This window comes from Thiomicrorhabdus immobilis (genome assembly GCF_021654855.1).
Classification (GTDB): domain Bacteria; phylum Pseudomonadota; class Gammaproteobacteria; order Thiomicrospirales; family Thiomicrospiraceae; genus Thiomicrorhabdus; species Thiomicrorhabdus immobilis.
The window spans coordinates 1672469-1730139 of record NZ_AP024202.1; the positions used below are offsets into that span (position 1 = coordinate 1672469).

59 protein-coding genes and 1 tRNA gene (2 of these 60 running past the window's edge) are annotated in these 57671 nt (G+C 43.3%); 14 read left to right on the plus strand and 46 right to left on the minus strand.

What is annotated here, in order from left to right; all coding sequences use genetic code 11:
• The 13 genes from nuoF to rlmE form a co-directional block, all read right to left on the minus strand.
• Positions 1-825, minus strand: partial view of an NADH-quinone oxidoreductase subunit NuoF gene (gene nuoF / locus L6421_RS07590; protein WP_237261033.1) — the 5' portion only. Its footprint begins 456 nt before the window's first position; 825 of the gene's 1281 nt are visible here — the first part of the coding sequence; it begins with the start codon at positions 823-825; the stop codon falls past the left edge of the window.
• Positions 826-1332, minus strand: a complete 507-nt coding sequence (locus tag L6421_RS07595) for an NADH-quinone oxidoreductase subunit NuoE family protein (protein ID WP_237261035.1) — start codon at positions 1330-1332, stop codon at positions 826-828.
• Positions 1329-2582 (minus strand): NADH-quinone oxidoreductase subunit D, encoded by a 1254-nt coding sequence (locus L6421_RS07600; RefSeq protein WP_237261037.1) that lies wholly within the window; start codon positions 2580-2582, stop codon positions 1329-1331. Before L6421_RS07600 ends, L6421_RS07595 begins: the two co-directional genes overlap by 4 nt.
• Positions 2583-2594: 12 nt before the next feature.
• Complete coding sequence (locus L6421_RS07605) at positions 2595-3266, minus strand: NADH-quinone oxidoreductase subunit C (protein WP_237261039.1); 672 nt, start codon at positions 3264-3266, stop codon at positions 2595-2597.
• Positions 3267-3289: 23 nt separating this feature from the next.
• Positions 3290-3766 carry a NuoB/complex I 20 kDa subunit family protein gene (locus L6421_RS07610; RefSeq protein WP_040728184.1) on the minus strand — a complete coding sequence of 159 codons (477 nt, stop codon included), beginning with the start codon at positions 3764-3766 and terminating at the stop codon, positions 3290-3292.
• On the minus strand, positions 3757-4113 hold the full coding sequence (locus tag L6421_RS07615) for an NADH-quinone oxidoreductase subunit A (protein ID WP_029407875.1): 357 nt from the start codon (positions 4111-4113) through the stop codon (positions 3757-3759). Before L6421_RS07615 ends, L6421_RS07610 begins: the two co-directional genes overlap by 10 nt.
• Before the next feature lie 61 nt (positions 4114-4174).
• Positions 4175-4259, minus strand: a tRNA-Leu gene (locus tag L6421_RS07620).
• Between the two features lie 10 nt (positions 4260-4269).
• A complete protein-coding gene (gene secG / locus L6421_RS07625) occupies positions 4270-4587 on the minus strand; it encodes a preprotein translocase subunit SecG (RefSeq protein WP_237261040.1) in 318 nt (105 codons plus the stop codon).
• Positions 4588-4589: 2 nt separating this feature from the next.
• Entirely contained in the window at positions 4590-5345 is a 756-nt protein-coding gene (gene tpiA, locus L6421_RS07630; protein ID WP_237261042.1) for a triose-phosphate isomerase, read from the minus strand.
• A gap of 68 nt (positions 5346-5413) precedes the next feature.
• A complete protein-coding gene (gene glmM, locus L6421_RS07635) occupies positions 5414-6751 on the minus strand; it encodes a phosphoglucosamine mutase (RefSeq protein WP_237261044.1) in 1338 nt (445 codons plus the stop codon).
• 64 nt (positions 6752-6815) lie between these two features.
• A complete protein-coding gene (folP, locus tag L6421_RS07640; RefSeq protein ID WP_237261046.1) occupies positions 6816-7652 on the minus strand; it encodes a dihydropteroate synthase in 837 nt (278 codons plus the stop codon).
• Positions 7653-7751: 99 nt separating this feature from the next.
• Positions 7752-9734, minus strand: a complete 1983-nt coding sequence (gene ftsH / locus L6421_RS07645) for an ATP-dependent zinc metalloprotease FtsH (protein WP_237261048.1) — start codon at positions 9732-9734, stop codon at positions 7752-7754.
• 142 nt (positions 9735-9876) lie between these two features.
• Positions 9877-10497, minus strand: coding sequence for a 23S rRNA (uridine(2552)-2'-O)-methyltransferase RlmE (rlmE, locus tag L6421_RS07650; RefSeq protein ID WP_237261051.1), 621 nt, complete (start codon positions 10495-10497; stop codon positions 9877-9879).
• Positions 10498-10561: 64 nt separating this feature from the next.
• Between rlmE and yhbY the strand changes: the two genes are divergently transcribed.
• Positions 10562-10867 carry a ribosome assembly RNA-binding protein YhbY gene (gene yhbY, locus L6421_RS07655; protein WP_237261053.1) on the plus strand — a complete coding sequence of 102 codons (306 nt, stop codon included), beginning with the start codon at positions 10562-10564 and terminating at the stop codon, positions 10865-10867.
• Positions 10868-10952: 85 nt separating this feature from the next.
• Here the strand turns inward: yhbY and L6421_RS07660 are convergent, their stop codons facing one another.
• The 15 genes from L6421_RS07660 to leuC form a co-directional block, all read right to left on the minus strand.
• A complete protein-coding gene (locus tag L6421_RS07660; protein WP_237261055.1) occupies positions 10953-12131 on the minus strand; it encodes an O-succinylhomoserine sulfhydrylase in 1179 nt (392 codons plus the stop codon).
• Positions 12132-12157: 26 nt separating this feature from the next.
• Positions 12158-13675: an amidophosphoribosyltransferase gene (gene purF / locus L6421_RS07665; protein WP_237261057.1), complete on the minus strand. Its 1518-nt coding sequence runs from the start codon at positions 13673-13675 to the stop codon at positions 12158-12160.
• A gap of 105 nt (positions 13676-13780) precedes the next feature.
• Positions 13781-14353 carry an SPOR domain-containing protein gene (locus L6421_RS07670; protein ID WP_237261060.1) on the minus strand — a complete coding sequence of 191 codons (573 nt, stop codon included), beginning with the start codon at positions 14351-14353 and terminating at the stop codon, positions 13781-13783.
• 3 nt (positions 14354-14356) lie between these two features.
• Positions 14357-15658, minus strand: a complete 1302-nt coding sequence (gene folC / locus L6421_RS07675; protein ID WP_237261061.1) for a bifunctional tetrahydrofolate synthase/dihydrofolate synthase — start codon at positions 15656-15658, stop codon at positions 14357-14359.
• Between the two features lie 41 nt (positions 15659-15699).
• Complete coding sequence (gene accD, locus L6421_RS07680) at positions 15700-16554, minus strand: acetyl-CoA carboxylase, carboxyltransferase subunit beta (protein WP_237261063.1); 855 nt, start codon at positions 16552-16554, stop codon at positions 15700-15702.
• Positions 16555-16662: 108 nt separating this feature from the next.
• A complete protein-coding gene (gene trpA, locus L6421_RS07685; RefSeq protein ID WP_237261065.1) occupies positions 16663-17484 on the minus strand; it encodes a tryptophan synthase subunit alpha in 822 nt (273 codons plus the stop codon).
• 59 nt (positions 17485-17543) lie between these two features.
• On the minus strand, positions 17544-18749 hold the full coding sequence (gene trpB, locus L6421_RS07690; RefSeq protein ID WP_237261067.1) for a tryptophan synthase subunit beta: 1206 nt from the start codon (positions 18747-18749) through the stop codon (positions 17544-17546).
• Positions 18746-19375, minus strand: coding sequence for a phosphoribosylanthranilate isomerase (locus L6421_RS07695; RefSeq protein ID WP_237261070.1), 630 nt, complete (start codon positions 19373-19375; stop codon positions 18746-18748). The genes trpB and L6421_RS07695 overlap by 4 nt, the downstream gene beginning before the upstream one ends.
• Before the next feature lie 48 nt (positions 19376-19423).
• A complete protein-coding gene (gene truA, locus L6421_RS07700; RefSeq protein WP_237261072.1) occupies positions 19424-20209 on the minus strand; it encodes a tRNA pseudouridine(38-40) synthase TruA in 786 nt (261 codons plus the stop codon).
• Positions 20210-20213: 4 nt separating this feature from the next.
• The gene (locus L6421_RS07705) at positions 20214-21236 is read right to left on the minus strand and encodes an aspartate-semialdehyde dehydrogenase (protein WP_237261074.1); all 1023 of its coding nucleotides are present in this window, start codon (positions 21234-21236) and stop codon (positions 20214-20216) included.
• A 99-nt stretch (positions 21237-21335) separates the two neighbouring features.
• The gene (locus L6421_RS07710) at positions 21336-21704 is read right to left on the minus strand and encodes a polymer-forming cytoskeletal protein (RefSeq protein ID WP_237261076.1); all 369 of its coding nucleotides are present in this window, start codon (positions 21702-21704) and stop codon (positions 21336-21338) included.
• Entirely contained in the window at positions 21701-22669 is a 969-nt protein-coding gene (locus tag L6421_RS07715) for a M23 family metallopeptidase (RefSeq protein WP_237261078.1), read from the minus strand. The genes L6421_RS07710 and L6421_RS07715 overlap by 4 nt, the downstream gene beginning before the upstream one ends.
• Before the next feature lie 17 nt (positions 22670-22686).
• Positions 22687-23760, minus strand: coding sequence for a 3-isopropylmalate dehydrogenase (gene leuB, locus L6421_RS07720; protein ID WP_237261080.1), 1074 nt, complete (start codon positions 23758-23760; stop codon positions 22687-22689).
• Between the two features lie 87 nt (positions 23761-23847).
• Positions 23848-24489 (minus strand): 3-isopropylmalate dehydratase small subunit, encoded by a 642-nt coding sequence (gene leuD, locus L6421_RS07725; RefSeq protein ID WP_237261082.1) that lies wholly within the window; start codon positions 24487-24489, stop codon positions 23848-23850.
• A gap of 36 nt (positions 24490-24525) precedes the next feature.
• A complete protein-coding gene (gene leuC, locus L6421_RS07730) occupies positions 24526-25941 on the minus strand; it encodes a 3-isopropylmalate dehydratase large subunit (protein ID WP_237261084.1) in 1416 nt (471 codons plus the stop codon).
• 123 nt (positions 25942-26064) lie between these two features.
• Between leuC and queE the strand changes: the two genes are divergently transcribed.
• The 6 genes from queE (at position 26065) to L6421_RS07760 (ending at position 32322) form a co-directional block, all read left to right on the plus strand.
• Entirely contained in the window at positions 26065-26709 is a 645-nt protein-coding gene (queE, locus tag L6421_RS07735) for a 7-carboxy-7-deazaguanine synthase (RefSeq protein WP_237261086.1), read from the plus strand.
• A 96-nt stretch (positions 26710-26805) separates the two neighbouring features.
• Positions 26806-28050: a 23S rRNA (uracil(1939)-C(5))-methyltransferase RlmD gene (rlmD, locus tag L6421_RS07740; protein ID WP_237261088.1), complete on the plus strand. Its 1245-nt coding sequence runs from the start codon at positions 26806-26808 to the stop codon at positions 28048-28050.
• 200 nt (positions 28051-28250) lie between these two features.
• On the plus strand, positions 28251-29162 hold the full coding sequence (locus tag L6421_RS07745) for a metal ABC transporter solute-binding protein, Zn/Mn family (RefSeq protein WP_237261090.1): 912 nt from the start codon (positions 28251-28253) through the stop codon (positions 29160-29162).
• A 61-nt stretch (positions 29163-29223) separates the two neighbouring features.
• The gene (locus L6421_RS07750; protein WP_237261092.1) at positions 29224-30021 is read left to right on the plus strand and encodes a metal ABC transporter ATP-binding protein; all 798 of its coding nucleotides are present in this window, start codon (positions 29224-29226) and stop codon (positions 30019-30021) included.
• A 4-nt stretch (positions 30022-30025) separates the two neighbouring features.
• Positions 30026-31393 (plus strand): metal ABC transporter permease, encoded by a 1368-nt coding sequence (locus L6421_RS07755; RefSeq protein ID WP_237261094.1) that lies wholly within the window; start codon positions 30026-30028, stop codon positions 31391-31393.
• Positions 31393-32322 (plus strand): metal ABC transporter permease, encoded by a 930-nt coding sequence (locus L6421_RS07760; protein ID WP_237261096.1) that lies wholly within the window; start codon positions 31393-31395, stop codon positions 32320-32322. Before L6421_RS07755 ends, L6421_RS07760 begins: the two co-directional genes overlap by 1 nt.
• A 59-nt stretch (positions 32323-32381) precedes the next feature.
• Here L6421_RS07760 and L6421_RS07765 read toward each other — a convergent pair whose 3' ends face one another.
• The 6 genes from L6421_RS07765 to L6421_RS07790 form a co-directional block, all read right to left on the minus strand.
• Positions 32382-33212, minus strand: a complete 831-nt coding sequence (locus L6421_RS07765) for a Cof-type HAD-IIB family hydrolase (RefSeq protein ID WP_237261098.1) — start codon at positions 33210-33212, stop codon at positions 32382-32384.
• Between the two features lie 36 nt (positions 33213-33248).
• Positions 33249-33545 carry a (2Fe-2S)-binding protein gene (locus L6421_RS07770; RefSeq protein ID WP_237261099.1) on the minus strand — a complete coding sequence of 99 codons (297 nt, stop codon included), beginning with the start codon at positions 33543-33545 and terminating at the stop codon, positions 33249-33251.
• Between the two features lie 54 nt (positions 33546-33599).
• Positions 33600-34751, minus strand: a complete 1152-nt coding sequence (locus tag L6421_RS07775) for a GGDEF domain-containing protein (protein ID WP_237261101.1) — start codon at positions 34749-34751, stop codon at positions 33600-33602.
• Between the two features lie 174 nt (positions 34752-34925).
• Positions 34926-35834: a PilZ domain-containing protein gene (locus L6421_RS07780; RefSeq protein WP_237261103.1), complete on the minus strand. Its 909-nt coding sequence runs from the start codon at positions 35832-35834 to the stop codon at positions 34926-34928.
• 55 nt (positions 35835-35889) lie between these two features.
• Positions 35890-37647, minus strand: a complete 1758-nt coding sequence (locus L6421_RS07785; RefSeq protein ID WP_237261105.1) for a sensor domain-containing diguanylate cyclase — start codon at positions 37645-37647, stop codon at positions 35890-35892.
• A gap of 151 nt (positions 37648-37798) precedes the next feature.
• A complete protein-coding gene (locus tag L6421_RS07790) occupies positions 37799-39385 on the minus strand; it encodes a SulP family inorganic anion transporter (RefSeq protein WP_237261107.1) in 1587 nt (528 codons plus the stop codon).
• A 113-nt stretch (positions 39386-39498) separates the two neighbouring features.
• On the opposite strand from L6421_RS07790, the gene L6421_RS07795 reads away from it, so the two are divergent.
• Complete coding sequence (locus L6421_RS07795) at positions 39499-39636, plus strand: hypothetical protein (RefSeq protein WP_237261109.1); 138 nt, start codon at positions 39499-39501, stop codon at positions 39634-39636.
• A gap of 197 nt (positions 39637-39833) precedes the next feature.
• Here the strand turns inward: L6421_RS07795 and ppnP are convergent, their stop codons facing one another.
• The 4 genes from ppnP to aroC form a co-directional block, all read right to left on the minus strand.
• Entirely contained in the window at positions 39834-40151 is a 318-nt protein-coding gene (ppnP, locus tag L6421_RS07800; RefSeq protein ID WP_237261111.1) for a pyrimidine/purine nucleoside phosphorylase, read from the minus strand.
• 222 nt (positions 40152-40373) lie between these two features.
• The gene (gene gloA / locus L6421_RS07805; RefSeq protein WP_237261113.1) at positions 40374-40769 is read right to left on the minus strand and encodes a lactoylglutathione lyase; all 396 of its coding nucleotides are present in this window, start codon (positions 40767-40769) and stop codon (positions 40374-40376) included.
• A 216-nt stretch (positions 40770-40985) separates the two neighbouring features.
• Complete coding sequence (locus L6421_RS07810; RefSeq protein WP_237261114.1) at positions 40986-42140, minus strand: MFS transporter; 1155 nt, start codon at positions 42138-42140, stop codon at positions 40986-40988.
• A gap of 169 nt (positions 42141-42309) precedes the next feature.
• Positions 42310-43410 (minus strand): chorismate synthase, encoded by a 1101-nt coding sequence (aroC, locus tag L6421_RS07815; protein WP_237261116.1) that lies wholly within the window; start codon positions 43408-43410, stop codon positions 42310-42312.
• 60 nt (positions 43411-43470) lie between these two features.
• Here aroC and L6421_RS07820 point away from each other — a divergent pair, with 60 nt between their 5' ends.
• Positions 43471-43899 carry an acyl-CoA thioesterase gene (locus tag L6421_RS07820; protein ID WP_237261118.1) on the plus strand — a complete coding sequence of 143 codons (429 nt, stop codon included), beginning with the start codon at positions 43471-43473 and terminating at the stop codon, positions 43897-43899.
• A gap of 32 nt (positions 43900-43931) precedes the next feature.
• Here the strand turns inward: L6421_RS07820 and L6421_RS07825 are convergent, their stop codons facing one another.
• On the minus strand, positions 43932-44246 hold the full coding sequence (locus tag L6421_RS07825; protein ID WP_237261120.1) for a hypothetical protein: 315 nt from the start codon (positions 44244-44246) through the stop codon (positions 43932-43934).
• A 251-nt stretch (positions 44247-44497) separates the two neighbouring features.
• Between L6421_RS07825 and L6421_RS07830 the strand changes: the two genes are divergently transcribed.
• Entirely contained in the window at positions 44498-45022 is a 525-nt protein-coding gene (locus tag L6421_RS07830; RefSeq protein WP_237261122.1) for a hypothetical protein, read from the plus strand.
• Between the two features lie 152 nt (positions 45023-45174).
• Here L6421_RS07830 and L6421_RS07835 read toward each other — a convergent pair whose 3' ends face one another.
• The 5 genes from L6421_RS07835 to mog all read right to left on the minus strand — a co-directional run bounded on the left by L6421_RS07835 (position 45175) and on the right by mog (position 49420).
• The gene (locus L6421_RS07835; protein ID WP_237261124.1) at positions 45175-45753 is read right to left on the minus strand and encodes a YceI family protein; all 579 of its coding nucleotides are present in this window, start codon (positions 45751-45753) and stop codon (positions 45175-45177) included.
• A gap of 92 nt (positions 45754-45845) precedes the next feature.
• The gene (locus L6421_RS07840; protein WP_237261126.1) at positions 45846-46424 is read right to left on the minus strand and encodes a cytochrome b; all 579 of its coding nucleotides are present in this window, start codon (positions 46422-46424) and stop codon (positions 45846-45848) included.
• A gap of 374 nt (positions 46425-46798) precedes the next feature.
• Complete coding sequence (locus L6421_RS07845) at positions 46799-47758, minus strand: carbonic anhydrase (protein WP_237261128.1); 960 nt, start codon at positions 47756-47758, stop codon at positions 46799-46801.
• 147 nt (positions 47759-47905) lie between these two features.
• Entirely contained in the window at positions 47906-48844 is a 939-nt protein-coding gene (gene prmB / locus L6421_RS07850; RefSeq protein WP_237261130.1) for a 50S ribosomal protein L3 N(5)-glutamine methyltransferase, read from the minus strand.
• A 21-nt stretch (positions 48845-48865) separates the two neighbouring features.
• The gene (gene mog, locus L6421_RS07855; RefSeq protein ID WP_237261132.1) at positions 48866-49420 is read right to left on the minus strand and encodes a molybdopterin adenylyltransferase; all 555 of its coding nucleotides are present in this window, start codon (positions 49418-49420) and stop codon (positions 48866-48868) included.
• 80 nt (positions 49421-49500) lie between these two features.
• On the opposite strand from mog, the gene lon reads away from it, so the two are divergent.
• Positions 49501-52230 (plus strand): endopeptidase La, encoded by a 2730-nt coding sequence (gene lon, locus L6421_RS07860; protein WP_237261134.1) that lies wholly within the window; start codon positions 49501-49503, stop codon positions 52228-52230.
• Positions 52231-52334: 104 nt separating this feature from the next.
• Here the strand turns inward: lon and L6421_RS07865 are convergent, their stop codons facing one another.
• Positions 52335-53168, minus strand: coding sequence for an HDOD domain-containing protein (locus L6421_RS07865; RefSeq protein ID WP_237261135.1), 834 nt, complete (start codon positions 53166-53168; stop codon positions 52335-52337).
• Between the two features lie 248 nt (positions 53169-53416).
• On the opposite strand from L6421_RS07865, the gene L6421_RS07870 reads away from it, so the two are divergent.
• Positions 53417-55966 (plus strand): methyl-accepting chemotaxis protein, encoded by a 2550-nt coding sequence (locus tag L6421_RS07870; protein ID WP_237261136.1) that lies wholly within the window; start codon positions 53417-53419, stop codon positions 55964-55966.
• Between the two features lie 10 nt (positions 55967-55976).
• On the opposite strand, the gene L6421_RS07875 is transcribed toward L6421_RS07870, so the two are convergent.
• Positions 55977-56618 carry an arylesterase gene (locus tag L6421_RS07875; RefSeq protein WP_237261137.1) on the minus strand — a complete coding sequence of 214 codons (642 nt, stop codon included), beginning with the start codon at positions 56616-56618 and terminating at the stop codon, positions 55977-55979.
• 15 nt (positions 56619-56633) lie between these two features.
• On the opposite strand from L6421_RS07875, the gene L6421_RS07880 reads away from it, so the two are divergent.
• Positions 56634-57350, plus strand: coding sequence for an ABC transporter ATP-binding protein (locus L6421_RS07880; RefSeq protein ID WP_237261139.1), 717 nt, complete (start codon positions 56634-56636; stop codon positions 57348-57350).
• Positions 57347-57671: the 5' portion of an ABC transporter permease gene (locus tag L6421_RS07885; RefSeq protein ID WP_237261141.1), read on the plus strand. It continues 2183 nt past the right edge of the window; the window shows 325 of its 2508 coding nt (coding positions 1-325); the start codon lies at positions 57347-57349; the stop codon falls past the right edge of the window. Before L6421_RS07880 ends, L6421_RS07885 begins: the two co-directional genes overlap by 4 nt.

The window sequence follows — 57671 nt, forward strand, 5'->3', positions numbered from 1 at the left end:
CCAGATTCCACCTGCAAGTTCAAGAAGATCTTTAAATGGGGTCCCCATACGAACTTCGAAATTACCAGGTGCATTTACATGCCCTGATACTGAATAACATTTTGTACCACCTGCGTTTTCAACACCCAAGTCGTTAAACCACTCTCCGCCCTTCGCTAAGATCATTGGAATAGACGCCAGGGTTTCCGTGTTGTTGATGGTGGTTGGCTTACCATACAAACCGTAACTTGCTGGGAATGGCGGTTTAAAACGTGGTTGACCTTTCTTACCTTCAATCGATTCAATCAAGGCAGTCTCTTCACCACAAATATAAGCACCTGCTCCAAGATGGGTATAAAGATCAAAATCCCAACCTGTACCAAGGATGTTCTTACCTAACAAACCAGCTTCACGTGCTTGATTGATTGCGTTATCGAAACGTTTGTATGGTTCCCAAAACTCACCACGGATGTAGTTATAACCGGCAGAAGCACCAATAACATAGGCTGCAATAGCCATCCCCTCAACCAGCGCATGCGGGTTGTAGCGTAGAATATCACGGTCTTTAAAGGTTCCAGGTTCGCCTTCATCGGAGTTACAAACGATATATTTCTGACCTGGAGCGAAGCGGTTCATAAAACTCCACTTTAATCCTGTCGGGAAACCGGCTCCACCTCGTCCTCGAATATTTGAGGTTTTCACCTCTTCGATGATTTCGTTTGGCTCGATTTCGCCAGCAACCACTTTCTTCCATACTTCGTAACCACCATTGGCGATATAGACATCAATATCCCAAGAGTTTTCCAGGTGGTTTAAACGGAAACAATTTTCATTTTGTACGACCATTTATTTCTCCCACTCTGCTAGAAGTAAATCGATTGCTTGTGGTGTTAAATTTTCATGATAATCTTTACCAACTTGCATCATTGGTGCTCCACCACAAGCGCCTAGGCACTCAACCATCTTGATGGAAAAACGGCCATCAGGAGTGATCTCTCCAGGCTTGATCCCTAATTTGGTTTCAAGATATTTCACGATGTCGTCTTTACCACGCAACATGCAAGAAATACTGTTACAAATACATAGTTTGATTTCGCCAACCGGTGCATGCTCATAGTTACCGTAGAAAGTCGCCACTTCATAGACTTCCATTGGTGTGATTTCTAGGTAAGCGGCAATTTGGTCCATTAAATCATTGGTCAAGTAGCCGTTATGGCACTCTTGAACAATACGTAAAGCAGGCATAACGGCTGATTTTTTTTGATCCGCAGGATAGTTTGCAATCCACTTATCAATACGGACTTTTACATCACCCTGAATAAAATTTGCTGTATCTGTGATTGTCGAACTCATCGATCCACCTCTCCGAATACAATATCTTGAGTACCGATAATTGAAACAACATCGGCAATCATATGACCTTTAACCATTTCGTCTAATGAAGCTAAATGTGGGAAACCAGGTGCACGAACTTTCATACGGTAAGGTTTATTGGCTCCATCAGAAACCATGTAAATACCAAATTCACCTTTAGGGTGCTCTACTGCAGAGTAAACCTCACTCTCAGGAACGGTATAACCTTCTGTATAAAGTTTGAAGTGATGAATCAACGCTTCCATGTTTGATTTAGCATCTTCTCTCGATGGAGGCGCGACCTTATTATCATCAGACATGACAGCACCCGGATTCGCTTTCAACCAATCAACACACTGTTTAATGATTTTGTTAGATTCACGCATCTCTGCAACACGTACAAGATAACGGTCATAACAATCACCCGTTACACCAACAGGGATATCAAACTCCATTTTGTCGTAAACTTCATAAGGCTGCTTTTTACGCAAATCCCACTCAATACCTGAACCGCGTAACATAGGGCCAGTAAAGCCTAATTGCAACGCTCTTTCTGGTGAAACAATACCGATATCAACCGTACGCTGTTTCCAGATACGGTTATCGGTCAATAAAGTTTCATATTCATCGATGTAACCAGGAAAACGCTGTGTGAAGGCTTCGATGAAATCCAGTAAAGAACCTTCACGAGTTTCATTCAACTGGTCTAACTTCTTACCCGAATTCCACTTGGAAGCTTCATATTTAGCCATGGTATCCGGCAGGTCACGGTAAACACCACCTGGACGGTAGTAAGTAGCATGCATACGAGCACCCGAAACCGCCTCATAACAATCCATCAAGTCTTCACGTTCACGGAATGCATATAGGAACACGGTCATTGCACCAATATCCAAAGCATGTGCACCCAACCACATCAAATGGTTAAGAACACGAGTGATTTCATCAAACATAACACGGATGTATTGCGCACGCTCAGGCACTTCAACACCCAGCATTTTTTCGATAGCCATAACATAGGCATGTTCATTAGCCATCATGGAAACATAGTCAAGACGATCCATATAACCAATGGACTGGTTATACGGTTTAAATTCCGCTAACTTTTCCGTACCACGATGTAATAAACCAATATGAGGGTCTGAACGAACAATCGTCTCACCATCCAGCTCCAAAACTAGACGAAGCACACCATGCGCTGATGGATGCTGTGGACCAAAGTTAAGAGTATAGTTACGAATTTCAGGCATTTTTATTCCTAATTACACGTTTTTTGGTGATTGCTTACGAATCACTCGAGGTACATTAACTCTATTTTCAATAGAGACAGGCTCGTAAATAACACGACCTTTATCAGCGTCGTAACGCATTTCCACATTCCCGACTAAAGGGAAATCTTTACGTAACGGGTGACCAACAAAACCATAATCGGTAAGAATACGACGCAGATCAGGATGACCTTTAAATAAAATACCAAACAGGTCGAAAGCTTCACGCTCGAACCAATTAGCCACATTCCAAATATCAATTACGCTATCAACAGTTGGCATTTGTGTTGTTTCAGGAAAAACCTTAACGCGGATTCTTAAATTGTTTTGGATCGATAGAAGGTGATAAACAACTGCAAAACGTCTTTCCATTGAATCAACATCAGCATCATCTTCATCGGCGAAATCGAAAACGCCACGACTGAACCCGCTATTAACGGCTTTCATGGTTTCCCAGTTCGCTTGACCATAATCCAGGTAATCAATACCGCAAAGATCCATTAGCTGTTCAAAACCTAAATCATCTCGTAAGCACTTAAAAGCTTTTAACGAATTCTTCGGCGCAACTTCAATCGTTAATTCATTTAATGCTATGTCTGAAGTAACGATTAAATCGCCCAGCACTTTATTAACATTGTTTTGTAAATCTAAAACTGACTGTTTCATAGTAACGTCTACTTCTTTTATTCTTATCGAGCGATAGTGTTAGTACGTTTGATCTTGTTCTGTAACTGGATAATCCCGTATAACAGCGCTTCAGCCGTTGGCGGGCAACCTGGAACATAGACATCTACAGGTACGATACGGTCACAACCACGAACTACAGAATATGAATAGTGGTAATAGCCACCACCATTGGCACATGAACCCATTGAAATCACCCAACGTGGCTCAGCCATCTGGTCATATACTTTTCTTAAAGCAGGAGCCATTTTATTAACCAAAGTTCCGGCTACCACCATGACATCCGATTGACGCGGACTTGGTCTAAAGATAATACCGAAACGGTCCAAGTCATAACGTGAAGCACCCGCGTGCATCATTTCAACCGCACAACAAGCCAAACCAAATGTCATTGGCCAAAGAGAACCAGTACGAGCCCAGTTAATTAATTTATCAGCAGAAGTGGTGACAACCCCTTCCTTTAAAACGCCTTCTACTCCCATTCAAGCGCTCCTTTTTTCCACTCATAGATAAAACCGACAACTAAAAGCGATAAAAACACACCCATAGCCAATAAACCGAAAGTCCCCACTTCATCTAATACAATCGCCCAAGGGAATAGAAAGGCAATTTCCAAGTCAAAGATGATGAACAAAATAGCAACCAGATAAAAACGTACATCGAATTTCATACGTGCATCTTCAAACGCCTCAAAACCACACTCATAAGGAGAGTTTTTCTCAGCATCAGGCTTTTGCGGACCTAACAGGTAACCGATTAATATTGGGCCAACCCCAAAAAGGGCGCCTAGAACAATAAAGACTAGGACAGGAAGATAATTTTCTAGCATGGGTTTTAGACCTCGTCTAGCGTTTGATTCACCATTGCATCCATGCAACAGCATTAAAATATGGTGCCGATGGCCGGAGTCGAACCGGCACAGCTTGCGCCACTACCCCCTCAAGATAGCGTGTCTACCAATTTCACCACATCGGCAATAAACTTATTATTCAGGAACTACTGGCGCAGCAGTATCTTCCTTAGTTTGTACTTGTTCAACAGGCGCTTTAGTTACACTCTGATAACCCTTCGCTTGCTGACTACCAATATAGGCAAGCACAAGACTGGTAATGAAAAAGACTGTCGCAACAACTGCCGTCATTCTCGATAGGAAAGTAGCAGAACCACTGCTACCAAAAACAGATTGCGAAGAACCACCACCAAAGTTGGCACCCGCGTCAGCACCCTTGCCGTGCTGAACCAAAACTAACGCAATAAGAATCAATGCGATAATCAAATGTATCGTTAATACAATTCCAAACATGTTTAGCCCGCCGCTTTACAAATTGCGATGAAATCGTCAGCATTCAGAGATGCTCCACCGATTAACCCACCGTCGATGTCCGCTTGACCGAATAATTCTTTTGCATTATCAGGTTTAACACTTCCACCATATTGAATAATTACTTTATCTGCTACTGCAGAGTTCAACGCCGCCAACTTGCCGCGAATGAAAGCATGTACCTCTTGTGCCTGTGCTGGTGAAGCCGTTACTCCTGTTCCGATAGCCCAAACAGGCTCATAAGCGATCACAATATCTGTAAAAGCTTCGATACCAACCACATCAAGAACAGCATCTAATTGGCCGGCAATTACCGATTCCATCACACCAGATTCACGTTCTTGCAAAGTTTCACCAACACATAAGATTGGCGTGACTTTTGCCGACAACGCAACTTTGACTTTTTGTGCAATTTCAGCATCTGTCTCACCATAGATGGCGCGACGTTCAGAATGACCTAAAATCACATAATCACACGCACAATCTTTAAGCATCTCAACAGAGTTCTCACCCGTATAAGCACCTTGCACAGGCTCTACTGCCATATTTTGCGCACCTAGAGCAATAACATCATTAGAAAGTGCGCGTTTTGTATAATCTATATAAATTGCGGGTGGACAAACAGCCACATCTACGTCACCAAGTTGGTCAGCTTTAGCATTTAGCCCTGTTACCAAGCTCAAAATAGACGCCTTTGAACCATGCATTTTCCAGTTCCCTGCGACAAACGGCTTTCTCATTTACTAATCTCCAACACAAAAGTTTTACAATATTAGCGTTTTCTTTTACGAAAAACAATATTGCATTTTTATGAAATTTCTGATTCCACAACATTAATTAATTCATTTGCAAGCGTTTCCACTAAAACACCATCAGCCCCTTCAACCATCACACGGATAAGCGGCTCGGTACCAGACGCCCTAACCAAAACTCGCCCCTGACTTCCAAGGCGTTGTTCTGCCTGGATTATTGCTTCCCTCAACACATCGGAACCCATAATCTTTTTAGCATTATCAACACGCTTGTTTTTCAAGACCTGCGGATAAAATTCAACCTCACCGGTTAATTCAGCAAGACTTTTTCCTGTTGAAACAATTGCAGACATAATTTGCAAAGAGGCGACAATACCATCGCCAGTTGAGGTTTTGTTTAGACATAAAACATGGCCTGATGGCTCAGCGCCGAACTTCCAATCCTGTTCCGTCAATTTTTGCATAACGTAACGGTCACCGACCTGCGAACGCTCAAAACCAACACCTTTGTCACGCAAAGCATTTTCAACACCGAGATTACTCATTACCGTGCCGACAACACCCTTAACCTCTAAGCCCGAATGCATGGCTAGAATGTATAAAATCAAATCACCATCGACAACCTTACCGAACTCATCCACCATAATGACCCTATCGCCATCGCCATCAAACGCGATACCCAGATTAGCCCGTTGCTTAACAACTTCGGCTTGCAAGGCTTCGACATGGGTTGCGCCACATTCATGATTTATATTGATACCATTCGGATTGACACCAATTGAAACCACTTCAGCACCTAACTCTTCAAACACATGCGGGGCAATATGATAGGTCGCACCATTTGAACAATCCAAAACCACCTTATAACCATCTAGCTTTGCCTGCGCGCTGTAAGTGCTTTTACAAAACTCAATATAACGCCCGGCGGCATCTTCTATCCGTTTTGCCTTACCGAGTTGTTCAGAAGGAACCACTTCAATATCCTCTTCAAAGGCAGCCTCTACTTCCAACTCGATTGAATCACTGATTTTCTTACCCTGTGATGAAAAGAACTTGATGCCATTATCATGATGCGGATTATGTGATGCGCTGATTACAATCCCCGCATCGGCATGAAATGTCTGTGTTAAATAGGCGACTGCAGGTGTAGGCATCGGTCCAAGCAACATCACATCAATACCCGCTGCGATAAAACCAGCTTCCAAAGCCGATTCAAACATATAGCCTGAAATACGTGTATCCTTGCCAATCATCACTTTCGACTCACCACGAGCCTTCATCACCTTGCCTGTCGCCCACCCTAATTTTAAAATCTGATCAGGGCGAATCATTCCTGAACCGACACGGTTGCGGATACCATCAGTACCAAAATATTTTTTCTGAGTTTCTTTCATAAACAACCTATCAAGCCACCTAAAAGCAACTTATTTAAAACAACGAGAGATTCCAAACCATCAACTAGGTAAGACTTGCGATAACCGTCAATGCCTCAACCGTTGGTGCGACATCATGCACTCTCACTATCTGTGAACCTTTCATGCCCGCCAGTATTGCGGCGGCAACACTACCATGCAAACGACTTTGCAGCGGAACATCACCTAGAATTTCGCCAATCATGCGTTTACGAGAAACACCTACCAAAATCGGATATTCAAGAGAGGTAAATTCTGACAACTCTTTAAACAGCCGTTTATTATGCTCTAAAGTCTTACCAAAACCAAATCCAGGATCTAAAATTATCCGACTTTTATCAATACCGGCTTGCTCACAAACACTCGCCCGGCTCAACAAAAATGCCTTAACTTCCTCCACGACATCTTCATAAGATGGTGCTTGCTGCATATCACCCGGATTGCCCTTTTTATGCATAAGACAGACCGCAACCTGGCCTTTAGCGACACAGTCAATAGCTCCGGTGTCTTGCAAGGCATTGACATCATTGACAATCGACACTCCAGCAATTATCGACTCCTGCATAACCGGAGTCTTATAGGTATCTACCGAAACTGGAACATCAAACCTTTCGGTAATCCATTCGACTACCGGTATTACACGCTCCAGCTCAACGGAAAGCGGCACTGCATCAGCACCAGGCCTGGTCGACTCCCCTCCAACATCGATAATATCCACACCTTGTGAAATCATCTGAACGACACGCTCCTCAATAAGCTTTTGGGATACAAACAGTCCGCCATCAGAAAATGAGTCTGGAGTCACATTCAATATCCCCATCACCAGTGGAGTACCAGGCCTGGTCAAATGAATCCTGTGCAATTCTTTTTCTATATCAAACATACCTATCCTCAAACATTATTGCTACCGGAACCTAGCAAACAATGATTCCTATCCAAAAAAAAACCCCGAAATCGGGGTTTTCTTAAAGAAACCAATCAACTAGTGTAGTTTTGGCTCACTATTTTTTGCCTCTTCACTCGAAGCCTCTCCAGACAAATCATCCTTAACCATATCAACTGGCTTTTCAGATTCATCCTGTGCTTTGACTTCGCTATCTGAACCTGCAGAAGCACTAGAATCATGATCATCAGAACCCTGCCAATCTTTTGGTTCACCAGCTGGACGGCCTTCCATGATGTTCTTGATCTGTTCTGCATCGATTGTCTCGTACTGCATAAGCGCTTCGGTCATCAACTCCAGCTCTTTAGAGTGCTCAGTCAGGATATCCGTTGCTCTTTTGTAGTTACGATCAATCAAGTTACGAATTTCATGGTCGATCTCTTTAGAGATTTCACCAGAAACGTTGGCATTACGGGAACTTCCCATAAAGCCACCTTTATCATCTTCTTCATACATGAGCGGACCAAGATTATCTGAAAGCCCCCACTTGGTGACCATATTTCGTGCGATCATAGTGGCACGCTCAATATCGTTACTTGCCCCAGTCGTTACCGCATCTGGACCATAAATCAATTCCTCGGCGATACGGCCACCATATAAACTCGAAAGCTGGCTTTCTAACTTACGTTTACTGTAGCTATAACTATCTTCTTCTGGAAGATACATGGTGACACCCAAGGCTCTACCACGCGGCATGATACTAACCTTATAGACAGGGTCATGCTCAGGCACCAACCAACCGACAATCGCATGGCCAGCCTCATGGTAAGCCGTCATACGACGCTCTTTTTCACTCATGACCATACTCTTACGCTCAACACCCATAAGAATTTTGTCTTTGGCCTTTTCAAAATGTTTTTGGGTCACCAATTTATCATTATTGCGAGCGGCAAACAGAGCGGCCTCGTTAACCAAGTTAGCCAAGTCTGCACCGGAAAAACCTGGTGTGCCGCGAGCAATATACGATGGTTCTACATCATCAGCTAAAGGCACTTTACGCATATGAACTTTCAGAATCTGTTCACGTCCACGAATATCCGGTAGACCCACAGTAACCTGTCTATCGAAACGACCTGGACGAAGTAATGCAGGGTCAAGTACGTCAGCACGGTTGGTGGCGGCAATGACAATAACCCCTTCATTCCCTTCAAAACCATCCATCTCAACCAGCATTTGGTTCAAGGTCTGCTCACGCTCATCGTTTCCGCCACCCATACCTGAGCCTCGACTACGACCAACCGCGTCAATCTCATCAATAAAGATAATACATGGTGCATGCGCTTTAGCTTGCTCAAACATGTCGCGAACACGCGAGGCACCAACACCCACAAACATCTCCACAAAATCAGAACCCGAGATGGTGAAGAAAGGTACTTTAGCTTCTCCAGCAATCGCTTTGGCAAGCAATGTCTTACCGGTACCAGGAGGTCCCACCATCAAGACACCGCGAGGGATACTTCCCCCCAAATTCTGGTATTTTGTTGGGTCTTTCAAGAAATCAACAATTTCACCTACTTCTTGTTTCGCTTCATCAGCACCGGCCACATCATCCAAAGTCACCTTGTTTTGATCATCCGTCAGCATCCTTGCTTTGCTTTTACCGAATGACATTGGGCCACCCTTGCCGCCAACACCGCCACCCATTGAGCGCATGAAGAAAATCCATACACCAATTAAAAGCAACATTGGGAACCAAGAAATGAAAATCTGCATCAAAACACTTTGCTGCTCAGGAGGCTGCGCACTGACTTTAACCTGATTATCCAACAAATCACCCATCAAACCAGGATCACCTGGATTGTAGGTCGTGAAAGCATCCCCATTGGTATATACACCACGAATGGTTTGACCTTCGATAGAGACCTTACTAACCTGTTGTTGATGAACCTGTTCAATAAAATCTGAATAGTCTAAACGGCCTGATGAATTCTGCCCTTGAGTACTAAAATGATTGAAAACAGACATTAACACCATGGCCACTACTGTCCAAATCAGTACATTTTTTAGCATATCGTTTTTCATTATTAACCTTACTTTTTCTAAACCATACGTTAATTAAAACGTAATCAATCGATGAAAATCTTATTTCAGCTACTTTATCACACTTTTAAATAAAAAAAACTTATAGCACAGCCTTAATTATTAATAACCATTCTTTATATAATTAAGCTTTTTTACCACGAGCCAATAAATAAATTTCTTTGCTTCTCGCTCTAGAAGCCTGGGGTTTACGTGTAATGACCTTGTCATATTTGGACTTTAAGTTGAGGATTAATTCATTATAGCCCTCACCTTGAAAAACTTTCATCAGCAAATCGCCATTCTTCTTCAAGACTTGGTCGGCCAACTCAACACAAAGCTCTACCAAATACATCGCGCGGGGAATATCAACCCCCTTGTTACCACTCATATTTGGCGCCATGTCAGACATAACCACATCGACATCTCGACCATCCAGCGCTGACAATAGATTATTGTAAACCTCATCTTCTCTAAAATCGCCTTGAATAAAGGTGACACCGGCAAAAGGCTCAACAGGTAAAATATCTAAAGCAAACACTTCACCCTGACTGCCGATTTTATGTGCGGTCCACTGTGACCAACCACCTGGGGCAGCACCTAAATCCACAACACACATACCATTTTTAAACAGTTTGTCTTTATCATCAATCTCTTGCAGTTTATAAACCGCTCGAGAACGCCAGCCTTCTTGCTTAGCTTTCAAAACATAAGGGTCGTCAAAATGCTCTTTTAACCAACCTGCGCTCGATTTACTTCTCGCCATAATGTGTTTTCAACTACAATATATAAAACTAAATTATTAATAATGACTTCAATTGGAAAATTCAATGAGCCAACCAGAAAAATTAAACACCAACCAAAAGAAATTCTTACGTGGAATTGCTCACGGTTTAAACCCAATGATTATTATTGGCGCTAACGGCGTTACAGAAAGCTTAATGGCTGAACTTGAAAGCACCTTAGAACATCATGAAATTCTTAAAATCAAAATGGCTTCTGCAGACCGTGAAGATAGAAAGAAAATTGTTGATTACATCTTAGAACAAACAGGGGCTTTATTGGTTCAAACCATTGGTAAAGTGTGTGTCATCTATCGCCAGAGTGAAGAGACCGAACTTCCTCTACCACGATAACCCGCCAACATAAAAAGGGTTAAGAAACGACCTCTTAACCCCTTATTACAGCAAACCTGATTTTAAATCCACACCTAAACCGGCTTTAAACCAACTTATCTAAACCTCTTTTCAAGTCCTGCTTGATATCCTCAATAGACTCCAAACCTACCGAAACACGAATTAAATTATCGGTAATACCCGCTTGAATTCTTGCTTCAGGATCAACACGGCTATGAGTCGTAGTCGCAGGATGGGTAATACTGGTCTTAACATCACCAAGGTTCGCGGTAATCGACAACATCTGGGTAGCATCAATGACACTCCATGCCTGTTCTCGAGTGCCCTTAACTTTAAAACTCACCAAACCACCGCCAGCAGACTGCTGTTTACTAGCCAACTCAAACTGAGGATGCGACTCCAATCCTGGATAAAAGACGGTTTCCACCGCCGGATGATCCGTTAACCATACCGCCAACGCTTCGGCGTTTTCACAGTGTGCTCGCATCCGTACAGGCAGTGTCTCTAATCCTTTTAGGAAAATCCAAGCATTAAATGCACTCATAGTTGGCCCAGCCGTACGCATAAAACCACGAACAGGCTCTTCAATTAACGCTTCAGAACCGACAACCGCACCACCAATCCCACGACCTTGTCCATCAATGAACTTGGTTGCAGAATGAATGACAATGTCAGCTCCCTGCTCTAATGGTCTTTGTAGAATCGGCGTGCAAAAGCAGTTATCCACAATCAATAAACAGTCATTGGCTTTTGCCAAAGAACTTAAGGCACTTAAATCCGCTACTTCAGTAAGAGGGTTTGATGGCGTTTCTAAAAAGAACGCTTTGGTATTCTGCTGAATCGCGGACTGCCATTCACGGATATCCGTTTGTGAAACAAAGGTAACCTCAACACCGAACTTAGCCAGATACTTGGTGAACAGTACTTTTGTCGTACCAAAAATACTTTGTGAAGAAACCACATGGTCACCCGCTTGGCATAACCCCATAAAGGTCGATAAGATAGCCGACATTCCAGAAGCGGTAGCAACACAAGATTCTCCACCCTCCATTAACGCTAAGCGATTTTCAAACGCCCTGACCGTTGGGTTGGTAAAACGGGAGTAAACATTACCCTTTTCTTCTCCACTAAAACGTGCCGCTGCTTGAGCAGCCGATTTATAACGAAAACTCGATGTAGGGAAAATCGCTTCACTATTCTCTTGTTCCGCTGTCTGCTGGTAACCCGCTCTGACCGCAAGTGTATCTATATCAAACTCATTCACTGAAATTCACCCATTAACTTATCTAGTTAACTACCATTATGTAGGCCAACAGTTTCCTGTCCTAAAGCTTTCTTGGTCGATTGCGCATCATCATTTCTACTGGTGTCCAAAGAAGCTAGATATTCAGGGGTAATATCACCGGTAATATACTCACCACTAAAACAGGAGGTATCAAATTTCGGAATCTGCTCATTACCGACACTCACCGCATCGATCAAATCTTCCAAATCTTGATAAATCAACTTATCACAGCCGATAAATTCTGCCACTTCCTCAGTAGTACGGTTGTTGGCAACCAATTCAGAAGCCGAAGGCATATCAATGCCGTAAACGTAAGGATAACGTACGGCTGGCGCTGCCGAAGCAAAATAAACTTTATTTGCACCAGCTTCACGTGCCATTTCGACAATCTGACCTGACGTGGTACCACGTACAATGGAATCATCAACCAACAATACGTTTTTACCTTCAAACTCCAGGTTAATCGGGTTCAACTTTTGGCGAACCGACTTCTTACGTAACTGCTGACCAGGCATAATGAAGGTACGCCCGATGTAACGGTTTTTCATCAAACCTTCACGGTAAGGAATATTCAACTTTGAGGCCAGCTCCAGTGCGGAAGTACGGCTTGTATCCGGAATCGGCATGACGACATCGATGTCATGGTCAGGCCATTCACGTAAAATCTTCTCTGCAAGCTTCTCCCCCATTCGTAGGCGGGACTTGTATACCGAAATATCATCCATCATCGAATCTGGACGCGCGAAATACACATACTCAAAGATACAAGGAGTATATTGCGGGTTTTCTGCACACTGCTGATAATAAATATCACCTTGTTCGGTAATCACAACCGCTTCGCCCGGTGCCAAATCTTTTTCCAAGGTAAACCCTAGGCCACTCAAAGCCACCGATTCAGAAGCGATCATATAATCAGTACCATTTGGCGTTACACGCTTACCGACCACAATCGGACGTAAAGCAAATGGGTCACGAAACCCCACCACACCGATATTAGAGATAATCCCAACTGCGGCATAACCCCCTCTCACACGTTTATGCACAGCTCGCACCGCATTAAAAACGTCTTCATGATCGATGAATAGTTTCTTTTGCTGCATTAACTCATGGGCAAATACGTTCAATAACACTTCAGAGTCTGAGTTGGTATTGAGGTGACGTAAATCGGTACGATAAATCTCTTCCGCAACCTCTTCCGCATTGGTCAAATTACCATTATGACCCATTGCGATTCCGTAAGGAGAGTTTACATAAAACGGCTGTGCTTCCGCACTTGAAGACGAACCTGCCGTTGGATAACGAACATGCCCAATCCCCATATTGCCATGTAGATCACGCATATGTCTTGTTCTGAAAACATCCTTTACCATTCCGTTATCTTTACGCTGAAAAAAACGTCCGTCTTTACAGGTAACGATACCTGCCGCATCTTGCCCACGATGCTGCAAAATAGTCAAGGAATCATAGATTTCCTGATTAACATAATTTCCAGAACCCGATACAATCCCAACAATACCGCACATTTTCGTACACTCTCTTACTTACAAATAGCTATTGAAAACCATAATCAAATGGTCGTTCCAACAGTGAGTTGGACTTAACAAGTTAAGCACATCCCACCATCGGTCTTAAGGAAGTTGCACAACCTCACTTTTGGTATGCAACATTTTATCTAATTTAAGCTTATCTTTCTCAGCTTTAGCTTTAGAAATATAAGGTCCTGTTCTCACAGAATAAATTTTACTCTTCTCATAGTACTTAATATAAACATCGTACTCTGAATCCAACTGGCCTAAAAGTTCATTGGCCTCTTTAATATCAGAAAAGGCGATTAAGCGGACAATCCACTGACCTTTGTATTTTTCATTGTCAGAGACTTTATCCAGCTGGCTAATTTTGTCATGCAAAGCTTGTTGTGAGTCAACCTGAGTATCGACCGTCTTGGTTTCGATATCTGAGCTTAGCGCCTCTTTTGAAGCACTGTTCAAATTCTGTGCTTGACCATTCGTCAACGGCTTGTCATCACCATTAGGTAAACGGTAGGCGTGCTCGACAATGGGTAAGGTACTTTTGACTTCTGTTTTTTGAAACCCTTCAGGCACAAAATTAACAGGCTTGCTATACCACTGCGGCACGATGATGACTAACAACCCAAGCCAAATCGCGGCACCAATCAAACGATTTTTACTTACTGAATCCATGAACTACTTGTCAGCCTCTAATTCTTCTAACGTTTGTGCCACCGTAAAAAACGACCCCCAAACCAAGACATTAGATTTATCACAACCTTTTACATACTCCGTGGCTAAGGCGATTGATTCAAACTCGCAAATCTGTTGTTTTTCCACGCCGGCTTGTAAAAGGATCCCTGTCAATTGCTGTAACCCCGTTGACCTTGGAATATCAAGATCTGCAATAGCCCACTGGCTGACAAAAGGTTTAATCACTCTGACCATGGGTAACATATCTTTATCGTTCAATGCGGAGAACAGGGCTATGCTCTTATGAGGTTCAAAGGCTTGCTTTTCAAGGTATTCGGCCAAAACTTGAGCCGATTGGGGATTATGGGCGACATCAATCAACCAGGCCTGGTGGTTTATTTGCAACGATTGCATACGCCCTGGATGTTTGACCTCTGCTAAACCTTTATTGATATGTTCGATATCAACCGCTAACTGAGATCGAATCTTTGACAGTAATGCGACCACACCCGATGCATTTTGCAATTGAAAATCACCATGCAACTGCGGTTTGGTTAAAGTTACAGCTGGCTGATCATCTTGCGTGAAATTAAATGACCAGGCCTGGTCATTTAATGGATTCTTTTGATAATCAAAATCGATTTTCAAACAAGCTAAATCCACCTGCAACTCCGCCGCGTAATCGATCAATGTTTGCGGTGGATTCGGATCGGAACAGATACTCAACCTACCCTCTCGCATAATTCCGGCCTTTTCAACCGCGATTAGACTTCTATCATCACCAAGCCAATCAATATGATCGACGTCAATCGCTGTAATCAAAGACGCATCCGCATCAACCACATTGACCGCATCCAGGCGCCCACCCAATCCGACTTCTAAAACCACCACATCCAACTTGGCTTGTTTAAAGATGGTTAGAGCCGCTAAAGTGGAAAACTCGAAATAGGTTAATTTAATTTGTTCACGTTGGCTTTCAATCGCGGTAAAAGCATCAACAATCTGCTGGTCACTGACAGGAACACTGTTGACTTGAATACGTTCGTTGAACTTTAAAATATGAGGAGACGTGTAAGTCCCCACATTGTATCCTGCCGCTTTTAAAATAGATGCCAACATAGCGACACTGGAGCCCTTACCATTGGTTCCGGCAACCGAAATGACAAACGGAGCAGGCCTGGTAACTTGCATTTTTTCAGCAACTAGGCGAATTCGCTCTAGTCCCAAATCGATTTCTTGGGCATGTAAATGCAGTAACCAGTCTACCCACTGTTCAAGAGTAGACTGGTTATTAGGAATATTCATCTATTTTTAAGCTTTGATTTTATATGTAAAAGTAAAATTGATTAGGCGGGTTTATTCTGTAACATCTTACAAATATCCGCCAACTCATTACGCAAGTCGTGACGATGAATAATACGGTCAATAGCACCATGTTCTAAAAGGAACTCACTGCGTTGAAAACCTTCTGGTAATTTTTCACGAACCGTTTGTTCAATAACACGAGGCCCGGCGAAACCGATCAACGCCTTAGGTTCGGCCACATTCAAGTCACCCAACATGGCAAAACTAGCGGAAACCCCACCCATAGTCGGATCGGTCAACACTGAAATAAAAGGCAGACCTTGCGCTCGTAAACGCCCTAAAGCCGCACTGGTTTTAGCCATCTGCATCAATGAAAACAACGCTTCTTGCATACGGGCACCCCCACTGGCAGAAAAGCAGATGAACGGTGTCTTGTTTTCAATCGCCTGATTCACGGCACGCACAAATTTCTCACCCACAACCGAACCCATTGAGCCACCCATGAATTTGAATTCAAATGCCGCAGCCATAACAGGTAAACCGTTTATCGTGCCTGAACCGGTAATAAAAGAATCTTTTTCACCAGTGGCTTTTTGAGCTTGGGTAATACGATCTTTATACTTTTTCAGATCTTTGAACTTAAGCGCATCCACCGGGGAAATATTTGCAGAGGTTTCAACAAAACTACCTTCATCCAAGAACGTTTCCAAACGCTGACGCCCGCCTAAACGCATGTGATGATCACACTTAGGACAAACTTCTTGATTGCGAGTGACTTCTGAACGATAAAGTGTGCTTTCACATTTTGGACACTTAGTCCAAAGCCCTTCAGGCACTGACTTTTTACGCTCCGTTACTTGTTTGATACTCGGTAAAATTTTTTCAAACCAGTTCATATATACTCCTGATGACTATGAGACTGTCATAATCCTATTACTTTTTATTTGTTCTTTGCTAATTCATTACAATGCTACGCAGTGCGACCCTACGCAGTGCGACCGCGTTTAGTTTTCAGCGTCCGCTCTATCAATCGCATGGCGGAATTCGGCCATTTTTTCACCGATGGCTAAATGAATATCGTATAGACCTTTGGTTGCATTCGCTTCAATCAAGGTAACCAAGGATGAGCCAACAATGACCGCGTCACCTAACTTGGCCATCTCATAAGCGGTCTCACCATCTTTTATCCCAAAACCGATTCCAACCGGATGCTTCAACGACTGCTTCAATCGAGCGACTTGGTTAGCCACATCATTCACATCAAGCTCTTTAGAACCGGTCACACCTTTTAATGAGACATAGTAAACAAAACCGCTACCTTTTTCATTAACCGCCTGTAATCGACCCTCTGGAGTGGTGGGTGAAACCAAGAAAACACGGTCCAAACCTTTTGCTTCCAAAGCTTCTTTGTAACCAAAAGACTCTTCCGGAGGCATATCAACCGTTAATACCGCATCCGCCCCCACTGAACTTGCGGCATTGGCAAACGCTTCATACCCCATCGCCTCTATCGGATTCAAATATCCCATGATAACAACCGGGGTCTTTTCATCTTTTTCACGGAAGACACGGATGAATTCCAGAACATCATCCAAGCTGACATTATGCTCTAAAGCACGCTCAACCGCTTTCTGAATAACCGGTCCATCCGCCATCGGATCAGAAAAAGGCACACCCAACTCGATAATATCAGCGCCTTTTTCAACCAGAAGATGCATTAAATCAATCGTGGCATTCGGCTCCGGATCTCCAGCGGTAATATAAGGAATCAGCGCGGTTTTACCATTGTCTTTTAAATTTGCTAGTGTGTTTTGTATTCTACTCATGATTTATCTCTTATTAAAAACAGGCATAACATTCAGCTATATAACTGGTAATGCTATGTTTAAAATTCAAAGCCTTCAATTTGTGCAATGGTATTCATGTCTTTATCGCCACGTCCGGATAAGTTAACGATAATCGTCTGTTCTGGCGTCATCGTTGGCGCTAATTTAGTTGCATAAGCAATCGCATGACTGGATTCCAGGGCAGGAATAATTCCTTCAAAACGAGTCAAATCCCTAAATCCTTGCAACGCCTCTTCATCGTCGATGGCCACATAATTCACTCGCCCTATGTCTTTTAACCAAGCGTGTTCCGGACCCACTCCCGGATAATCCAGGCCGGCTGAAATAGAGTGAGTACCTAATATCTGGCCATTTTTATCTTGCATCAAATAAGTACGGTTACCATGTAATACACCTGGCGTTCCCTTGCACAGTGGTGCCGCATGTTCACCTGTCTCCAGGCCATGCCCGGCAGGTTCAACACCATAAATATTCACCGACTCATCCGGCAAGAACTTATGAAACAGACCGATGGCATTCGAGCCACCGCCTACACAGGCAATCAGAGCATCAGGCAGTTTACCTTCTTTTTCCAAAATCTGTTCACGTGCTTCTTCACCGATAACCGCTTGAAAATCACGCACCATCGCCGGATATGGATGTGGTCCAGCTACCGTACCGATAATATAGAACGTATCATCAACATTGGTCACCCAGTCACGCATCGCTTCGTTCAACGCATCTTTTAAAGTACGTGAACCCGACTCTACCGCCACAACCTTCGCACCCAACATCTTCATACGAGCCACGTTTGGTGCCTGGCGAATCACATCGTCAGCCCCCATATAAACCACACACTCCAAACCAAGACGAGCCGCTACCGTCGCACTGGCCACACCATGCTGACCCGCACCCGTTTCAGCGATAATACGGGTTTTACCCAAACGTTTCGCCAACAAAGCCTGACCAATGGTATTGTTTACCTTGTGAGCACCGGTATGGTTTAAATCTTCACGCTTTAAGTAGATTTTTGCGCCACCCAACTCCTTAGACCAGCGTTCTGCATAATAAAGAGGCGTAGGTCGACCTACATAGTCTCGCAAATCATTAGCTATCTCGCTTAAAAACGCAGGATCGTTTTTAACACTTTCGTATTCCTGGTTTAACTGCTCTAAAGCCGCCATAAGGGTTTCCGGTGCAAAAATGCCACCATAAGGTCCAAAATGGCCGTTTTTATCTGGGAATTTTGAAAAATCTACTGTCATTCAACTGTACTCATTACTTGTTGCATAAATTGCTTAATTTTTTCTGGCGACTTTACACCCTTACTGGCTTCTACACCACCGCTGACATCTACCGCCCAAGGCTGCGCCGTTTGTATCGCTTGCTTTACATTTTGAGCGGTCAAACCACCCGCCAAAATAATCGGCAAAGTAAACGCTTTAGGTATCCATGACCAGTTGAACTGCTCCCCCGTACCGCCTGGGATACCTGGCACATAAGCATCCAGCAACAAACCGGATGAACCTGAAAACTCAAGGCTTAACTGATTCAAATCAGTGGTTTCCTGCATGCGTACCGCTTTGATATAAGGCTTATTGAACTGCTCACAAAATGCGGCGGATTCATCACCATGAAACTGAAGTAGATCGATATTGACCTTAGCCAATACTTCCTCTACATAACTCACATCCGGATTCACAAACAACGCCGTTTTGGTGACGAATGCTGGTAAATGGCCAGCGATTTGTGCTGCTTGCTCCACCTCTACAAAACGAGGACTGGGAGCATAAAACACCAAACCAATCGCATCTGCTCCTGCATTCACTGCCAATAAAGCATCATCAATCGAAGTCAGGCCGCAAATTTTAACACGAGTTCTTGATGTCATTCTGTTTCTAATCTTGTATTAATCAAACCGATTTCAGCAAATAGCGACCTATTGCCACAACATTTCATTAAGTTGTACTTGAGGAATAGCCAACTCATCAGGATAAATCGCATTGACAAAATACAACCCACTGGCTGGTGCCGTGGCCGCGGCCTGGGTTCTATCCCGAGCTTTCAGTAAATCAGCCAACCACTCGACCGGTTGCTGTTTTTTACCAACCGAAATCAATGATCCTGTAATGTTTCGCACCATATGGTGTAAAAAGGCATTCGCTTGAATATCAATAAACACCATATCACCCTTGCGGGAAACATCAATCGACTGGACTTCACGGTTAGCGTGACTGGCCTGACAGGCCGAAGCTCTGAAAGCGCTGAAATCATTCTCACCAATCAGACTCTGCGCCGCTTGATGCATGAGCTTTTCATCCAAATAATGAGGTTCCCAAGTCACCCGATTATGTAGCACAGCCGAATGCACATCACGATTATAAATCACATAGCGATATTGACGGGCTATTGCAGAAAACCGAGCGTGAAATTCATCATCGACCGGTTTTGCCCAACGCACACGGATATCACCAGGAAGCTGGGTATTCACCCCCTGCACCCAAGCCTTACCAGGCCTGGTCACATCCGTTTCAAAATGCGCAATCTGCCCAACAGCATGCACTCCGGTATCGGTACGTCCGGCACAATGTAGGTCAATCGGCTGATTGGCAATACTCGAAAGCGCTTTTTCAACCTGAGACTGCACCGACTCGCAGTGACTTTGTCGCTGCCAACCGCAATAATTTGTGCCTAAATATTCAATACAAAGAGCGATTCTGTTCACGAAATCAGATGTAATCTTTGATTAATACTTCAGCAATCTGCACAGTATTGGTCGCCGCACCCTTACGCACGTTATCCGCAACCACCCATAGGTTTAAACCATTTGGAATCGTAATATCTTCACGGATACGTCCAACATAAACCGGATCTGTATCAGCCGCATCCGAAACCGCTGTTGGATAACCACCATCGACATGCTCATCGATTAAAACCACACCATCCGCTTTTTTAAACAACTCTTTAGCTTGCTCAGCGGTGATTTTTTCCTTGGTTTCGATATGCACCGCTTCACTGTGTCCAAAAAACACAGGAACACGCACCGCAGTTGGGTTCACCAAAATATTTTCATCGCCCATGATTTTCTTGGTTTCCCACACCATTTTCATCTCTTCTTTGGTGTAACCGTTTTCCATAAAGACATCGATTTGCGGAATACAGTTAAAGGCGATTTGCTTAGGATAAACCTTAGCTTCAACCGTTTTCATATTCAATAAGTTAGCGGTTTGTTTAGCCAACTCTTCAATGGCCTCTTTACCTGTACCAGAAACCGCTTGATAGGTGGCTACGTTAACACGGGTAATCCCCACTGCATCATAAATAGGCTTAAGCGCGACCAACATCTGGATTGTAGAGCAGTTAGGGTTAGCGATGATACCGCGGTTTTTATAACCGGCGATGGCTTGAGGATTCACTTCTGGAACCACTAATGGAATGTCATCGTCATAACGAAATTCAGAAGTGTTATCAATAACAATACAGCCCGCTGCTGCAGCTTTTGGTGCATAGATTTTAGAAACACTTGCGCCTGGTGAAAACAGGCCGATTTGTGCTTTAGAAAAATCAAAAGTTTCCAAATCAAGAACGGTTACCCAAGCACCATTAAACTCAATCTTTTTACCTGCTGAACGGCTACTCGCTAATGGGTATAAATTTCCAACCGGAAACTTACGCTCCTCAAGTACTTTTAAAATTGTTTCACCTACTGCACCTGTTGCACCAACAACCGCAACATCATATAACTTTGTCATTTCTTTTCCTTCAAACAGCCAAGAAGCTTCTTAACACTTGGCGCCAACTTAAATTAATATGTTTTCAATACTTGTTTTTAAAACCGGGTTTTACCAACTTTATTTGGTTTCGACCGTAAGAGATTTTGGTTCGGTTTTTTTATCTTTTTGTAAACTGAGCTGAGCGAAGGTTTCAGGCAAACTGACCACCATTCCACCTTCGGTCATCTCATGACTTTGACCGATGAACTTACCACCCGTTTCAACGGTAAGCTCGCCACTGATCAGTTCGCCAATCAACTTACCGCTTTGCAAAATATCAATTTTCTCGCAAGCGACCTTACCGTCCAAAACACCGCTTAAGACAATACTGCGAGCCTTGACCAAGCCTGAAACCTGACCAGAAGTACCGATAGAAACATCAAATTGGCTATCGATAATCCCCTCTACTCGTCCATCAATATGCAGAGAGCCTTTTAGCTCGGTCATTTCCCCGCTGATAAAGCAACCGTCTGCGATAATTGTCTTTCCACCTTCTTGACGATTTGGTCGACGCTTAGACTTAAAGATCCCCATGGTACCCCTTTCACTTTTTCAAAAATGTCATCATATTTTTCAATCGTCCACTTATCAAAAGGTTGTGGATTCAATCGATGATGCAAAAACCAAACTTCATAATGCAAATGAGGCCCGGATGAGCGTCCGGTAGAACCGACCTCACCGACTTTCTGCCCTTTGTGAACCACCTCACCGACTTTGACTGAACGCTGGCTCAGATGCCCGTAGCGGGTCTGGAATCCATTTGCATGAACCAAGGTAACCAAATTACCAAAACCACCATCCTTATCAAAAGCGGAGTATTTGACAACCCCATCCGCAGTAGCAACTACGTCATCACCTATCCGGGCACGGTAATCCAAACCGCCATGCATCTGTCTTTTGCCAGTTATCGGATGCTGTCGATAGCCAAACTTACTGGTGATACCGTTATAATCAGCTAAAGCATGACCACTTGGAACCATGTCCAGCATCAAACTTTTGCCTAAGGTATTCAACTGTACCTGCTTGACACGCTCTTCATACGGCAGTTTTTCAGGTTCATCAGCATCAATTCCCACCAGGCTTTCTAAACCTTGAAGGGATTGATCCAAAAACACCACTTCCGCATTTTTTTGCTCTAAATCCGCTTCTAAACTCTGTTTTTCGTCTAAGAGCCTTTCGTAGTCGGAGCGGGTTTTCTTCAGTGTTTTATTAAACGCCGCAACCGATGCCGCGTTTTGGATTTCAAGTTCTTGCGCTTGATTGGCCAACCACCACAAGGAAACCGCACCCAACCCCCAAATAAGAAGAAATACCGACACAATCACCCAAGCAAACTTTCTGAAAAAGTGCTTGAACGAATAGTGACGTGAGCCATGCACATCACTAATGGTGACGGTAAAATAATTTCTCATTTAGACAATGCTAGTTGTTACAGTGCGGCAACGACCGCATCACCCATTTCGCTACAAGAAACGCGTGTCATGCCATCTGAGAAGATATCACCGGTACGTAGACCTTGGTCAAGCACTTTACCTACCGCATTTTCAATTTTGACCGCCAAGTCTTCACGACCTAAAGAGTAACGTAACATCATTGCCGCAGACAAAATCGTCGCTAATGGGTTGGCCAAGTTTTGACCTGCGATATCTGGAGCAGAACCATGGCTAGGCTCGTACATACCTTTATTGTTCGCATCTAAAGATGCCGAAGCCAACATACCGATTGAACCGGTTAACATAGATGCTTCATCGGACAGAATATCACCAAACATATTACCCGTGACCATCACGTCAAATTGTTTTGGATTTAACACCAATTGCATTGCCGCGTTATCCACATACATATGTTTCACTTCTACTTCTGGGTATTCAACCGCAACCTGATCGACGATTTCACGCCAAAGTTCAGTTACCTCTAAAACGTTAGCCTTATCAACCGAAGTCAACTTTTTGTTACGTTTCATCGCCGCCTGAAAAGCGACATGGGCAATACGTTTGATTTCAGACTCAGAATATACATAAGTGTTGTAACCCTGACGCTCACCATTTTCCAAAGTGCGAATCCCGCGAGGCTGACCAAAATAGATACCACCGGTTAATTCACGAACAATCAGAATATCCAAACCTGCAACCACTTCTGGCTTTAACGTCGAAGCGTCAGCCAATTGAGGATATAAAAACGCTGGGCGCAAGTTGGCAAACAACTGCATTTCAGAACGTAAACGCAACAAGCCCTTTTCTGGACGCACAGAGATATCTAAAGACTCCCACTTATAACCACCTACAGCGCCTAAAAGCACCGCGTCTGCAGCCTGAGCCTTAGCCATTGTTTCATCCGCTAAAGGCACACCATGAACATCATAAGCCGCACCCCCAACCAGGTCTTCGGTCATCTCAATATCCAAACCATCGGTTGCCTTCAATGCTTCTAAAACTTTTACCGCTTCCGCAGTAATTTCAGGGCCAATACCATCACCAGGTAAAATCAATACTTGTTGTGTCATTTTTAAATACTCTTAACTTTATAAACTTTAAATTCTTAATCCCGCTACAAAGTTACCAGGCCTGGTAACTCCGAAAACCAAACTCAACTAGCCTGCAAACAACCAAGGAGCTGTTTTTTTGGTTTTCTCTTCATAGGCTTTAATATCCGCTTCATGCTGAAGTGTCAAACCGATATCATCCAGACCATTCAATAAACAGTGACGACGGAAACTATCCACTTCAAACGCGATGCTTTCACCGTTAGGCTTATCGATTTGTTGATTTTCCAAATCGATGGTCAACTGATACCCCTCGTTAGCATGCACTTCATTGAAAAGACCGTCGACGACAGTTTCATCCAGCACAATCGGCAAGATACCGTTCTTAAAACAGTTATTGAAAAAGATATCCGCAAAACTCGGCGCAATCACCACATCAAAACCGTAATCTTTCAATGCCCAAGGTGCGTGTTCACGACTTGAACCGCAACCAAAGTTTTCACGCGCCAACAAGATTTTAGAACCTTGATAACGAGGTTGGTTCAAAACGAATTCTTTACGTAATGGACGACCGGAATTATCGGAATCTGGCTCACCCACATCCTCATAACGCCACTCGTCAAACAGGTTAGGGCCAAAGCCGCTACGCTTGATTGACTTCAAAAACTGCTTAGGAATGATTGCATCGGTATCAACGTTAGCGCGATCCATCGGTGCGACAATCGCTGTCATTTTTAAAAACTTTTCCATCTAAATTTCTCCGCGGTTGTTTAACTTAACGCTAACTTAAAGATAATCACGAACATCAACAAAGTGACCGGCAATCGCCGCTGCAGCAGCCATTTCAGGGCTGACCAAGTGAGTACGACCACCCGCACCCTGGCGCCCTTCAAAGTTACGGTTTGAAGTCGATGCACAATGTTTACCGGTCGGCAACTTATCCGCATTCATCGCTAAACACATTGAGCAACCCGGGTTACGCCACTCGAAACCGGCTTCGATAAAGATTTTATCCAAACCTTCTTTCTCAGCTTGCATCTTGACCAAACCAGAACCTGGAACCGCCAACGCTTGCTCAACCTTGTCTGAGATTTTTTTACCTTTCAACACCGCGGCGGCAGCACGGAAATCTTCAATACGTGAATTGGTACAAGATCCGATAAACACATAATCCACCGGAATATCCTTAATCGGCATATCCGCTTTTAAGCCCATATATTGAAGCGCACGCTCAATACCACCCGCCTTAACCGGATCGCTTTCCTTAGATGGATTCGGTACATTACCGTTCACATCCAACACCATCTCCGGAGACGTTCCCCAAGAAACTTGTGGCTCGATTTTTGAACCATCAATTTCAACAACCTTATCAAACACCGCATCTTCATCGGATTTAAGATCTTGCCAGGCCTGTTTAGCCGCTTCCCATTGATCCGCTTTAGGTGCAAATGGACGACCTTTAACGTATTCAATCGTCTTTTCATCGACCGCAACCAAACCAACACGTGCACCGGCTTCAATCGCCATATTACACACCGTCATACGGCCTTCAACAGACATATCGCGGAAAACCTGACCACCGAACTCAATCGCATGCCCGTTTCCGCCAGCGGTACCGATTTGACCGATAATCGCCAAGACCACATCCTTAGGACCCACACCAGGCTGCAACTTGCCATCCACTTTGATCAGCATGTTTTTCATTTTTTTCTGAATCAAACACTGAGTCGCTAAAACATGCTCCACTTCAGAAGTACCGATACCGTGAGCAAGCGCACCCAAAGCACCATGTGTAGCGGTATGCGAATCACCACATACTACCGTCATCCCCGGCAAAGTCGCACCCTCTTCTGGGCCAACAACATGCACGATTCCTTGGCGAACATCCCCCATAGCAAATTCGGTAATTCCAAATTCACGGGTATTCATCCCCAAGGTTTCAACCTGGATACGTGAAACCGAATCCTTGATACTCGCCACCCCACCGGTTAAATCGGTAGTAGGCACGTTATGATCTGGTGTTGCCAGATTGGTATCAATACGCCAAGGCTTACGGTTTGCCATACGCAGCCCTTCAAACGCCTGTGGTGAAGTGACTTCGTGCAACAACTGACGGTCGATATAAATTAACGCCGTACCATCTTCTTCTTGACGCACAACATGCGCATCCCACAATTTATCGTATAAAGTCTTTGCTGACATCGCTCTTAACCTAACTCACGTAAAATTTAAAAAATAGTCGCAAATTATATCACTTCATCCCTTATCCGACATAGTAAAATAGGATCACAAAACAGTAAAAAACCACGCAAAAGGAAGCAAAAGATGAGTTATTCGGTCAAAGAAGTATTCTACTCCCTCCAAGGAGAAGGATTTCATAGTGGACGACCTGCTATTTTTTGCCGTTTAAGCAAATGCAATTTGTGGACTGGAAGGGAAGTCGACCGCGGTCAAGCCGTATGCCAATTCTGCGATACCGACTTCATTGGCACCGATGGCCAAAACGGGGGCAAATTCCCTGATGCCGAAGCGCTGTGCCAGCACCTATTACAATTTTGGCCTCAAGACTCTGGCGTAAAACCTTTTGTGGTGTTGACCGGTGGCGAACCCCTACTGCAAGTGGATGATGCATTGATTAGCGCCCTGCACAAACACCGATTTGAAATCGCCGTTGAAACCAACGGCACTAAATCAGCCCCTGAGAATATCGACTGGATTTGCATGAGCCCGAAAGCGAATGCACCGATTATCCTGGACAAAGGCCATGAATTGAAACTGGTTTACCCACAACCTGAACTGCTACCAGAAAGGGTGGCCGATTTGGATTTTGAGTTTTTCTACTTGCAACCCATGGATGATAAAGACCCTAAAATCAGCCAGGAGAACATCAAACAAGCGGTAGCATATTGCTTGGCTCATCCCCAATGGAAGCTAAGCCTGCAAACCCATAAATTGCTTGGCATTGATTAAAACAAACCGACCAGGCCTGGTAACTTATCTCAATCTTTGAAGAGATACCAGGAAAAACCACATAAAACCATACAAAACAACAGCTAAGGGCATGAAATGCACGCAAACAACCCAACTTTTGAAGCCATTGAAATAGAACGATTAACTCATGATGGACGCGGTGTTGCGCGCATTAACGGTAAGACCGTGTTTGTTGCCGACACCGTGCCCGGAGACATCATTAGTTTAAAAATCACCAAGCAACAAGACAAGTTCGACGAAGCCGATTTGATTCAAATTCAAACCCCGTCAAACGACAGAACCACGCCTTTTTGTGAGCTCTATGAACAGTGTGGCGGTTGTCAGCTACAGCACATGAGTATCGATGCGCAACGCCGCTGGAAAGCCGAAAACTTCATCACCCAACTGACCAAGGCCGTTAATTCCAAACAGTGCGAAATCACCCCTCCGCTTTGCGGTGCGGACCAAGCGTATCGTCGTCGCGCTCGTTTCGGTCTCGCTATCAGCAAAAAAGACAAAGTTGCCCGCTTAGGATTCAGGGAGAAACAATCCAACGAGTTGATCGATGTCGCCCAATGCCCTGTTTTGACACCGGCGTTAAACCAAGCCCTGCAAGAACAGCGTCCACGATTGCTGGAATCAGCCAGTCGCGCCTATAAAGAGATTACCTTGGTCGAGGCTGACAACGGCGTATTCACCACCAACAGCAGCGAAGACACCGTTATCAATATGCAACCCCACTATGAAATCGAGGGATTGACACTAAACTTTCCTGCCGACGGCTTTGTGCAAGTGAATAGCCAGCAAAACAAGCAGATGGTCGCGCAAGCTATCCAATGGCTGGAATTGGACACTGGAAAACATAAAGTATTAGACCTGTTTTGCGGTGTAGGCAACTTTACCCTACCTATCGCGAAACAAGCCAAAAAGGTGACCGGCATCGAGGGGCTGGCCGAACTCGTTGACAGCGCTACAACCAATGCAAAAAACAACCAACTGAACAACACCGAGTTTTTTAAAGCCAATTTATTTGAAGCTTGTGAAAAACTACCTTGGTTTAGAGAGCAGAAATATCACCGTGTATTACTCGACCCAGGCAGACAAGGCGCTTTTGAAATCAGCAAAAAACTACACCTGCTAAAAGCGGAGATCATCGTTTACGTTTCCTGCAATGCATCCACCTTGATTCGCGACGTTCAAGAACTGGAAAAACAAGGTTACCAACTAACAAAAGCCGGCCTAATCGATATGTTTCCACACACCACTCACACCGAAGTGATGGTACAGCTTAAAAAATCCAAGAAACCGAAACCGAAAAAAGCCAATATTTTCCGCTTCTAACCTTTCTAGAAACTCATACCAAGGGCTTATCAAAGCCCTTTTTTATTGCCTAAATCCTTTAAAAAACTTAATTTTCCACTCTAAAATCAATACGCTAGAATATTTTAGGATTTAATGATATAGTTTTATCTAATAAAATAATTAGTCATGGCTAATTTTTTATTTAGCAAAAGATAATTCTCATAGGTGACTCATAAGAAATGAATAAAAATGCATTTTCAGCCGTTTTAAAAACGCTCAGTTTCGCACTCTTTATCTTTGGCTGTAGCGCTAACGCACAAGCCCAACTCAATGTCGTGACCACCACCGCAATGATTGCTGACCTAGCCGAAAACATTGGCGGCAAACACGTTGAAGTGACAGCCTTGATGGGCACCGGGGTTGACCCTCATTTATATAAAGCCACCCAGGGCGATTTACGCAAGCTCACTAAAGCCGATATCATCTTCTATAACGGATTGCACCTAGAAGGAAAAATGCAGGATATCTTTGAAAAACTGGCGCGTAAAAAAACCGTGATCGGCGTTGGTGACAAAATTCCCCAAAGCGCTCGTTTACAACACGGCGCACACCCAGACCCGCATATTTGGTTTGATTTAACACTTTGGCAGCAAGCTGGACAACAAGTTTTACACACACTGCAACAGCAAGATCCGGCAAACAAAAAAGACTATCAGCATAACGCCGATGTCTATCTAAAACAGATGTCCGACTTAGATGACTGGATTAAACAGCAAATTCAAAAAGTACCTGAAGCGCAACGTATTCTCATTACTGCACATGATGCCTTTGGATATTTTGGTAAAGCGTACGGCATTAAGGTCATGGGTCTGCAAGGCATCAGTACCGCGGCGGAATTCGGTTTACAAGATATCAAAAAACTCAAAGATGTCATTGTGGACAATCACGTTAAAGCGGTATTTGTTGAATCCAGTGTTTCGCCACGCTTTATCGAGTCTCTAGTCGCCGGAGTAAAAGCCGAAGGTCATCAGGTCGCCATTGGCGGTGAACTCTATTCCGATGCGATGGGACCAAAAGGTACAGCAACCGACCACTATTTTGGCATGGTCAAACACAATGTAAACACCATTGTCAAAGCGCTGAGCAACTAGAGCAAGTTTTCAAGAAAACTTAAATAAGACGACTCAATAAGATTTAATAAGACTTAATTTTATGACAAAAAACACCCATACCCCCGCTCCGTTATCGGTAGAACACCTAAGCATGCGTTATCAGCATAAACCGGTGTTAACCGATGTGAGTTTCACCATCCCTGAAGGCAAAAGCATCGCCATTGTTGGACCAAATGGCGCAGGTAAATCCACCTTGTTGAAAGGCATTATGGGCTTGGTACCGGTTATTGAGGGTCAGGTGAATTTCTTTGGTGAACCCTTGGAGAAAAAACGACTCTCCACGGCTTATGTACCGCAACGTGAAGAGATTGACTGGGATTTTCCAATCAATGTCATGGACGTGGTTTTAATGGGTCGTCATGGCCATTTGAAACTGTGGCAACGTCCTTCTGAAATCGATTATCAAATTGCTGAACAAGCGTTAAAAGACCTGCAAATGTGGGACTTTAAGGACCGCCAAATCAGCCAACTTTCCGGTGGTCAGCAACAACGTGTTTTCTTGGCCCGTGCCTTAGCACAAAAAGCCAACCTCTATCTTATGGATGAACCTTTTGCCGGAGTCGATGTCGCTACTGAAAAAGCGATCATTGAACTGTTCAAGAGCTTAAAGACACAAGGGAAAACTATTATCTGTGTTCATCACGACCTGAATACCGTAGGTGAATATTTTGATTGGATTGTTTTCATCAATGCCCGCCTAATCGCCGCTGGTCCTGCTGAAGAAGTCTTAACCAAAGACAACCTCAACAAAACCTATGGTGGTCGTCTCTCTTTGTTGAATGATCTTACCGAAGAGATGTATCGCACTAAATTGAACAAAGCGCACGATACGGACTGATTCAATGGAACCCTTTACTTTATTACAACCCGAATCGGCGCTATCAGCCTGGGATAATCTGCTGGCGTTTTGGCGTTTTGAAGACATGAACGTATTTTGGGTACTCATCGGCAGTATCTTACTGGGCATGAGTGCCTCGGTGATCGGTGCATTTGCCTTCTTGCGCAAACGCTCTTTAATCGGTGATGCTCTTGCCCATGCCGCCTTGCCAGGTGTTATGATGGCATTCCTACTGTTTCAAACCCGTGACCCTTTGGTGATGTTTTTAGGTGCGGTCACCAGTAGCTTTATCGGATTTTTCTTAATCGATTGGTTACCTAAAAACACCAAAATCAAACCTGATGCCGCTCTAGCCATCACCCTATCCTTCTTCTTCGCCTTAGGTTTGATGCTGCTCTCCTATATCCAAGGTTTGAATGTAGATAACAAAAGCGGTTTAGACAAAATCCTATTTGGTCAAGCGGCGGCCATGACCCAAAACGACATCCGCCTACTCGGTTATGTTGCCATTATCATTTTGGTTACTGTTACGCTATTCTTTCAAAAACTGCGTCTTATCGCCTTTAACCGTAGCTATGCGCAAACACTCGGCATCTCCGTCAAATTTTACGAGCTGTTATTAGCCTTATTAATTGTAATGTCGGTGGTGGTGGGATTGCAGTTGGTGGGTGTGGTATTAATGGCCGCCGTTTTGTTGACACCGATTGCCGCCGCACGATTTTGGAGTAACGAACTCAGCCATATGCTGGCTTTATCCGCTCTATTAGGAGCGTTAAGCGCACTGATCAGCACCCAGATTTCTTATCTTGCTCCCGCCATGCCGACCGGGCCATGGATGGTGGTCAGCCTTTCGCTATTGTTTATTCTATCGCTGCTGTTTGCACCTCAAAAAGGGCTGATTAAACGTTATCTTGAACACTCTCAATTACGTCAAAAGGTGGCCGAAGAAAATATTTTGCGAACACTGTATAAACTACTTGAACGTAACCAATTGGACCAACAAGATTTCAACCAGGCCGACATCCAAGCACTACGTAGCATACCGACCGAAAGCTTGCAGAAAACCCTGAAAATGCTCTGCAAAAAGCATTTAATCGAATCCTCTTCACGTGGTTTCAGGCTAACCAAAGAGGGATTCGAGCTGGCCAGCCAGTTGACTCGCCGTCATCGTTTATGGGAAAACTACCTCAACCAACATGCTGAATTAACGCCTGAACAAGTACATAAACAAGCTGAACGTATCGAGCATATCCTAACGGAATCGCAAGAGCAGCAATTACAAGCTGAATTGGAAAATGCCCATTATGACCCGCACGGTAACTTGATTCCGACCCAACGATCTTCTCAAAACACCAATGCAAGGGAATCCTGATGTTTGCTGAATTTGGAATCAATGATATTTGGATTTTGGCGACCGCCAGTTTGGTGGCCGCCTCAACGTCGATGATTGGCGTGTTTTTAATCTTGCGCAAACAAGCCTTGATTGGTGATGCCATCAGCCATTCGGTACTGCTGGGTATAGTGTTGGCGTTTTTATTGACCGAGAGTCGCTCTCTACCGGTTATGCTGACTGGAGCGGTATTTATCGGCTTATTGACCGCCTGGTTAAGTGACACCCTCCATCGTGTAGGAAAACTGCAAAGTGATGCCAGCATCGGCATTATTTTCACTTTGTTTTTTGCCTTGGGGGTCATCTTGGTTTCATTATATGCGGGGCAAATCGACCTGGACCAGGAGTGTGTCCTTTATGGTGAAATTGCTTTTGTACCTTTTGATACCATCTATTTTGGCGGAACCGAAAATGGGGTGGAAATCGGACCAAGAGCCTTTTGGGGTATTGGCATTGTCTTCCTGATTGTTTTGTTGAGCATTGTAGTCGCCTTCAAACGTTTAGAAACCATCGCCTTCCATCCAAGTTTAGCGATTTCATTAGGCATAAACGTGGTGTTTTGGCACTACTTTTTAATGACCTTGGTTTCAATGACAACGGTGGCGTCTTTTGATGCGGTAGGCGCTATTTTGGTGGTGGCACTGCTGGTCATTCCAGCCAGCAGCGCTTATCTTTTGGCGAAATCACTTAAAACCATGTTATGGATTGCGGTGGCTTATTCGCAAGCGGCGGTATTGATCGGTTATAGCCTTGCCTATCAGTTAGATAGCTCCATCTCCGCATCCATCGCGGTCAGTGCCGGACTTCTATTGTTTGCCACGATTGTGATTTTACAAATCAATAAAAAGCGCAAACAATCTCAAAGCTTAATGTTCAACGTAGAAAACCCGGTTGAATTCAAATCCAAATGAAAGCCAAGCACTGAAACGACCAGGCCTGGTTGTTTTAGCTGAAAACGTTGGAGAAACGGTTAATGCGCTTTATCCAGGATAGTTTTCTGCAGATAATCGGCCACCCCATCCTCTGCATTGGAGTTAGCTATCGGTAAATATGGAAGCTGGCTCTTCACGGTGTCACTCGCATTCGCCATCACGACACCGTGACCGGCCAGTTGTAGCATTTCGAGATCATTCATACCATCCCCTAAAGCCATGACTTCTTCGGGTAAGATGCCACTTTGTTGAAGAATCATCTGTAAGGCATGCCCTTTGGATACCCCCAAATTCATCACCTCCAAATACTCTGGCGAGGTGAAGGTGATATAGAGTTTATCGGCTAAATGCTGATTTAAAACCGCTTCTAGCTCCAATAAACGTTCGTGTTCGGCGGTAAAGTAGATTTTATCGATATGCGCCAAGTCAATTTGAGAAAAATCTTTAATCTGATATTCAAAACCCGACTCGTGATGGATTGCCAGCAACTGTTCATGCGGTTCCTCCACCAACCACAAATCTTGTTGATAGAGATTGCGGTGAATTCCAAAACCTTTTGAAAGATCCAATACCGTTTTGACGGCTTCAGCAGGCATATGGTCTTCATAAAGCAACTCACCCAATGGATTGTGTACCCTAGCACCATTAGAAGTGATCAAATACAAGTTAACGCCCAACTGCTGGGCGATTAGATAAACATCTTCATAGTGACGCCCGGTCGCCAACATGAACTGTACACCTTGCTGTACCAAGGCATTAACGCTATCGATTGTTGGCTGAGTCAGTTTGTGATCTGGATTCAGCAAAGTGCCATCTAAATCAGAAACCACCAGTTTAATCGGTAAATCGGTAAATTTTGAGTGCGACAAAATCTTCATATTAAAACTCAGCAGGCCTGGTAAATGCTAATTTTCTGAATCGGTCTGATTCAAAGAAGCGATGCATTCAGCGTCTGCATCCGATGCCGAAGACGGTTGGCTTGACGAAGGGTGTAATAACTCGATAAGACGTTCTACTTGACGGATACAACAACCGCTTCCCTGACACGCATAGGTTTTGTTACTCACCTCTTCCAAGGTTTTGGCGCCCTGTTTTATGGTGTCAATCACCTCTTGCTTAGTTACGTCGTAACATACACATAAGTTCTTTGATAGATTTTTAGTCAGCTCGCGCGGAAGCGCATCTTGTGGATTATTTGTCATAAATATATTTTACTAAGCAATCACCAGCGTACAACAATAAGATACGCTTTTTGATTAAGATTTATCGTCGATGTATTGTACCCATTGGTTTCGACCACGCTCTTTTGCAACATATAAGGCTTTATCCGCCGCTGAATACAACTCTTCATCTGTCATAATTTCATCTGCATGATGGAAAGCAATACCAGCCGACATGGTTACCTGACCGGTCTCTGCATTACCTTTATGTTCCATCTGTTTTTTGTGCAGTTTGAGCATGAGATATTCAATCGAGGCAGTACCATCCTCAACGGAATCGACTGAAGCAATTACCGCGAACTCTTCACCACCAATGCGAAATCCAAATTCATTGGCGCGTCTAAGGGTTTGTTCAATCAACTTACCGAACATGGTTAACACCTGATCGCCCTTGGGATGGCCGTAATAATCATTGTATTTTTTAAAGTAATCGATATCGATCACTGCAAGCATGAGCATCTTGCCATCACGAATACTGCGCCGTAATTCACGCTGTAGAATATCGTCGAAACTCCGACGATTACCTAATCCCGTTAAATCGTCTGTAGTGATTAAATTACTCAAGCGAGAAACATTCAGCCGTAGAAAATTAACCAAATAAAACCAAACCAGAACAAACCCCAGTACTTGTAAACCCAATACCCATAAAAAGGTTTGGTACCAGTCACGATGGTTGTTTTGCTGTTCTTGCAACTGGTTATGGATATCCTGAAAAGTCAGTATCACTAGATTGGTGTAACGCTGTTTTAACGCTTGATACTCTGGACTTTTCAGAGTTTGTTGCGCCTGTTGCAGTCGATTATTTCTGACATCGGCAAACGAGCGCTCTTCAATGGAAATTAACTTTTGATTAAGCGGTTCATTTTTCTCAATCAAATCATGAATACTGCTCGCTTCATGAGAGGCTTGATTCAATGCATGGTCAAGCTGGATAACCAGACTTTGATATCGAGAGTACCATTGCAAGTCCTTCTCATAAGCATACATACGCGCCGACATAGTCAAGGCTTCATCGAAATATACAATCTTATTCGCCAAACTTTGAACCTTATACATTTTGTCGGTTACTTTGGCGTAACGCTCCAAATGGTAATAAATGGCAAAAGCCGTGGCGATGGTGATAAACATAGCCAATGTAAGCAACACCAATAATGCGCGTTGGGTACTTTTACCTTTTTTTATAGACATAGGATTTCTTTAATTTTTAATAGGGTGAGTAAAATAAAATGAGTTCATTTATAACAAATCATAGTGTTGACTGAGCCTTCTAAGCCGATCAACAACAGGCAAAAAAATCAGTCGAGGTTCCATCTAGACATTGAATCAAATCAGACGAGCAACACTTCGCTACCCATAACGAAGTTAAGTTTTAGCATGAAATTCGAGCTCTTTAGCCATTAAAAACCTTACGATATGCGCACAATCTTCTGGGCTAATTTCATCAAACTGAAAAGCTGTACGCATTTGCTGTTCGGCGTTGAGTGTATTTGACTGATAGACACAGCTTGCTTCACCAAATACAAAACCATCATCCATCTTGAACAAAGCACAGACTTTCTCTGCATTGGCATAACTTTTTGTTGTGTAGACCGCAAAACCACCCGCACCCAGGTTCACTTTTTCAATAGGCCATGCTTCATAGTCGGATAGCTTTCTATAGGCTTTTTTTAAGTTGGCCAGAAGCTTTTCATAATGATTTAACCGACTAACAAGCAGGGTAATAACCCGAGCCAACCAATTGCCCTTTTGGGCGAGTTCAGTCAACCCTTTGACATAACTCTCGATTTTAAAGGGTTTCAAGACCGGTTTGTGGTACAAAAAGATTTTGCCATGAATGCCATGTTCAATCACATCGATCAATTCAGCGATATAGTCATCGACCCTGGAAAAGAAGCCTTGAAGTAACGGTAAAATTTTTGATGAGCCCTTGGCCATCGGTGGGGTGATTTTTTGATTCAGTGCTTTTCTGGCCTGAAACTCTTCTAAAGAATGAATCCCCGAACCTTGCAAGATGAGCTCTAGAAGCCACACCATAAAATCAAGTTTTTGGTTTAGTTCATCAAACAGCTGTACACCGCCGTTTTGAATGTGCTTACTGTCTTGAAACAAACTGTCAAGTTGTTGCTTTTCATCTTCAATAGCCTGGAATTCTTGGTTTGATAGCAGCTCTGACCGTTCGGCTTGTAAGCAGCAACCTTGGTCGTTCATCGGTTCCAAGTAATAGGACAGGCTCACGTCAAAACGAAAAAAAGTTCTTTTTTCAGCACCCACCGGAACCTCTCCTTTTCGACACCACCAATAAAACCCTATAACTTCAGCACTGAGTTTAACTTACACTTCTGTGTGAAATCTTCGTATTATTTCGTCCAGAATCTTTAGCCTCATTCAGCGCAATATCTGCAGCGTGCATTAACTCCGAAAGCTTTTCACCAAACGAATAAGAGGCCACACCTAAACTGATTGTAATATTGATGTCCTGCTCAAACCGAGATTCTTCAATCAATACTCTTAATCGTTCAGCATAAGTGTACGCCGCGTCTAGAGAGCTATTTGGCATCATGATAAGGAACTCCTCGCCACCCAACCTGCCAAAGGTATCCACACTACGAACCTCTTTAGCAATTAAACCGGCAACAACTTGAAGAATGTTATCACCCACTTCATGTCCATACTGCTCGTTTATCTTTTTAAAGAAATCGATATCAAAAACAATTACCGCAAACCCTTGCTTGAAACGATTAGCACGCTCAATCTCATGTTTGAGGCAGTTCATTACAGAGAAGCGGTTGGCGACAGATGTGAGGCCATCCAGAGTCGCAAAGTTTTCAAGTTCTGTATTCGCCTTTTCGATGATATAAGTTTGTTCGAGAAGCTTATTTTCGAGTTCGATATTAAGGTCTTTCAACTCATCGTTTGTCTGAATAATTTCCTTTTGATATTGTAAGAAAACACGATAGAAAATAATCGATACAATTGCGGAAATCAGAAAAGAAGCCAACATCCCCAACCAAGTCAAGGCATGGATATGCCTCATTTTTTGATTATGCTGATTGGTTAATCGTTGTTCTTGAACATTGTAACTACTCACCAAGGAATTGGGGTAGAAACCACTACCAATAATCCAATCACTACCCGGCACATTTTGAACATAGGTTAACTTAGTATCAGGCTTACCTGTATTCGGGTTGATCCATTTATAAGAGAGAAATTCGTCAGAACCGTCACGACTGGCTTTAACAATAGAACGATAGAGTCCATACAAGTTTTTATCCGTCGTTTTCGACATGTTTTTACCGACAATATCCGGTCTTGCATAATTGAGCAGCAAATTACCGTGAGTATCTATCACGAAAAAGTAATCGGTTTCGCCTTGACTGACTTGATTAATCGTTTCGAGTAAGTGGCTATTGGTGATTTTTTTAGCGGTATCTAAATACTCACCCGAACCCAGATACCAGTCGAAAATTCCGAATTTTTTAACAAAAGCCAGTTGCTTGAACTGTTTATCTATAGGTTCATTGGGCTTTGTGAAGGTATCCCATAAAAAACCCTGTCCATGGCTTTGGGTGATAGCAATCTCTTCACGGATAACCTTTCTGCCGGTCGCATCTTCAAAATCGATGATTGACTGCCCTTCTAAATGGCGAAGATAGTTTGGAGCCAGTTGAAACTTACCATCAAAATCAAGAATCCATATAAAACTCTCTCCGCCATTCCAAACCAACGGACGCAATGTCTCGACAATCAACTCCTTCAATTCAGCTTCGGTCATGGTTTTTGAATAATGATTATAAAGTGCGATGGCGATTCTTTGCGCATCGTCCACTCTACGCTGGATACGTTCATGTAATTTTTGATCGATAATCGACTGACGATATGCCACCAAATTAACCATATTATTTACTTTAGAACGAATTCGAGCTTTTTCGTTCTCTAGATAATCTTGGCTGATTTGTGCCACTGAATGTTCATAAGAAACTTTTTCAGCGCTCACGATAAAGGAAGCAATGATAAATACCACAACCGGTATGAATATCACTGGGCCTAACGCTAAGATTTGAATGAGGTTCTTTCTATTTTTCACTCATCAATGTCCACTAATTTCTTATAACAACCATGGCAACAAAACCCACCACAACAGCACTTTGTGTTGCCGACTAATTCATCAAAACCCAAAACATTCTTATGTTTTGGGGAAATAAATCTAAATATACACCCAAAACAGCTTAAGAGGCTTAAGATTTACCACTTGTCGATACATGGTAATGTGGATCTTCCGAAACATTTACCTCGATTAAGTCTCTAGCATCTTCAAGTAACACCTGACATTCCGGACTCAAGTGTTGCAAGGTCAGTTTCTTGCCTGCCGCTAAGTATTTTTTGGTTAAATTATTAATCGCTTCAATTCCCGTGTGGTCATAAACACGAGAATGCATGAAATCGATATGTACACAATCCGGGTCATTTTTAGGGTCGAAACTATCAATAAAATTTTTCGCCGATGCAAAGAATAAAGGCCCTTGCACCTTGTATGTCTTAGTCAATTTACCATTAATTTCCTCGGTCGATTCTTGCAAGATAATACGTTGAGCGTGTTCCCATGCAAACACTAAGGCCGAAACGATAATCCCCGCAATAACCGCAATGGCAAGGTCGAACATGACCGTTAGCACAGTCACTAAAACCATGACAAATGCATCCGCTTTAGTCATGCCGCGCATGATGTTCCAACTTGACCAATTAAAGGTCGCGATGACCACGAAAAACATCAAACCGACTAAAGCCCCGATTGGCACCATCTCAATCCACGAAGAGGCGATCAAAACAATCACCAACAGGCCTAAAGCCGCGGTAATTCCCGACCAGCGTCCAGTCCCCCCTGAGTTGACATTGATCATCGACTGACCAATCAAAGCGCAACCGCCCATAGTACCAAAAGTACCCGCGGTACAGTTGGCTGCACCTAAAGCGATACACTCTTTATTGGCTTTACCACGCGTTTCGGTAATATCATCGATTAAGGTCATGGTTAATAACGATTCTACAGAGCCTATGATCGTCAAAATCACCGCATAAGGTAGAACGATCCACAAGGTTGATAAAGACCAAAAACCTTCTGGCAAGGTGGTAAACCAGCTTAACCCTTGGAAACCGCCGGCCACGCCATCACCATAAACCAAAGACTCTAAAGTTCCGGAAACAGAAGCTTTATCACCCACAGTAATGGCATTGATATCAAAGAAAATGACCGCCAAAGAAACCAATACGATTGCCGCTAAAGCAGAGGGAACCGCTTTAGTGATTTTAGGCAATAGATAGATAATCGCCAACGTCGCGGCGATAATCATAAGCATGATATTCAGGCTGTCACCGCTTAACCAGTTACCGGAAGAATCTTTAAACTGGGTGAATTGCGCCACTAAAATAATCAACGCCAAACCGTTTACAAAACCGAGCATGACCGGGCTTGGTACCATCCGTATAAAGCGCCCCCACTTCATCACCCCGATAAAGATTTGAAACACCCCCATCATAATAACGGCAAGGAATAAGAAGGATGCGCCATGTTCCATAACCAAATGCATCATCACTACCGCCAAGGAACCCGCAGCGGCGGTAATCATGCCTGGACGACCACCGAATACCGCGGTAATCATACCCACGATAATGGCCGCATAAAGTCCGACCAAAGGATGAACACCAGCAACAAAAGCAAAGGCGACCGCTTCTGGAACTAAAGCTAAAGCAACGGTAATCCCCGATAAGGTATCGTTTTTATAGGTTCGCCAATGAAATGGCTGCTCTGGTTTGGTATGGCTCATGGAAACTCCTAAACTTGAAATTGTGCAAATTCTAACAAAAACACAGTACAATTGTCGGATATTCAACACCTTAGTTTGTTAAACCCTTTCATTTAAATACACTGGAAATCACTATGTGGATCAACCATATTGGCGAAATCGCCATGGGATTTTTTATTTTATTAATTCTGATTCACTTCGGACTGCACTTTCTTTTTAAATATCAAAAGAAAAAACGTGATCAACAACGTACTGAACAAACCGAACAATAACGGCACTATAATCAAGCAGAAAACGGTTTTAAGACAAATAAAGCTGTTGTATTAAATTTGTATTATCCAGCCCATAACGCCATGCTGTAAAAAACAAAAAACCCCGAGTAACCAGGCCTGGTTACTCGGGGTTAATTTGTATTTAGCTCAATGAGAAATCGATCCTCACGACCAAAAACAGATTCTCAACTAAAAAATTAAGCTGGAATATATGAACAGCAGTAATCCGCAATGGCGTGTACCTTAATACCAAACTTTGAGTTGGCAGGAACATCAAAACTGCTTCCGTTCGGAATTGCTTTCCACTCGGTTTCACCAGGTAACAATACTTCGACATCACCTGATTGCATTTCCATATTTTCAGCCATATCGGTACCGAACTCATACTCACCCGGCATCATAATACCCAATGTTTTTTTGCTTCCATCAGGGAAGATAACGGTACGGCTAGTCACCTTGCCATCAAAATAAACTGACGCTTCTTTTAAGACTGTTACGTTTTCAAATTTAGACATGATTGTTCCTTAATTAAATCGTGGTTACGAAACCTTTACTGGAGTCAGATTCGAGAAAAATTAGCTTAAACTCTCACCGTTTGAAGCAAAACACACCGTTAACAACAAACGAATGGCATGATTTTTAACCCCAAACAGTGAAACTTCAAGCGATTTTAGCCGTTTATGCTTTCGTATAAAGCTCTCTTTAGAAATTTCGTGGTATTTTACACTCGGTTGATGCTATTTACGAACGTGATTTTCACCTATGAATTCAATTTGATAGCCATCAGGATCTTCCGCAAAAGCGATAATCGTGGTTCCGGCATTCATTGGCCCCGCTTCACGGATAATTTTACCGCCCCCAGCTTTCACCATTTCAGCCGCTTTATAGACATCCGCCACCTCAATGGCAATATGTCCATAGGCATTACCTAAGTCATAACTCTCCACCCCCCAGTTATAGGTAAGTTCTAAAACGGTGTTCTCGTCTTCATTGCCATAACCTAAAAAGGCTAAGGTAAACTCACCTTGTGGATACTCTTTTTGGCGCAACAACTTCATGCCTAGCACTTCAGTATAAAAAGCGATTGATTTTTCTAAGTTACCCACTCGTAACATGGTGTGCAGTAAACGCATAATGACTCCAATTAATTATTTTTTTCGTTTTTGATTTAGCATTATTCAAATTTAACCACGAAGCCACAAAGACACGAAGCTAAAAAATAAAAAAGATTTGTGCAATGACAGACCGATAAGAACATCCAAGATTACAAAACACCGTTCATAGTCGGTTTATATCACCTTTATGTCTTTGTGACTTCGAGGTTCATCATTACAATCAAGACGTTTAGTTTACAACGGCTCTTTTATCCATTTCAATGCGATAAAAAAAGCCACCAAAACCATAATCGCACTTAAACCGTATGCGAGCGACGCTCCGCCCGCTGTCCAACTGTAACCGGCCAACAGCATGCCTAAAGCGCCGCCCAAACCATGACTGGATGCCGCAAAAATCGCTTGGCCCTTACCGTGGTTTTTGCCTTTGAAATAGCTATCAATCAAATAGATGGCTGACGCATGAAATAAACCAAAACTGGCGGCATGTAAGAGCTGTGCAAATAACATCCAAAACACTGAATCCGCCAAAGAACCGATCAACAACCAGCGCAAAACGGTCAGAACAATGCTCAATAAAATTAAAAAACGTACCGTGTAGTTTCTGAACAATTGACTCATCCAAAAAAACACGCCGATTTCAGCCAATACACCCAGTGCCCATAATAGAGAAATGGTGGTTTTGTCATAACCTAATGCGGATAACTGAATGGTGTAAAAAGCATAGTAAACGCCGTGTGAAAGCTGAACCAGAAAACTCACTATCAATAAACTCGCCACTTCTGGCCGTTTTAAAATCGTTATAAAATCGTGACCGATACCTTCTTCGTGGATACGTTTACCATCTTTAACCAGAAAACTGCTGCCCCAGACCACCAATAAAATAAACAGTAGATCCACTGGTAGCCAAGCCACGGAAAAAAGCTCTATCTGCCAACCAATCGCCACCACTGCGACAATAAAGCCAATTGAGCCCCACAAACGAATTTGGCCATAACGGTGTTTATCGTCCCCCAGGCACTTGAAAGTATAAGATTCGAATTGCGGTAGTGATGAATGCCAGAAAAAGCTGAAAATCAGCAGAGTTAAAAACACCGCCCAATAGCTTTCAAAAAACAGCAAGCCCATAGCGGCGAGTGCCGCCATAGCGGTAGCCAAACGTACCCAAAAAATGGAACGCCCGCTTTTATCTGCCAACCACCCCCAAATATTCGGCGCAATCACTTTGGTAAACATCATAATGCCAAGTAACTGGCCGATTTCTATCGCCGAAAAACTCAACGACTGTAGATACAACCCCATATACGGGATGGTGGTGCCTAATACCGCAAAATACAGAAAATAATGCAGTGAAAGTCGTTTATAAGCGGTTTGATAGGAACAGTCTTTCATAAATGCGTTAACGATGACCTTATTGACCAAGATTTTAAAAAAGGGAAATTTCTGCCAATATAAAACAACCAGGCCTGGATGATTTCACTATTTGAATACAAACAAAAACGGAGCATGCAGTTCATCCACATACTCCGCTTTGAGTAAAACACATTTTCAGCTTCTAGCGTTACTCTCCGGCGTGAGCCAAATCCATAATAGGCGGAACCACATCGCCATTTTGCGCTCGGTTACGCATGAAGTGGTCTAATAAAACAATCGCTATTTGCGCTTCGGCAATCGGTGTGGCACGAATCCCGACACATGGATCATGACGACCTTTAGTCACCATTTCCACCGCTTCGCCATTGGCATTGATGCTTTTACCTGGTGTCATAATGCTTGAGGTCGGTTTCAAAGCGATGTGTGCCACAATATCCTGGCCGGTTGAGATACCGCCTAAAATCCCACCTGCATGATTCGATAAGAACCCTTCAGGAGCCATTTCATCACGGTGTTCGGTACCTAACTGACCGGCAACCGCAAAACCATCACCGATTTCAACCCCTTTTACCGCATTGATGCTCATTAACGCATGCGCTAAATCGGCATCCAAACGGTCAAAAATCGGCTCACCCAAACCAACCGGTACATTCTTGGCGACAATGGAGATTTTTGCGCCGACCGAATCCTTCTGTTTCAAGAGATTGTCCATATACTGGCGAATCTCTTCACTCTTCTCCGGATTGGGACAAAAGTATTCATTACTGTTGTCAAACGGCCAGGTGACGTTTTCTACTTTAATCGGCCCTAGTTGTGAGAGATAGCCTTTGACTTCAACCCCTAAACGCTCTTTCAGATACTTTTTGGCTATTGCTCCGGCAGCGACACGCATTGCGGTTTCACGAGCTGAAGAACGCCCGCCACCGCGGTAATCACGAAAACCATACTTCTGGGTATAAGTGTAATCGGCATGAGCAGGACGGAAGGTTTCCGCTACCTTAGAATAATCTTTAGAACGTTGGTCTTTATTATGGATAATCATGCCGATTGGAGTACCGGTGGTTTTGCCTTCAAAGACACCGGACAAGATTTGCACCTCATCATCTTCACGACGTGCGGTAGCGTGTTTAGATGTGCCAGGTTTTCTGCGGTCAAGCTCAGCTTGAATATCGGCTTCGCAGAGTTCCATACCAGGAGGACATCCGTCAACGATACAACCCAACGCTAAACCGTGACTCTCGCCAAAGGTGGTGACTCTAAAATTTTGACCTAAAGTATTACCAGACATAAACCCGTTCTCAATATTCGTTATAATCGGGGTATTCTATCGAAAAATCAGTTAAAAGTAATGAATTCATTGAACTGGAACACAACACAAAGCCCATTTATTTACAAACATGTGGTCACCCAAGAGGAGTTGGATTTCTTGGGACATGTAAATAACAAAAGTTATTTAGCGTGGATGGAGCAAGTGGCTTGGGCGCATGCTCAAGCCGTTGGCATCACTCAACAGCAACAGCGTGATTTGAACCGGATTATGGCAGTGTATGAAAACTGCATGCAGTACAAAGCCAGCTGTTATTTGGGGGATCGCTTACTGATTGCCACTTGGATTGGCGAACAAACCGGGTGTTGTTTGAGAAAACGCGGTTTTCAGATTATTCGTGAACAAGACCAAAAAACGGTCTTTACCGCTACCGCCACCTATGTCTGTATTGATTTAAAAACCCACCAACCTAAAAAGATTCCTAAAGAATTTATCGACCCTTATCATTGAGGTTCATCCCGCTAACTCATTGATAACCTCAGTCAAAACACCAGGTCACCAAATCCCCAAATAAAAGTACCCAATACCACGGTAAAATGCGCTACCCAAACCTTTTTTTTATGCCATTTTGAGGGTGACAAATCGGGAATATCGGTATCGCTATCCACTTTGGCCAGGCCTGCATATAATCGATTTAACTCTGCATGTAACAAAATATATTCGGTCATCAACGATAACAGCACCACCAAACTACCAAAACGGGCAAACCAATGGGGCTCAAAAGCTAAGCCTAAAATAAAACCGATTAACGCCACCACCCATGCTGACACAAGCAATAAACTACTTTTCTTTTGCACGATTTTTCCTTAATGTTTTTTATTATCCTAGATAATTGTTATCCATCTGCCAAGATATGAATTCACAACAATCCGTCCTTAATGCTTTAAACAGACTTCAACAAACTCTTTTCACAATGCTTCAATAGTTGCATAAAACATTGAAATTTGAAGGGTGCTAAAGTTTAGGCAACACTTCAGAAAGATAAATGTTCAAAAACATCATTGGCCAATAACAATTACAAAATTAGCGAAGTGTATTGGAGAGTACCATGAAACGACTTATCAGCGTATTTGCTAGCTTAACGACACTAACTTTAGGCATAACCTTAACCGGTTGTGTTACCCATTCCCCGGTGAGAACCGTCCATGTAGTCAAGCATCAACCGGTTAATTACTATCATACCGGTTATAAACCCCACTCTACTTACTCAGCCTATCCCTCTTTCAGTACTCATGGTAGCTATAAGAGCATTAATGTTTATACCCGCTACGATTCTCATAACCCTAAAAAAGATTATCCTACCGAACACTACAAACATAAAATCAACAAGCCTAAAAATCCATATCAACCTGTGCAGTATGAACAAAAACGGGGCAAAACGGAAAAAGTCATTAGGATTGTTAAAAAAAACCCACCTATTGTTGCGAATAACACCAACCCTAGCAAGCCTATAAAAGTAGGTGAACGAGATTCTAAAAACCATCATTCTCGCTACCACGACAACAAACAAAAAGGTGATAAGAGTGACAACAGAAGAGAGAAAGACAATAATCGCGAGCGCAATTACCGTTAATGTTCAATCTTGGGCAGATTGATAAAAAGTGAATCCAAGCAACGTTGACCGCTCAGGTTGCTTGGATTTGGTATCGTTACGATTTAACCCTACAAGATGATGGCTGTAGGGTTCTTTCTTAAACGTATTTTATTAAGCTTATTTTACTAAAATCACTTTTTGACCCCTTCAATATTCAATTCTAATAAAACCGTAGCCGATGCCGGCCCCAAATCTTTGGAAATATTGTAGTCCGCAAGTTTGATTTCGGTGTTACCGTTAAAACCGGAACGATAACCACCCCAAGGATCTTTACCCTCACCCACTTTATGAGCTTGGATTACAATCGGTTTGGTAACACCATTTAAAGTGAAGTTCCCTTTAATTTCAATCGTCTTATCCGAACCACTAAATGCCGTACTCACAAAGCTCGATTCAGGATACTTATTCACATTCAAAAAATCGGCGGAACGTAGATGTTTATCACGTTCAGCATGGTTGGTATTCACACTATCGGTTTTGATTTTCACCTGAATTTTACTGTTCGCTATATTTTCATTGTCATATTGATAATCACCCGAAAAATGATTAAAACGCCCGACAATCCAACTATAGCCCAAATGCTGAATCTTAAAATTAATTGAAGCATGCATGCCTTGAGTATCGATTGCATAATCGACAGGGGCAGAAACCGCCACAGTCGGTGCGCCGATCAGGCTCGTTGCTAGAAACAATACTTTTAATTTCGTCATGATATTTCTCCTAAATTGCTTGTTTAATATTGATGATTTTTGTGACTTATATTGCTGTTGATTCAATAGGTAATAAACGTCTTACTTAATGGTTAGTTAGTTTCATTTTTAATAGGCTTTAACATGCGCCTTAGAGTGTCATCGCCATCATATAAGTGGTGTTTTAAGGCCGCTACAAGGTGTAAACCGACCAGACCGATTAAGCTGAATGCCAGAATTTCATGAACATCTCCGGCTATATCTGCCTGGTAATCAAAAGGTTCAAACAACACCGGTATTTCAAACCAGTTAAATACCGATATAGGCTGGGATTCTGCTGTGGAGATCAAATAACCGCTAACGCCTAACAGCACAACCAATAAGTACATGGTCAAATGGGCCGTATGCGCAATCAACCCCATAGCAACACTACCTTGAATTTGTGGACGAGGCTGGCTGGTATTCCAAAGTAAACGAACGAGCATAGTCAACACCACGATGACACCGACAGACTTATGAACAAAAGGGGCTTGATGGTACCAGGTTGAATAGTAATCAAGGCCAACCATCCACAACCCTAAAACAAACAAAGCGATAATTGAGATTGCCATTGACCAATGCAACACAATAGAAACCCATCCATATGAATGGCTGCTATTGCCCATTTGAATGGATGTTGTATTAGATTCCATCGTCATCTCCCTATAACAATCGTATTTAACAATCTTCTATAACAATCGATTTACTGCTGAACTTCAGCAAGTGTGTGTTTCGTCTTAAGTTAGAAGTTATCTTAGCGACAGCAATTGTTCCAATAAAGAGGCAAAACAATAAAACACTGTTAACAAAAACAGAACAAATACGATTACAGTTTATTTACAAAAAGTTTGATGGGAGTGAGGAATGGCTAATCGGCAACCGTTAGAAAAGGGGTAATACAATCGCCTTAGAAAACAAACAGGCCTGGTAGAAATCAATTCGACCAGGCCTGTTAACTTATTTCTAATTGGGTTTTTATTAGAGCTTAAATTTTAATAAAGCTTAATAGAACTTAGTTAATGGAAACTTAATAAAACTCGTACATAGGAGGTTCTTGAATCTGTTCCGACCAAGATTTTAAAACGGCTCTTGAATTGATTTCTTGAGTTGGACGAGCGTTCTCCCCCATGACTTCATTCATTTTTTCAATCTGTTCAGCAGAAGCTTCAATAGGATGTTTAAACACCATCCAATACACCCCTTCCGAACAGGGTGGTGTGGTTAAAGAACCACTATATTTATAAAACTCGGTATTACCCGGCACAAACATCACTGGGTTTAAACTCAGATTTCGGTGAATCTCTTGTTTGCCGATCTCTTTTGGCAGATGGGTCAACAGAGTTTCAATTTGCGGGTTTTCTTCTCCTTCTTGGAAAAGGACTCCCATCACCGCAAGATTACCATCCCCATCTTTATGCACCAAGTGAACTTCCATCGGGTAATTAAAGCCCTCTTTTTTATGTTCACTTGGAGTGTGGAAATGGAATTGCAGCAACTCATAACGGTGCCCCCCTACCTTGATGTAACTGCCTAACGGGTAATTCACCTGTAGAGTATGCCCATTATTCAGCATCTTTAAAGGCACATCACGGTAATGGATATCCAACTGTGGCAACCCAGTCGTACCCACACCACCTTTATCGCGCAAATCAATGGGGGACTGGTTTTTACCGATTTTACAACTGATGTTCTCCGGTGCCAAATCCCCCCAATGGCGAGGGCCGCCTTCACCACTGTAACCCCAATGCACAGCATGCTTTTCATTGACAGCATGAGTTTTATCCGCCTCAGGGCTTGGTTGCGGAGCCGCATGAGTATCATGAGAATTTGCGGAAGCGGGAGCTTGCGCCTCGGCCTTGGCCTTAAGTTCGGCACCTAAATCCACCAACACTTCATCGGATTTAGAAGGTTTAGGGGTTTGCGCGATTGCCTGGGTGGCGCTTAGGCTCAAAGCTATCAGCAATGTTTTTAAAGCTAGCTGTCTCATCGAGGGCTCCATAGGGTAAACATAAAGGTAATATAATCGGTAAATTCAGTAGATGAATTTGTTAGTCAACATTAAAAAACACTAGCAATAACTTTGCCAGGCCTGCTGACTAAAAAACAGAATGAGCTCAAGAACCGCTAAAAAGGATTATTCCGCGGGCAAAAGCTGGGCATCCAAAATATCTTGAAACAGTTCAAGCTCCGATTTTTGAATCGCAAAAACCCCTTCACCGCCATTTTCAAACTCAAACCAATACAGAGGCAACTCAGGATAGGTTTGCTCGACAAAGTACTGAGAAACCCCTACTTCCACAATCAAAACCCCATCCTCTTTCAGGTACTTAGGCGCTTCGGCTAGAATTTTACGAACCAAATCCAAACCATCATGCCCAGCGGCCAAACCTAAACTCGGCTCTTGTTTGAACTCTTCGGGCAAGGCGTTCATTTCGATTTCGTCCACATAGGGTGGGTTAGAAACAATCAGATCATACTTTTTGCCTTCTAAGCTAGAGTACAAATCCGACTCTATCGCATGCGCAAATTCGTTTAGACCATACTGATCAATATTCTGCTGTGCAACCGCTAAGGCTTCTGGCGAAATATCGACCAAATCCACTTCTGCGTTGGGAAAAGCCTTAAGAGACGCAATCCCAATACAACCACTCCCGGTACATAAATCGAGCACATTGGTCACCGACTCGGCTTCCACCCAAGGGGCATAATTTTGTTCAATCAATTCCGCAATCGGCGAACGCGGTACCAAAGTGTGTTCATTTACAATGAAACGCAAGCCAGCGAACCAAGCCTCCCCCGTCAAGTAAGCGGCGGGTTTACGAGTTTCGATTCTTCTTTGAAAAAGTTCACTCACCCTTTGCTTTTCGGGCTGGGTCAATTTAGCTTGCCAGTATAATTCTGGCACTTCTGCTGGCAGGTGTAGTGCAAAAAACACCAGTACTTTAGCTTCATCAAAGGCATTATCGGTGCCATGCCCAAAAAACAGCTCCGCCTGTTTGAAGAGGCTCCCTCCCCAACGAATAAAATCGGTAACGTTTTCTAAACCTTCATACTGGTAATTGATATTTGTCATTTTGACAGGCCTTTTTAAAATTTATGCAGTTGGCTTTTTAGCGTGTTTTGGTCTGAAACCTTTGATGAAGCTATCGTCCGTTTCAAGGTAAGGACCTTCAATCAAGTCAATACAATATGGCACGGCGGGAAATACCGCTTCTAGGCATTCACCAATTGCCGAAGGTTTACCTGGCAAATTAATGATCAAACAAGAACCACGAGTACCGGCAATTTGTCGTGACAAGATGGCGGTCGGTACATACTTCAATGAAACCGCACGCATCTGCTCGGCAAAGCCATCTAAGATTTTATCGCACACGTTTTCTGTCGCTTCCGGAGTCACATCACGTTTGGCTGGCCCGGTTCCTCCAGTAGTTAAAATCAACCCACATCCTTGGTTATCCACCATATCAATCAAGGTGGCTTCAATCAGACTTTGCTCGTCTTCGATCACCTTGGCAACCGCCGTCCATTCATTGGTCAACGCCTTGCCAATCCACTCCTGCATGGCCGGACCACCCAAGTCTTCATACTCTCCCCGGCTCGCTCTATCGGAGACGGTTACAAAACCGATTTTAATTTCACTATTTTGCATGTTTTACTCTTGAATCTCTCTATTTGTGTCCGCATATAATACCGTATTCTTCCCACTTTTAGACAGATGCCAATAAAAATATGACTGATAAAACCAATAACAACGAACTACCAGAAATTGATCAAGCGCATGACAAAACCGATGCCCAGCTAGCCGAACAAGAGTTAACCGAAAATTTACAGGTTGCCGACTACGCGAATGCGGAGGACTTTATCCTTGCCAGTGATGACGATTCTGAGGATGAATTGGATGAGACAGATGCCGAGGATGGTTCTGCAGCAGTGGATACGGATCAAATCAAAATCGAAGTCAATGAAGCCTTAGCCAAAAAGTTAATCCAAACCGCTAATGCTGTGCTTGAAGGCGAACACATTGTGCATAATCCAGGCAGCATTTTTGGACAACTTGCTAAACCGGAATTAACCATTCCCAAAGAGATTTTTTTACTGCCCGTTAAAGAGCGTCCTTTCTTTCCAGGTCAGCAGCTTCCGGTACTGCTCAACAAAGAGAACTGGGGTGAAACCTACGAAGCCATCAAAGCCAATAAGTGCAAATATATTGGGATTATTTTTGTAAATACGGATAACCATGACAAAGCGTTGCCAAGTGACTTCAGTCGCATGGGGACACTGGTTAAGATCCATGACCCTAAGGTCAAAGAAGACTATATCCAACTGATTGCCGAAGGTGTCAAACGTTTTGATATCGAAAACTGGATTTCTGGAAAAGCGCCGTACCGCGCCCAAGTCAATTACCCTAAAGACATTATTGATGGCTCTGAACAAGAGTTTAAAGCCTACGGCTTGGCCATTATGAATGCCTTTAGAGAACTGTTGCCTCTCAATCCGCTATACAGTGAAGAGCTCAAGTATTTCTTAAACCGTTATAGTGCCAGCGAACCTTCGCAACTAGCCGATTTTGCCGCCAGCTTGACCACGGCTGAAAACGACAAACTGCAAGAGGTTTTAGAAACCCTAAGCCTTTCTGAACGCATGGAAAAGGTGCTTACCCTCTTTAAACAAGAGATAGAGGTCACCAAATTACAATTCAATATCCGCGAACGTGTTGAAGAAAATCTTTCTGAACACCAACGTGACTTCTTTTTACGCCAACAACTCAATGAAATCCAAAAAGAGTTGGGCATGATAAAAGATGACCAAACGTTGGATACCGACCGTTTTAGAGAGCGCATTGAGAAATTAACGCTATCGGAAGAGGCCACCAAAAAGGCTGAAGAAGAGCTAAACAAATTAAACATGCTGGATCCACAATCGCCGGAATACAATGTGGCGCGCAACTGGTTAGACTGGCTGACCCAATTACCTTGGGGTAAACATAGTGAAGACTTGCTTGACCTAAAACGCGCTAAAAAAGTACTCGATAAAGGTCATGACGGTTTAGAAGACGTCAAAGACCGTATCTTGGAGTTTTTGGCGGTGGGTGCGCTTAAGGGTGAAGTATCGGGTTCGATTATCTGTTTAGTAGGGCCACCAGGGGTGGGTAAAACATCGATTGGTCGTTCGATTGCCGAATCCCTAGGAAGAAAGTTCTATCGTTTTTCAGTAGGCGGTATGCGTGATGAGGCCGAGATTAAAGGTCATAGACGAACCTATATCGGCGCCATGCCTGGTAAGTTTGTACAGGCATTGAAAGATTGTGAAACCGCTAACCCGGTCATTATGCTTGATGAAATCGATAAAATAGGTGCTTCCTTCCAGGGTGACCCCGCGTCAGCTCTTTTAGAGGTTTTAGACCCCGAGCAGAACCATGAGTTCATGGACCACTTTATGGATATCCGTTTTGACTTATCCAAAGCGTTGTTCGTGTGTACGGCCAATACCTTAGATACGATTCCTGGCCCTCTACTCGACCGAATGGAAGTGATCCGTCTGTCAGGTTATATCACTGAAGAAAAACTCCAAATTGCAAAACATCACCTCTGGCCAACCCTACTTGAAGAAGCGGGGCTAAGCAAAGAGCAAGTGCAAATCACGCCGGCGGCGATTCGCCATGTAATCGAAGGTTATGCGCGTGAATCGGGTGTGCGTAACTTGAAAAAGCAACTGGCTAAACTGGTTCGTAAGCTGGCGTTGAAGTTTGTGACAACGGATTTGAAAAGCACCAAAATCCATGTCAACGAACTTGAAGAGATGCTGGGTCAACCGCGTTTCACCCCTGAAAAAATCAACCAACAGGTGGGAACCGTTACCGGTTTAGCCTGGACATCGATGGGTGGTGCAACCTTAACCATCGAAGCGAGCCGTGTGCATACGTTAAATCGGGGATTCAAGCTTTCCGGACAACTGGGTGATGTCATGCAGGAATCCGCTGGAATCGCTTACAGCTTTATTTCATCGAACTTAGATAAATATAAAGCGGACCCTGAATTTTTTGACAAGGCGTTTGTGCATCTACATGTGCCAGATGGAGCAACCCCTAAAGATGGCCCAAGTGCCGGGGTTACCATGGCAACCGCCCTACTCTCTTTAGCAAGAGATGAAGCGATAAAAACGCCTTTGGCCATGACTGGGGAATTAAGCTTAACAGGCCTGGTGTTACCCGTGGGCGGAATCCGTGAAAAGGTGATCGCCGCAAAACGCATCGGCATTAAAGAACTGATTCTTCCAGAAGATAACCGTAAAGACTATCAGGAGTTGCCCGGCTATCTTCAAGAGGGTATGACCGTACACTTTGCTAAACATTTTGATGAGGTGGCGCGTTTAACTTTCAATGTCAGAAGCAAGTCGTTAGCTTTAAAAACCTACCTGGCACAAAAAGCCGCTGAAGAAGAGATCAGTACTCAACACTGATTGCTTGGCACAATCAATTGGATTAACCTAACAAAAAGCCAACTTACCAGGCCTGGTAAGTTGGCTTTTTGTTTGAGTTCAACCGTCTTTTTAGATAAAGGGCATTAATCCTTAAAGGTATAAGACATCAAAGCGGTACGTATCTCCTTGACGACTCCTTCTTCCAGCATCAACTCTTGCATGCCGTCATGTTCATAAGCTCGCATTTCACCACCTCGGTAGGCTCCTAAAGAGATTTCAGAAACGATTCCGCAAGCGACTTTAATCATTGCGACCATCGCGCGGACATTTTCATTTTGAATACGTTCACACTTTTCATTATGGTGTAGCATAATGGCGTTAAGCATCTCTGTAGACAAATGCCATTTTTTCCCGATCAATACGCCAATAATGGCATGATTCGAACCATAAACCGCTTCTTCTTTTTTGAGTGCAGAAATAGGCAAGGACATGGAACTTCTGAATAACGTATCGTATTGAGCCTCATCCTTAGAAGCCAACATCATCGCACCTATATTATGAAACAGGCCGAGCATATAGGCCTCATCACGGCTTACCCCTGCGACCCATTCGGAGATATCCGCCATACAAAAAGCCACATCGACACTGTAGTCCATAATGTCTTTTAATAACCCTTTGCCGCCAAATAAATTTTGCACGGCTGCCGCAACGACTAAGTTATAAATATTATCTAAACCCAAAACATTAACAGCATCCCGTATGGATTTAACAGGTTCCCTTAGTTTAACGACCGGCGAGTTTACAATTCGTAAGACCTCACCGGATAGGGTTGCATTTTTTTCAATAATCTCTGCGACAGTAACGATACTGGCAAACTTACTGGTAATCTCTTTTTCTAAGAGCAAAATCTCATCAGGTAACTCAGGGATTTTTTGGCCATGAATAGCTTGCATGGCATTACGAAATTTTTGTTGCATAAGGTTGAATTTCTTCCATGAATTTTCAATAAAAACTGTCAGAGCTAAATAGCCGACACTGTAAATATCATAAAAATGTCACATTCAGCTCGAGTTTTACAATATATCTAAGCAAACTATCTGAGTATTCTACCGTTATCGATAGTTTGTTGAACAGAATCTTTTTCAAACTTCATTTAGCTGTAATAACGACTACGTAAAATCCATTCCAAAAATATCAATCCATAATATACACAACGGAAGACGGAATGCTTTTTTTAAACAAACTTTCAGTAAAGCAAAGACTATGGTTTAACCTGTTAATTATAATCATGTTCTTGATGTTGATTGTTAACACCTCAAGAAACGCCTTGCTCTCAATCAATGCGAGCAGTTCTGATTTAAAAAGCATTCAATCTGGCCAGTCCGCTAAGATTTCGGAATTTCAAAGCCTGTTTTCCAATACGCTTGTAAGCATGAATAACTATGCCATTACTTTGGACAAAAAGCACGGCGAAGAATTTAATGCTCAAATTGAATTGCTTAAGAAGCTCAACCTCTCCTTGAACGATACCGAACAAGCGGCAAAACCCACTGAAGAAATTACCACTCAACCGCTAGACGATAAAAAAGCCAACCATATCATCAACCCCGCTAACGATAATCCTGAAACATCTACCACAGAGGTGAATGATGATGTGGCTGAAATCGCTGAGATTCTCAGAAAGATCAAAAAATCAGCCAACTCCCTGGTCTTTCTTAAACGCCAAATCCAAGAGACTATCGTGTACGGCATAGAGCCAAGCGCCAACACGATCCAAAAGGTCATTCAAACCATTAAAGAGAGTGATGGTGTTGATGAAGAAGCCTTGACTCTTGCTGCTGAAATTGAAAAACAGTTACAAAAATCACAATTCAGCATCTCTAAAATGACTTCAACCAATGATTTAACCTATAAAACGATATTTGATGAAAAAGGCCTGGGCGATGGCGCCAAACAGACTTTTGAATCTTTGGCGTCATTGTTGGAAGGAGACCTTGAAAACCAGAGTCTTTTTGAAGAACTCAGCGAAGCACGAGATGGCTACCAGGAATCTTTTAATGACCTTGCTGACTACCTTAAAACCACCGCACAAAACAATGTGACTATCAGCGAGCTCTCATATAACGCCAATCAACTAGTTCAAAACAAATTACATGAAACCCAAACCAGAACCGTAAATTTAATTGAAGAGCTTGACCAGTTAAGTGCTGCGGTGATTGAAGAAGTGGTTTATAAGAGTTTAATTGCGCTATTGGTCATGGTATTGATCAATCTATTCTTGGTCACGTCCATTACACGACCTTTGAACAATATGCGCAAACAGATTATCAATATTGCGCAAACCGGTAACTATAAAGAGTGGCAATCCCCTTTAGGTAACAATGAATTTAATGACATCGGCGATAGTGTCCAGAGTTTATTGGATTCGGTGGTGTCGGTTACCAGCGAAATCAATCAAGTGAGCCAAGCACTCGTTCAAGGCAATTTATCGGTCAGTGTCAAAGGCCAATACCAAGGCGAACTCGCCATATTGAAAGACAACTTCAACAACAGCATGTTGCAAGTTAAGGAAACATTGCATGAAATCGACCAGGCAAGCCAGGCACTTGCCCAAGGTAAGTTAGAGACCAACATTGAACTCAACAAGTTCAATGGCGACTACTATCAAGTGATGAACAACCTTCAAACGGCGATTGATATTCAAAAGGCATCTATTTCGTCGATTGTGAATGTCATGGAAAACATGAGTTTGGGCGACTTTAGTCACCGCATTGAAACCGAGTTACCCGGTGAATACAATCGTTTGAAGGAGTACTTAAACAACTCATCAGATAAACTTGAAGCGGTGATTGAAACGGCGAATACCATCTTGGATAACTATCAACAAGGAAACTTCTCATTTCAAACTCCGATTCAATTTGATGGTCGTTTGGACGAGCTAAAAGAAAATATGGATTTGGTCGCGAACAATATGAGCCAGATGCTGTTCTTAGTTAAGCAAGCAACCCATGATGCCTTGGGAGGCGTCCAAGAGATTAGTGCAGGAAACCAAGATTTGAATGAACGTGTCCAAATCCAAGCCGCTGCTCTGCAGAGCGCGATTCAAAAAATGGAAATCATGACCAGTACGGTTACCGAATCGTTACTCCAAGCGAAAGATGTCAGCGCATTAAGTGAAGCCGTTAAAAAGGAAATTCAGCAAGGAAACCAAGTGGTTACACACATGGACCAAGCCATGAATGAAATTTCTGAGGCGAGTAAAGAGATTGCCAATATCACCAAAGTCATCGATGGAATCGCCTTCCAAACCAATCTACTGGCGCTTAACGCGGCTGTCGAGGCGGCACGAGCTGGTGAGGCCGGAAGAGGTTTTGCGGTGGTTGCAGGTGAAGTGAGAAATCTGGCTGGTCGTTCTGCCGATGCCGCAAAACAGATCAGAGAGGTTTCAGAAAGTAGCTTAAGCAAAATCGAAGTGGGTCTGGAATTAAGTCAACAAACCACCGCCACCTTCACTCATAACCAAAAAGCGGTCGAAGAGGTTTCAGAAAGAATTGCCGACATGCACCAAAAATTGGAACAGCAAGTCACGGGGATTCAAGATATCAGTCGAGATTTCAATGCGGTAGACGACACCACTCAACAAAATGCCGCATTGGTTGAGGAAATCTCATCCACCTCAATCAATATCATTCGACAAATGCAAAAGTTAGAAAATTCGGTCGATAGTTTTAAGGTCTTGCCAGTCACACCGACAGCCTTGAAAATCGTCGCTTAGAGTCGCTTTATTACTTTGCCAATAACTGTTCAAATAGCGGCGCTACCCGTTGCAAAATAGCCGGTTGCGCGTCTGCATTGGGGTGCAAGCCATCCCACTGCATTAAATCTGGGTCCAGAGCCACCGTTTCTATAAAAAACGGATCGAACCATATCGGGTTTTTATCCGCCAAATCCTGATACATCTTCGTAAACATCAACTCATAAGCGGGGCCATAATTGGTGGGTAATTTGACACCCAACAACACAACCTTACAGGCCTGGTTATATTGCAAACAAGCATCTATCATCTGTTGAATGTTCTGTTGGCTGACTGTTAAATCCTGTCCTCTCAATGCGTCATTTGCGCCAAGCTCGATGACCAAAACAGCGGGCTGATACTTCTCTAACAAAGGCACTAGACGTTGCTTTCCGCCAGAAGTCGTCTCTCCACTAATACTTGCATTATGCACCGAAAATTGCGGGAATTTTTGCTGTAAGAGCGCAACCCACCCTTGATTCACATCCAACCCGTAAGCCGCACTTAAACTGTCCCCCATAACCAACAAGCTAATAGGAGCTGAATCCCCGGCAATATTCAGCTTTTCTTCATAGATTGTTGCTTGCGGTTGAGCAAAGCTTAGACTAGGATTGAGGATAACCAAAAACAACATGAGCCTTGCTAAACCATGAGCCAAACCAACAGCCCTAAGTCCGACCCTGCAAACATTATTGAATTGCATGATGTGCATTATCAAATTCCTTCAGACGATAAGGTGCTTGATATCATAAAAGCCTGTGACTTAAGAGTCCAGTCGAATGAGGTTATCGCCATTGTTGGACGCTCCGGTTCAGGCAAATCTACCCTACTCTCTTTAATGGCGGGATTAGAAAGCGCGACTTCCGGACAAGTGAATTTACTCGGTCAAAATTTAAACCGATGTTCCGAGGATCAACGTGCCTCTATCAGGGCACAACAGGTCGGTTTTATCTTCCAGAACTTTCAACTGATGCCAAGCATGACGGCGCTGGAAAATGTCTTGATGCCTCTGGAGTTGTTTCAAATCGAACATGCCGAAAGCAAGGCTTTAAAAGCCCTTGAACAAGTTGGTTTGAGCCATCGTGCCAATCACCGTCCGGCGGAATTATCCGGTGGGGAACAACAACGGGTAGCCATTGCCCGAGCCTTTGTCACCGAACCCAAAATCCTTTTTGCCGATGAACCTACGGGCAACTTGGATGAAGAAACCGCCGAACAGATTCAATCCCTGCTCTTGGAGTTAAACCAAACGCGCAACACCACGTTGATTTTAGTGACCCACGACACGGATTTTGCGAATCGCTGTCAAAAAAAATACCTACTTCTCAACGGGCATTTAATTGAACAAATGGATGGCAATGGATGATTAAGACGTATGCCCAAGAAACTTTAACCGCCAGTAAATGGTTTTACCGCAGCCTAAAAAAAGGTGACTGGTTATGGTTGATTATTGCCGTCATTATCGCCAGTGCCACTGTGACGGTGGTCAAACAACTGGGGGAAACTATCCAGCAAAGCATGCTACGTAAAGCGGCGGACTCGATGGGTGCCGATTTTGTGATTCAAAGTTCTCGTCCAATTGATACACAATGGCAACAAAAAGCGAAACAGCTTGGCCTGAAAACCTCGCAAGAAATCTCAATTGTGACCATGGCTTTAACGGCAAACCCAAAGTCGTCCGAACAAC

What these genes read in the sequence shown, in the direction of transcription:
- rlmE (WP_237261051.1), bottom strand. Translation starts at nt 10,497, where the DNA reads ATGGCGAGAAGTAAATCGAGCGCAGGTTGGTTAAAAGAGCATTTTGAC.
- L6421_RS07865 (WP_237261135.1), bottom strand. Translation starts at nt 53,168, where the DNA reads ATGCAACAAAAATTTCGTAATGCCATGCAAGCTATTCATGGCCAAAAA.
- L6421_RS07610 (WP_040728184.1), bottom strand. Translation starts at nt 3,766, where the DNA reads ATGGGAGTAGAAGGCGTTTTAAAGGAAGGGGTTGTCACCACTTCTGCT.
- L6421_RS07760 (WP_237261096.1), top strand. Translation starts at nt 31,393, where the DNA reads ATGTTTGCTGAATTTGGAATCAATGATATTTGGATTTTGGCGACCGCC.
- glmM (WP_237261044.1), bottom strand. Translation starts at nt 6,751, where the DNA reads ATGAAAGAAACTCAGAAAAAATATTTTGGTACTGATGGTATCCGCAAC.
- folP (WP_237261046.1), bottom strand. Translation starts at nt 7,652, where the DNA reads ATGTTTGATATAGAAAAAGAATTGCACAGGATTCATTTGACCAGGCCT.
- leuC (WP_237261084.1), bottom strand. Translation starts at nt 25,941, where the DNA reads ATGTCAGCAAAGACTTTATACGATAAATTGTGGGATGCGCATGTTGTG.
- L6421_RS07710 (WP_237261076.1), bottom strand. Translation starts at nt 21,704, where the DNA reads ATGACCGAGCTAAAAGGCTCTCTGCATATTGATGGACGAGTAGAGGGG.
- trpA (WP_237261065.1), bottom strand. Translation starts at nt 17,484, where the DNA reads ATGAGTAGAATACAAAACACACTAGCAAATTTAAAAGACAATGGTAAA.
- L6421_RS07810 (WP_237261114.1), bottom strand. Translation starts at nt 42,140, where the DNA reads ATGAAAGACTGTTCCTATCAAACCGCTTATAAACGACTTTCACTGCAT.
- yhbY (WP_237261053.1), top strand. Translation starts at nt 10,562, where the DNA reads ATGAGCCAACCAGAAAAATTAAACACCAACCAAAAGAAATTCTTACGT.
- lon (WP_237261134.1), top strand. Translation starts at nt 49,501, where the DNA reads ATGACTGATAAAACCAATAACAACGAACTACCAGAAATTGATCAAGCG.
- leuD (WP_237261082.1), bottom strand. Translation starts at nt 24,489, where the DNA reads ATGGAAAAGTTTTTAAAAATGACAGCGATTGTCGCACCGATGGATCGC.
- queE (WP_237261086.1), top strand. Translation starts at nt 26,065, where the DNA reads ATGAGTTATTCGGTCAAAGAAGTATTCTACTCCCTCCAAGGAGAAGGA.
- L6421_RS07845 (WP_237261128.1), bottom strand. Translation starts at nt 47,758, where the DNA reads ATGAGACAGCTAGCTTTAAAAACATTGCTGATAGCTTTGAGCCTAAGC.
- ppnP (WP_237261111.1), bottom strand. Translation starts at nt 40,151, where the DNA reads ATGTCTAAATTTGAAAACGTAACAGTCTTAAAAGAAGCGTCAGTTTAT.
- L6421_RS07770 (WP_237261099.1), bottom strand. Translation starts at nt 33,545, where the DNA reads ATGACAAATAATCCACAAGATGCGCTTCCGCGCGAGCTGACTAAAAAT.
- L6421_RS07705 (WP_237261074.1), bottom strand. Translation starts at nt 21,236, where the DNA reads ATGACAAAGTTATATGATGTTGCGGTTGTTGGTGCAACAGGTGCAGTA.
- accD (WP_237261063.1), bottom strand. Translation starts at nt 16,554, where the DNA reads ATGAACTGGTTTGAAAAAATTTTACCGAGTATCAAACAAGTAACGGAG.
- L6421_RS07820 (WP_237261118.1), top strand. Translation starts at nt 43,471, where the DNA reads ATGAATTCATTGAACTGGAACACAACACAAAGCCCATTTATTTACAAA.
- L6421_RS07695 (WP_237261070.1), bottom strand. Translation starts at nt 19,375, where the DNA reads ATGACATCAAGAACTCGTGTTAAAATTTGCGGCCTGACTTCGATTGAT.
- L6421_RS07835 (WP_237261124.1), bottom strand. Translation starts at nt 45,753, where the DNA reads ATGACGAAATTAAAAGTATTGTTTCTAGCAACGAGCCTGATCGGCGCA.
- L6421_RS07790 (WP_237261107.1), bottom strand. Translation starts at nt 39,385, where the DNA reads ATGAGCCATACCAAACCAGAGCAGCCATTTCATTGGCGAACCTATAAA.
- prmB (WP_237261130.1), bottom strand. Translation starts at nt 48,844, where the DNA reads ATGACAAATATCAATTACCAGTATGAAGGTTTAGAAAACGTTACCGAT.
- L6421_RS07840 (WP_237261126.1), bottom strand. Translation starts at nt 46,424, where the DNA reads ATGGAATCTAATACAACATCCATTCAAATGGGCAATAGCAGCCATTCA.
- L6421_RS07875 (WP_237261137.1), bottom strand. Translation starts at nt 56,618, where the DNA reads ATGTTGTTTTTGGTTATCCTCAATCCTAGTCTAAGCTTTGCTCAACCG.
- L6421_RS07600 (WP_237261037.1), bottom strand. Translation starts at nt 2,582, where the DNA reads ATGCCTGAAATTCGTAACTATACTCTTAACTTTGGTCCACAGCATCCA.
- L6421_RS07750 (WP_237261092.1), top strand. Translation starts at nt 29,224, where the DNA reads ATGACAAAAAACACCCATACCCCCGCTCCGTTATCGGTAGAACACCTA.
- gloA (WP_237261113.1), bottom strand. Translation starts at nt 40,769, where the DNA reads ATGCGTTTACTGCACACCATGTTACGAGTGGGTAACTTAGAAAAATCA.
- leuB (WP_237261080.1), bottom strand. Translation starts at nt 23,760, where the DNA reads ATGACACAACAAGTATTGATTTTACCTGGTGATGGTATTGGCCCTGAA.
- L6421_RS07595 (WP_237261035.1), bottom strand. Translation starts at nt 1,332, where the DNA reads ATGAGTTCGACAATCACAGATACAGCAAATTTTATTCAGGGTGATGTA.
- trpB (WP_237261067.1), bottom strand. Translation starts at nt 18,749, where the DNA reads ATGACAGTAGATTTTTCAAAATTCCCAGATAAAAACGGCCATTTTGGA.
- L6421_RS07755 (WP_237261094.1), top strand. Translation starts at nt 30,026, where the DNA reads ATGGAACCCTTTACTTTATTACAACCCGAATCGGCGCTATCAGCCTGG.
- L6421_RS07615 (WP_029407875.1), bottom strand. Translation starts at nt 4,113, where the DNA reads ATGCTAGAAAATTATCTTCCTGTCCTAGTCTTTATTGTTCTAGGCGCC.
- ftsH (WP_237261048.1), bottom strand. Translation starts at nt 9,734, where the DNA reads ATGAAAAACGATATGCTAAAAAATGTACTGATTTGGACAGTAGTGGCC.
- L6421_RS07775 (WP_237261101.1), bottom strand. Translation starts at nt 34,751, where the DNA reads ATGTCTATAAAAAAAGGTAAAAGTACCCAACGCGCATTATTGGTGTTG.
- secG (WP_237261040.1), bottom strand. Translation starts at nt 4,587, where the DNA reads ATGTTTGGAATTGTATTAACGATACATTTGATTATCGCATTGATTCTT.
- purF (WP_237261057.1), bottom strand. Translation starts at nt 13,675, where the DNA reads ATGTGCGGTATTGTTGGGATTGTATCGGGTTCTGGAAATTATGTTAAT.
- L6421_RS07830 (WP_237261122.1), top strand. Translation starts at nt 44,498, where the DNA reads ATGAAACGACTTATCAGCGTATTTGCTAGCTTAACGACACTAACTTTA.
- L6421_RS07670 (WP_237261060.1), bottom strand. Translation starts at nt 14,353, where the DNA reads ATGGATTCAGTAAGTAAAAATCGTTTGATTGGTGCCGCGATTTGGCTT.
- L6421_RS07795 (WP_237261109.1), top strand. Translation starts at nt 39,499, where the DNA reads ATGTGGATCAACCATATTGGCGAAATCGCCATGGGATTTTTTATTTTA.
- L6421_RS07605 (WP_237261039.1), bottom strand. Translation starts at nt 3,266, where the DNA reads ATGAAACAGTCAGTTTTAGATTTACAAAACAATGTTAATAAAGTGCTG.
- aroC (WP_237261116.1), bottom strand. Translation starts at nt 43,410, where the DNA reads ATGTCTGGTAATACTTTAGGTCAAAATTTTAGAGTCACCACCTTTGGC.
- mog (WP_237261132.1), bottom strand. Translation starts at nt 49,420, where the DNA reads ATGCAAAATAGTGAAATTAAAATCGGTTTTGTAACCGTCTCCGATAGA.
- rlmD (WP_237261088.1), top strand. Translation starts at nt 26,806, where the DNA reads ATGCACGCAAACAACCCAACTTTTGAAGCCATTGAAATAGAACGATTA.
- L6421_RS07880 (WP_237261139.1), top strand. Translation starts at nt 56,634, where the DNA reads ATGAGCCAAACCAACAGCCCTAAGTCCGACCCTGCAAACATTATTGAA.
- tpiA (WP_237261042.1), bottom strand. Translation starts at nt 5,345, where the DNA reads ATGAGAAAGCCGTTTGTCGCAGGGAACTGGAAAATGCATGGTTCAAAG.
- L6421_RS07745 (WP_237261090.1), top strand. Translation starts at nt 28,251, where the DNA reads ATGAATAAAAATGCATTTTCAGCCGTTTTAAAAACGCTCAGTTTCGCA.
- L6421_RS07715 (WP_237261078.1), bottom strand. Translation starts at nt 22,669, where the DNA reads ATGAGAAATTATTTTACCGTCACCATTAGTGATGTGCATGGCTCACGT.
- L6421_RS07870 (WP_237261136.1), top strand. Translation starts at nt 53,417, where the DNA reads ATGCTTTTTTTAAACAAACTTTCAGTAAAGCAAAGACTATGGTTTAAC.
- folC (WP_237261061.1), bottom strand. Translation starts at nt 15,658, where the DNA reads ATGAATATTCCTAATAACCAGTCTACTCTTGAACAGTGGGTAGACTGG.